Annotated in this window: 11 protein-coding genes (2 of these 11 cut by a window edge); 1 reads left to right on the top strand and 10 read right to left on the bottom strand. The window is 70.1% G+C overall.

Annotated features, from left to right (window positions below; all coding sequences use genetic code 11):
* Positions 1-373 carry the start of a Gfo/Idh/MocA family protein gene (locus tag ACWGIC_RS13220; RefSeq protein ID WP_452076142.1) on the bottom strand. The gene continues 641 nt to the left of window position 1, outside the view, so only the first 373 of its 1,014 coding nucleotides appear in the window; it begins with the start codon at positions 371-373; the stop codon falls past the left edge of the window.
* A gap of 27 nt (positions 374-400) precedes the next feature.
* Positions 401-2,032 (bottom strand): GMC oxidoreductase, encoded by a 1,632-nt coding sequence (locus tag ACWGIC_RS13215; protein ID WP_452076141.1) that lies wholly within the window; start codon positions 2,030-2,032, stop codon positions 401-403.
* 151 nt (positions 2,033-2,183) lie between these two features.
* On the opposite strand from ACWGIC_RS13215, the gene ACWGIC_RS13210 reads away from it, so the two are divergent.
* The gene (locus tag ACWGIC_RS13210; protein WP_452076140.1) at positions 2,184-2,729 is read left to right on the top strand and encodes an SRPBCC domain-containing protein; all 546 of its coding nucleotides are present in this window, start codon (positions 2,184-2,186) and stop codon (positions 2,727-2,729) included.
* Positions 2,730-3,171: 442 nt separating this feature from the next.
* Here ACWGIC_RS13210 and ACWGIC_RS13205 read toward each other — a convergent pair whose 3' ends face one another.
* The 8 genes from ACWGIC_RS13205 to ACWGIC_RS13170 form a co-directional block, all read right to left on the bottom strand.
* Positions 3,172-4,365: a cytochrome P450 gene (locus ACWGIC_RS13205; protein WP_452076139.1), complete on the bottom strand. Its 1,194-nt coding sequence runs from the start codon at positions 4,363-4,365 to the stop codon at positions 3,172-3,174.
* 30 nt (positions 4,366-4,395) lie between these two features.
* On the bottom strand, positions 4,396-10,635 hold the full coding sequence (locus tag ACWGIC_RS13200) for a type I polyketide synthase (RefSeq protein WP_452076138.1): 6,240 nt from the start codon (positions 10,633-10,635) through the stop codon (positions 4,396-4,398).
* An 18-nt stretch (positions 10,636-10,653) separates the two neighbouring features.
* Complete coding sequence (locus ACWGIC_RS13195; RefSeq protein WP_452076137.1) at positions 10,654-11,784, bottom strand: glycosyltransferase; 1,131 nt, start codon at positions 11,782-11,784, stop codon at positions 10,654-10,656.
* A 41-nt stretch (positions 11,785-11,825) separates the two neighbouring features.
* The gene (locus ACWGIC_RS13190) at positions 11,826-22,319 is read right to left on the bottom strand and encodes a type I polyketide synthase (RefSeq protein ID WP_452076152.1); all 10,494 of its coding nucleotides are present in this window, start codon (positions 22,317-22,319) and stop codon (positions 11,826-11,828) included.
* 19 nt (positions 22,320-22,338) lie between these two features.
* Entirely contained in the window at positions 22,339-32,184 is a 9,846-nt protein-coding gene (locus ACWGIC_RS13185) for a type I polyketide synthase (protein ID WP_452076151.1), read from the bottom strand.
* Between the two features lies 1 nt (position 32,185).
* Positions 32,186-47,983: an SDR family NAD(P)-dependent oxidoreductase gene (locus ACWGIC_RS13180; protein ID WP_452076150.1), complete on the bottom strand. Its 15,798-nt coding sequence runs from the start codon at positions 47,981-47,983 to the stop codon at positions 32,186-32,188.
* 86 nt (positions 47,984-48,069) lie between these two features.
* The gene (locus tag ACWGIC_RS13175; protein ID WP_452076136.1) at positions 48,070-52,875 is read right to left on the bottom strand and encodes a type I polyketide synthase; all 4,806 of its coding nucleotides are present in this window, start codon (positions 52,873-52,875) and stop codon (positions 48,070-48,072) included.
* Between the two features lie 61 nt (positions 52,876-52,936).
* On the bottom strand, positions 52,937-57,671 hold the 3' portion of the coding sequence (locus ACWGIC_RS13170; protein ID WP_452076135.1) for an SDR family NAD(P)-dependent oxidoreductase. 641 nt of this gene lie beyond the right edge of the window; only the last 4,735 of its 5,376 coding nucleotides appear in the window; the start codon falls outside the window, past its right edge; its stop codon occupies positions 52,937-52,939.

The raw sequence follows: 57,671 nt of genomic DNA, 5'->3' as shown, positions 1-57,671 counted from the left end.
TCGCCTCGCAGATCACGCGGCCGGTCTTGGCGGCTGCGTCGGCGATCCGCCGGGCCTCCTCCTCGTTGCTGGCGATCGGCTTCTCGCACAGCACGTGCTTCCCGGCTTCCATCGCGCGGATGCTCCACTCCGCGTGCAGCGAGTTGGGAAGCGGGACGTAGACGGCGTCGAGGTCCGGGTCCGCGAGGAGCGCGTCGTAGCTTTCGTGCACCTTGGGGATGCCCAGCCGCGCCGCGCGTTCGCGCGCCCGGCCCGGATCCCTGGCCGCGATCGCCGCGACCGTGATCTCCGGCGCGCTCTTGGCCGGATCGGTCAGTGCCTGCTTGACCACCTTGGCCGCGCCGAGCACCCCGATGCGCACCTGATCGGTCACGAGCGTTCCTTTCCTCTTCCGCCCCGGCTACAGCGAGCCGTGGACCACCTGGGCGACCCGGAGCGCGTTGGCGGCGATGGTGAGGCTGGGGTTGATCCCCGAACTGGACGGCAGCATCGAAGCGTCGACCACGTACAGGTTGTCCAGCCCCCACGCCCGGTTGTCCGGGTTGAGCACGCTGGTCTTGGGGTCGTCGCCGAAGCGGCAGGTCCCGCACTGGTGGCCGAGCGCACTGGTGTCCCGCGCTCCCGACAGGTGCACCGGGAAGATCCGCGAACCCGGGTACTTCCCGAGTGTCGTCTTGAGCGTCCGCATGAACCGCTGGTACCGCTTCACGTCCGCCTCGCCGGGCCGGTACTGGAGTTCGGCCAGCGGACCGGGGCCTTCCGGGCCGCCGGGGGCGGGGAGCACGCGGTTGCGGTGGTAGGGCAGGTCTTCGGCGATCGACGCCATGACGACGATGCGGTCCTGCAGCGAATTCTTCCAGCGCTCTTCGGCCAGCCCGCGCAGGGCTCCGAAGAATTTCCGGCCCGGGCGGGTGGTGTTCATGAGCGTTTCGTACGAAAACACCTTGCCCAGAGACTGCAGCGCGCCGAATTTCTCGCCCTCGTGCAGGTAGAAATCGTTGACCCCGATCTCCTTGACCTGGCCGGCGACCGGTTCCTCGGTGCGGACCCGGAAAAGATGCATGTCGAGGAAATGCCGCATCAGGTTGCGGCCGACCAGGTCGTTGTCGTTGGCGAGCCCGTTCGGCCATTCCTTGGAGCTGGAGTTCAGCAGGAGCACCGGCGTCGCGAGCGCGCTGGCCGCGACGATGACCGTCTTCGCCTGGAACCGGAGCGTTTCGCCGTAGCGGCGCGCGACGACGCTGTTCACCTTCGTCCGGCTCGCCTCCAGGCGTACCACCCTGGTCCGGTCGAGCAGCACAGCGTTGTGGTCGCGCACCGCGGGGACGACACAGACGTTCCCGGCGTGGTTCTTGCACTCCGAGGCGCAGAGAAACGCTTGGCAGGCCTGGCAATGCGTCCGGTATTCGCAGGCGACGTGCACGTTGTAGGGATGCAGGCCGCGCTCGCTGAGGAATCCGGACAGTTCCGCGTTGGCCGCGGTCATCGGACCGGGCGGAAGCAGCGAATCGGTTTCGTCGGAAGGCCGGAGCGGGTCGGCGGTGCCGCGCACCCGGTAGAGCTGCTCCGCTTTCGCGTACCAGGGGGCCATTTCGTCGTATTTCACCGGCCAGTACTCCGGCACGGTGGAGTCGCCGACCTCGGCGAAATTGCCGCGCGGCTGGAAGTCCTCGCGGAAGAACCGTTCGGTGACCATGCCGTAGAGGGCCGAAGACCCGCCGACGCCGGATCCGACGTACGGGCGGAACGTCTTCGGTTTGTCCGGGCGGGTGGCGTCGAGGTACCAGTCGGTGTTCCGGCCGCTGCGGGCGAGCCGGTCCGCGTACTCGGCGTCCGTCAGCTCGGCGAGGTCGAAGGTCTCTTCGGGATAGACGCCGGAAATCTGCCGCGCCGAATCGGCGATTCCCTTTTCGAGGAAAAGCACGCGCCTGCCGAGCCGGGCCAGTTCGTACCCGATCGTCCCGCCGCCCATGCCCGTTCCGACGACGATGACGTCCCACAGGATCGTCTCTTCTTCGGTGGGACTGGGCATGCGGACCCCCGTGACTGTGCTTCGCTCCGGCTCCCGGACGGTATCCCCGCCGGGATCCGCTGTCCACGAGGTTCGCCGCGGCGTCCCCGAACATGCTAATAAATCCGGGGCATCCGAGCCGAGCGCACGTCCGGAGAAGGGAATCGGAAAAATGGACGACATGGACGCCTGGCTGGGCGCCGCCGAACGCGAGACCGGCGAACGGGAAATCGGCGGGCAGGCCGGTTGCAGCGTCCGGATCCGGCGGAGTTTTTCCGCGCCGGTCAAGGAAGTCTGGGCCGCGTGCACCACGCGGTCGCGGATCGACACGTGGTTCCTCCCGGTCACCGGGGAACTGCGGGTCGGCGGAACGTACCAATTGGAAAGCTACGCCGAAGGCGAGATCACCCGGTGCGAGGCGCCCGGGCTGCTTTCGGTGACGATGGCGATCCACGGCGCGCCCGGCGAGGCGCAATTGCGGCTGCGGGAGAATTCAGCGGGCGGAACCGTTCTCGAATTCGAGCACACGATGGTCGCCGACGCGGCGATGTGGAGCGCCATCGCGCCGGAAATCGGCTCGGCGTGGGAAGTGGCACTGAAATACCTCGACCGGCACCTGCGGGGCGACCAGATCGACAAGTCCACCTTCCCCACCCCGGAGGACGACGAACTGGGCAGCCGGTGCAAGAAGGAGTGGACGGCCGTCGTTTCCGGCTAGTCCGCACTCCACCCCAATGTGGCATTGGGTGCGTCGGACGCACCGAACGCCACATTGGGTGCGTGGGACGCACCCAATGTGGCATTGGGGCGCTTGCGGCGCGGGGAAATGAGGCCTCCGGCGGGTTCCGGCGGCGGGCACGACAGCGGCGGCCGGGGAGACTTCCCTGGCCGCCGTTCGGGTATCCGGCACCGGGTGGTCAACTGCGGGAAGGACAGCAGTCGAACACGTCAGGACCGCGGAAAGCGCCCTGCTGCGGCCGGAAACGAACCTTCCGGCCAGTGCCCAGGCAGCGAGCGACGGCCGGAACGTCCCGGACGCCATTCTGGTCCAGTTTTCGCACGATCAACTGCGGTCCCGGCGTCAGTCGAACACGCCAGAACCACCGAGTCCGCTGAACCCGCCCCGTGGCGGCCGGAAGCGCGCCTCCGGCCGCCGCCGGTCAGGCCTCCGGGGTGAGCAGCAGCGGGAGCTTCTGCGCACCGGTCAGGTTCGGGATCGTCAGGTACGTCGGCGGTTCGTCCGGGTCGCAGCGCAGGTCCGGGAACCGGTCGAGCAGCAGGTTCATCGCGATGCGCCCCTCCAGCCGGGCGAGCGGCGCGCCGATGCAGAAGTGGATGCCGCGGCCGAAGGCGAGGTGCGGGTTCGGGTCGCGCCGGATGTCGTAGACGTGCGGGTCGGCGAACTGGCGCTCGTCGCGGTTGGCCGCGCCGAGGACGAGCGCGACCAGCTGGTCGGCCGGGATCTTCGTGCCCGCGACGTCGGCCTCGGTCTGGGTGACCCGGGAGATCGACGCGAACGGGCTGTACATCCGCAGCGCCTCCTCGATCGCCGACGGCACGAGCGAACGGTCGTCCCGCACCTCTTTCCGCTGCTGCGGGTACTGGTCGAGGCACAGGATCATGTTGCCGAGCAGTGCCGACGTGGTGACGTGGCCGGCGAGCAGGAACAGCGCGGCGAAGTTGGTGACCTCCTGGTCGGTCAGCCGCTCGCCGTCCACCTCCGCCTCGACGAGCCGGGTCAGCAGGTCGTCGCGCGGCGCGGTGCGGCGGGACTTCGCGTGCTCGGCGATGAAGGAGTTGAGATTCTGGATGTTCTCGATCGCCCGGGCGAACTCCTTGTCGTATTCCTCGCTGCGTTCGTTCAGCGACATGTCCATGGTGCCGCTGAGCATCGCGTCGACCCAGCCGCGGAAGGTTTCCCGTTCCTCGGCCGGAATGCCGAGCAGGTCGGCGATGACGATGACCGGAAGCGGATAGGCGAAATCGCCGACGAGGTCCATCCGGCCACCCTCGACCTGGTCCAGCAATTCCTCGGAGATCCGCTGAATGGCCGATTCCATGTCGCTGACCACGCGCGGCGTGAACGCCTTGCTGACGATCTTGCGCAGTTTGGTGTGCCGGGGCGGGTCGAGCGTGGTCAGACCGCCTTCGGTGAACTCCGCCAGCTCCGGCACGACCCGCGAGATGCCGGAGGAGAAGGTGTCGGTGTCCGCCATGATCTGAAGCGTCTCTTCGTAGCCGTAGACGCTCCAGATGCCGGTCCGCTCGTCGAAGGCGACCCGCTCCTTCGGTGCTTCGCCGCGCATCCAAAAGTGTCGCAGAGGCGTGGTTCCGTATTCGGCTTCAGTGCTCACGCAGGACTCCTCTCAAAGTTTTTCAAAACCTTACGCCGCGTCGGGCGAATGCTCGGCACTGTTCGACAGCACTTTCGGCAGCACTGCGGTGCACAGCCACTCCTCTACCGCCCGTGCGGTGGAACCGGCGAATTCGTCCATCATCGACCAATGGTCGCCGGGTGCGTCGACAGCGGTGTGTTCGAGTTCCCACGAGGTGCGCAATGCCTCGGTTTCCGCTTCGGTTTCCCCGGGCACCGGCGGGGTCAGCGCGCGGACGAACAAGGTAGGCGCGGAGATCTTTTCCGGTCGCCATTCCAGGAAAAGATCGGTGTAGGCGGCCATCGAGGTCAGCTGCACGTGATCGTACTGCCCAGCCTGCTGTTCGCGCTCGAGCTGGTTGTCCGCCCAGACCGACCGGATCGACCGGACCACCTCGTGCCGGGGCAGGATCGTGTCCACGAGCACGACCGCGGCGGGGGTTGCTCCGATGCTTTCCAGGCGGCTCGCGACGGCGTGTGCGAACCAGCCGCCCGAGGAGTGCCCGACGAGCACGACCGGCGCGCCCGCCGCGGCCCGCAGCACCGCGTCCGCTTGCACCTCGACCACGTCGTCGAGGGTGGCGGGCAACAGTTCCTCCGCGACGAAACCGGGCGAGAGCAGCACCGACACGTCGCGCAGCTGCCGGAGCGCACCGGCGAACCGGGTGTATTGGTACGGGCTTTGCTCGGCCATCGGGGAGGTGAAACAGACCACGCTCGCCGCGGAGTCCTCTTTGGACAATCGGACCAGGCGGGGTTCCTCCGCTTCCGGGGTTCCGGCACGGAACACCGGACGCAGCGCCGCGGCTGCCCGCAGCAGGGTGAATCCTTCGTCGTACCGGCCGAGTTCGTTGGCCCGCCGGTACAGCGAGGCGATGGCGTCCTCCGCGCCCTCCTCGACGCTGTCCCCCAGTCCGTCCACCGAACCCGCGGCGGACACTTGCGTCCGCAGATGCCGCGCCAGTGCGGTGGGCGTGGGGTGGTTGAAGATCAGGCTGGCCGGCAGCGAAACCCCGGTCGCCCAGTTGAGCCGGTTCCGCAATTCGACCGCGGTCAGCGAATCCAGTCCCAGTTCGGTGAAGGCTCGTTCCGGCTCGACCGCCGCGATTCCGTTGTGGCCCAGCACCGCCGCGGTGTGCGTGCGCACCACCTCCAGCAGCAAGCTGTGCTGTTCGTCCGGCGACAACCCGGCGAGCCGGGGCAGCAAGGATTCCGCGCCGTCGGCGGCGGCCGGTTCCGTCGTGCGTTTGGCCGGTGCGCGGACCAGACCGCGCAGCAGCGCGGGAACCCGGCTAGCGGCCCCGCGCAGGGCTGCGGTGTCGATCCGGGCCGGCACCACCAGCGCCCGGTCGCCCGCCAAACCGGCGTCGAACAACGCCAGCGCTTCCTGGGCGGTGAGCGGGTGGATTCCTTGCGCGGCCATCCGATCGGCGTCGACCTCGGCGGTGAGTTCGCTCGACTGTTCCCAGAGGCCCCACGCCAGTGAGACCGCCCGGTGTCCCTGCGCCCGGCGGCGCTGGGCCAGTGCGTCCAGGAAAGCGTTGGCGGCGGCGTAGTTTCCCTGTCCCGGACCGCCCAGCACCCCGGCCATGGAGGAGAACAGAGCGAAGACGCTCAGGTCTTCGTCGCGGGTCAGTTCGTGCAGATTGACGGCCGCGTCGACCTTCGGCCGGAACACCGCGTCGATCCGCTCCGGCGTCAGCGACTCGATCACGCCGTCGTCCAGCACGCCCGCCGCGTGCACCACGCCGGTCAGCGGATGCTCCGCCGGTATCCGGGAAAGCACGCCCGCCAGCGCTTCCCGGTCGGCCGCGTCGCATTCGGCGACCGTCACTTCCGCGCCCAGTTCGCCGAGCTCGGCGGTCAGCTCCGCCGCACCGGACGCCGCCGCGCCACGACGGCTGAGCAGCACCAGATGCCGCACCCCGTGCGCGGACACCAGATGCCGGGCCACCACGCCGCCCAACGTCCCGGTGCCGCCGGTGACCAGCACCGTGCCGTCCGGCGCGAAGCCCGGCACCCCGCCTTGCCCGAGCACCCGGCCCGCCTCGACCGGGACTCGCTGCAACCGCGGCACCCGCACCACGCCGTCCCGGACCGCGAGTTGCGGTTCGTCCAGTTCCAGCGCGGCGGGAAGCTGGTCGAACGATGCCGTTTCGCCGTCGACGTCCACCAGCACCAGCCGTCCCGGATGCTCCGACTGAGCTGAGCGCACCAGCCCCCACACCGCCGCACCGGCCAGATCGCTGACGCCCTCGCCCGCCTTCGCGGCGACCGCGTTCTTCGTGACCACCGCCAGCCGCATCCCGTCGAACCGCGGGTCCGACACCCAGGTCTGCACCAGGTTCAGCACCTCCGCGGCGGCGGCATGCGTCGCCTCGACCAGATCGCCGCTCAGCAGATCGGCCGGGACGATCCCGACCAGCGCCAGCTCGGGTACGTCCATGCCCTCGGCGAGCGCGGTCAGATCCCGGCATCGGGTCAGTTCCATGTCGTCCACTTCGGACAGTGGGCTGAGCAACCCGGCGCTGTCGCCCACCACGGCCCAGCGGAGGAACCCGGTCTCCGCCTCGGCGACCGACGACTCGACCCAGTCCACCCGGAACAACGCGTCGTCCTCGACCGGCCGCGCGGCCCGCAACTGGTCCGCCGACACCGCGCGCGTCACCAGTTCTCCGACCGCACCGACCGGGACACCGGCACCGTCGGCGAGTTCGATCGACACGCCACCGGAAGCAGTGGGAGACAGCCGCACACGCAGCACGGAAGCGCCGGTCGACGGCATCGTCACGTTGGTCCAGGCGAACGGCAGCCGGGCCTGCGGGGCGCTGCCCGGGTCGTCGACGAAGTCGCCCACGACGATCCCGTGCAAGGCGGCGTCCAGCAATGCCGGATGTGCCTGGAATCCTTCGGCGCTGGTCCCGGCAGGCAGCCGCACCTCGGCGAAGACGTCGCCGTCGCGCCGCCAGACTCCGGCAAGGCCGCGGAAAACCGGGCCGTAGTCGAGTCCGAGGCCGCCCAGCCGGTCGTACACCTCGGTCACCGGCACCTCTTCGGCCCCCGCAGGCGGCCAAGCGGCGAGATCGGCAGCGGAAGCGGGCGCGCCCTGGGCGAGAATTCCGGTGGCGTGCCGGGTCCACGCTTTCGCCAGTGCCTCGTCGGGGACGTCCGGCCGGGTGTAGATGCTCAGCGGCCGCGTTCCGGCTTCACCTGCGCTGCCGACCAGCACCTGCACGTGGACCCCGCCCTGCTCCGGCAGCACCAGCGGAGCCTCCAGGGTCAGCTCCTCCAGCAGGTCGCAGCCCACCTGCTGACCGGCCTGAAGCGCGAACTCGACAAAACCGGTGCCCGGGAACAGCACCGAGCCCAGCACCGCGTGGTCGGCCAGCCAGGGCTGGGTTTCCGTCGAAAGCTGACCGGTGAACAGCGTCCCGTCCAGTTCCGGCAGACCGGTGGCCGCGCCGAGCAACGGATGCCCGGCCGCACTCAAGCCCAGGCTCCGCACATCTCCGCGCGCCGCGACCGGCTCCAGCCAGTAGCGCTGCCGCTGGAACGGATAAGTCGGCAAATCCACCTTGCGGGCTCCGGTGCCGGTGAAGAAGACGTCCCAGTCGACCGCCCCGCCCCGGGCGAACACTTCGCCCAGCGAAACCAGGAATCGGTCCAGGCCGCCCTCGTCGCGACGCAGCGTGCCCACCGCCGCCGCGGCCGTGTCCGCGCCGTCGATCGTGTCCTGCAGCCCGGGTACCAGCACCGGATGCGGGCTGACCTCGACGAACACCCGGTGCCCGTCGGCCAGCAACCGGCGCGTCGCCTGCTCGAACTCCACCGTCTGCCGGAGGTTGCGGTACCAGTACTCCGCGTCGAGGGTCGCGGTGTCGATCAGTTCGCCGGTCACCGCCGAGCAGAACGGAATCTGCCCCGGCGTCGGCGACACCGGAGCCAGGACGTCGAGCAATTCGGCCTCGATCTGCTCGACGTGCGCCGAGTGCGATGCGTAATCCACCGGAACCTTCCGAGCCCGAACACCGTCCTGCTCGCACGCCGCGATCAGTTCGTCCAACGCGTCGGGATCACCAGAAACCACCACCGAACCCGGCCCGTTCACCGCTGCCACCGAGAGCCGGTGACCAAGCCGCTCCCGCAGCTTCTCCACCGGCTCAGCGACCGACACCATCCCGCCCTTGCCGGACAACACCTTCAACGCCTTACTGCGCAGTGCAACGACCCGAGCACCGTCCTGCAGGGACAATCCGCCCGCCGCCACAGCAGCAGCAATCTCACCCTGACTGTGCCCCACCACCGCAGCCGGGCGAACGCCGTGCGCCTGCCACACCTCAGCCAATGAGACCATCACGGCCCACAACACCGGCTGTACTACGTCAAGTCGCTCCAGCGAAGAAGCGTCCCGGAGCACATCCAGCAACGACCAGTCCACAAAGGACTCCAAGGCCGTCGCGCACTCGTTCATTCGCTCCGCGAACACCGGAGAAGACTCAAGCAACTCCAACGCCATCCCAGCCCACTGCGAACCCTGGCCAGGGAAAACGAACACCACGTCCCCGGACCCCACGGCGGAAGCAGGCAGCAACTCGCCGTCGGACACCGCGTCGACGCCGCGCAGCAACTCGTCCCGGTCGCGGCCCACCACCGCGACCCGGCGGGTCAGCGCGGCACGAGCGGTCGCCAGCGAATACGCCACGTCCAGCGGTGCCAAACCGGCGTCGTCCCGCACCCGCGCACCCAGCAGCCGAGCCTGGTCACGCAGTGCCTCCGGGCTCTCCGCCGAGAACACCCACGGCAACACGGCCAGCTCGCGGCTAGGTTCCTCCGCGGCGACCGGCTCCTCCGACGCTTGCTCCACGATCACGTGCGCGTTGGTCCCGCTGATCCCGAACGAAGAAACCCCGGCCCGGCGCGGACGATCATCCGGCCACTCCCTGGCCTCCGACAACAACTCCACCGCACCAGCCGACCAGTCCACATGCGACGACGGCTCGTCAACATGCAAGCTCTTCGGCAACAAACCGTGCCGCATCGCCAGCACCATCTTCATCACCCCGGCGACACCCGCCGCCGCCTGAGTGTGCCCGATGTTCGACTTCACCGACCCCAGCCACAACGGCTGCTCCCGGTCCTGTCCGTAGGTCGCCAGAAGAGCCTGCGCCTCAATCGGATCGCCCAAAGTGGTCCCGGTTCCGTGCGCCTCCACCGCGTCCACTTCGGACGGTTCCAGCCCGGCATTCGCCAACGCCGCACGAATCACCCGCTGCTGCGAAGGACCGTTCGGAGCCGTCAGCCCATTCGAAGCACCGTCCTGATTCACCGCCGAACCCCGCACCACCGCGAGCACCGGATGCCCGTTGCGCCGGGCGTCCGACAACCGCTCCAGCAGCAGCACTCCCAGCCCCTCGGAGAAGCCGGATCCGTCAGCCGCCTCGGCGAACGGCTTGCACCGGCCGTTCGGGGCGAGCCCGCCCTGCCGGGAAAAGTCGGAGAAGATCGCCGGGGTGGCCATCATCGTCACCCCGCCGGCCAGTGCCAGCGAACACTCCCCGGACCGCAGCGACTGCACCGCCAAATGCAGAGCCACCAGCGACGACGAACAAGCCGTGTCGACCGTCACCGCAGGACCCTCGAACCCGAACACGTACGACACCCGGCCGGAGACCACACTCCCGGCGCTGCCGTTGCCAAGATAGACCTCGACGCCTTCGGGAACGGCGCTCGACCGCGAGCCGTAGTCGTGGTACATCACGCCCGCGAACACCCCGGTGGCGCTGCCCCGCAACGACCGCGGGTCGATCCCGGCGCGTTCGATCGCCTCCCACGACGACTCCAGCAGCAGCCGCTGCTGCGGGTCCATCGCCAGCGCCTCGCGCGGGGAGATCCCGAAGAACCCGGCGTCGAATTCGAGCCCGTCGTACAGAAAACCGCCGACCTTCTCGTACTCCGGGCCCGATTCGGGCGCCTCGACGTTCCAGCCGCGGTCGTCCGGGTACTCGGAGATCGCGTCGACGCCGTTGCCGACGAGCTGCCAGAAGTCCTCCGGGGAGGCGACTCCGCCCGGGAACCGGCAGCCCATCGAGACAATCGCGACCGGCTCCGGCTCTTGGACCTCCTGAAGCCGCTTCCGCGTCTGCCGCAGCTCGGTCGTCACCAGCTTCAGGTATTCCCGGAGTTTGCCCTCGTCCGCCATGCCCATCTTCCCGTCGAAGTCGTGGTCGAGCGCCGGGCGCTCAAGTCTCAAGGAGTGCGGTGGCCCGGGTCAGCCGGCCAGCGCGACGATTTTCGGCACCACCTCGGTAGCCGACGGCAGGGCGCGCACCTCGGCGGCGACCTCCTCGGCGGCGGCGCGCATCGCGGTGTCGGCCAGCAGTTCCCGCACCTGCCCGGCGTCGAGTTCGCCGGGGCGCACCACCGTGCCGAGGCCGCGTTTGTTCACCGCGCCGGCGTTGAGGAACTGGTCGTCGCTCTGCGGCAGCACGATCTGCGGCAGTCCGGCGTCGATCACCGTCAGGGTGGTGCCCGCGCCGCCGTGGTGGATGACCGCGTCCGAGGTAGCCAGCAGCGCGTTCAGCGGCACCCATTTGACGAGGCGGATGTTCTTGGGCAGCCCGCGCAGTTCGCTCGGGTTCACGCTGCCGATGGTGAGGACGAACTCGGCGTCGATCTCCCCCGCGCCCTCGACGAACTGGCGGAGCGCGCCGCTGCCGAGCATCTGCGGGATGACCGAGCCGAGGGTGACCGTGACCCGCGGTTTCTTCGGCGGCGTGTACAGCCATTCCGGCATCAGCGCGCCGCCGTTATAGGGCAGGAACCGCATCGGCCAGCCGTGCGAGTAGCTCGAACGCATGCTCGGCGGCGCCACGTCGATCGACGCCGACGGCGAACCGGGCGCCACGCCGAAGCGTTCGAATTCCTGGCCCATCCGCTCGTACACCGACCGGCTCATGTCGATCGGCATGCCGAAGTTGATTCCGTGCAGCACCGACGGAATGCCGAGCTTCGCGGCGACGAGCGGGCCCGCGCCGTCCATCGGGGTGTGCACGACCAGGTCCGGCCGCCACCGCTGCGCGAGTTTCATCGTGCCGTGCACCAGTGCCTTGCTGCATTCGGCGAACAGCCGGATCGAGAACTCCGCGGCCACCGAGGGGTCCTGGAGGTTGGGCACCAGGTCGGCGGAGTCGCGCAGCACCTTGCCGAACACGCCGGTGAAGTCGAGGTCCGGCGCGGCGTCGACCACCCGCAGCCCGGCCTTGGCCGGGGTCTCGTCGTATCCCTGGTAGTGGCCGGTGGCCAGCAGGACCTCGTGCCCGGCCAGCTGGAACGCCCACGCGGTCGGCACGGTGGGGAACGTGTGTCCCACGCCGGGCGACGTCACGAACAGAACGCGCATGATGAAGTCCTCCCTTGCGGATACGCCGCTGATTCGTCCATTCAGGACAGTCCGAGTTCCTCGTTGATGAGGTCGAAGATCTCCTCGTCGCTCGCCTGGTCGATCTCCTGGTCGACGGCCTGCTCCGCTCGTTTGCCCGCCGCCAGCAGCGCTTCCAGCCGTTTCACGACGGCGGGGTCCGGGCTGGTCCCGGCCAGCGCCCGCTCCAGCCGGGCGAGTTCGGCCAGTCCGGCGGCCTCGCCCGCCGCCTCGTCCTCGAATTCGGCGCGCAGGTGCTTGGCCAGCGCGACCGGGGTCGGGTAGTCGAAGACGAGCGTCGCGGAAAAACGCAGTCCGGTGGCGGTGTTCAACCGATTACGCAGTTCGAGTGCGGTCAGCGAGTCGAAACCGAGTTCGGTGAACGCCCGGGCAGGCGCGACGGCGTCCGGCGCGGCGAACCCGAGCACCCCGGCGACGTGCTTGCGCACCAGTTCCAGAAGCACCCGCTCCCGATCGGCTTCCGCGGCCTCGGCCAAGCGTTTCCGCAGCGCGTCGGCCGAATCGCCCGGCTTCGCCGTGTCCCGGCCGCGCGAGCGCACGAGGCCGCGGAACAGGACCGGTACCTCCCCGGCGTTCAGCGAAGCCAGGTCGATCCGCATTGGTGCGAGCACCGCGTCGTCACCGGCAAGCGCCGCGTCGAACAACGCCAGACCGTCCGCCGCGGACAGGCCGACGACTCCGGCGCGCGTCATCCGGCTCCGGTCGGACTTGCCGATGCCCGCGGTCAGTTCGCTTTCGTCCGACCACAATCCCCACTCCAGCGACACCGCGGGAAGCCCTTGTGCGCGACGCTGGCGGGCTAGCGCGTCGACGAAAGCGTTCGCCGCCGCGTAGTTCGCTTGGCCGGGACCGCCGAGCAGACCGGCCGCCGACGAGAACAGGACGAACGCGTCGAGGTCGAGATGCCGGGTGAGGTCGTGCAGGTTCTGCGCCGCGTCGACCTTCGGGCGGAACACGGTGTCGATCCGTTCCGGGGAAAGGGATTCGACCACGCCGTCGTCGAGCACGCCCGCGGTGTGCACCACGGCGGTCAACGGGTGCTCCGCCGGGATCTGGTCGAGCACCCCGGCCAGCGCTTCCCGGTCGGCCGCGTCGCACGCGGCGACGGTGACTTCGGCTCCCAGTTCGCCCAGTTCGGCGACCAGCTCCGCCGCTCCCGGCGCGGCGAGCCCGCGACGGCTGAGCAGCACCAACCGGCGGACGGCGTGCGCGGTGACCAGATGCCGGGCGACGAACCCGCCCAGCATCCCCGTTCCGCCGGTGAGCAAAACCGTGCCGTCCAGGACCGGAGGTTCCGCGGCGACCGGTGCCCGCTTCTCCAGCCTCGGCACCCGGACCACGCCCTCGCTGATCGCAAGCTGCGGCTCGTCGAGCGCCAGCGCACCCGGCAGCCGCTCGTATGACGCCGGGCTGCCGTCGAGGTCTGCCAGCACGAACCGCCCCGGGTGTTCCGACTGCGCGGACCGCACCAGGCCCCAGACCGCGGCGGCGGCCAGGTCCTCGCCGTCGATTGCACCGCGGGTGATCAGGACCAGCCGGGAGTCCGCGAACCGTTCTTCGGCGAGCCAGGACTGCACGAGACGCAGCGCGGAGTTCGCCGCTGTCCGCGCTGTCGCACCGGACGCGCACTCCGCCAACACCAGCTCGGGCACGTCGTCCTTGGCCAGTTCGGTCAGCTCTCCATAACGGGCGACCTCGGTTCCGGCCAGCTCGGTTTGCTCGCCGAGCACCGCCCACCGGGCGGGTTTCGCGCTGGCGACCGGCTGCTGGATCCAGGCGAGGCGGAACAGCGAGTCCCCGGCGGGCCGCTCGGCCGCGAGCGCTCCGGCCGAAACCGGCCGGGTCACCAGCGACTCGACCACCGCGACCAGCGTCCCGTCGGAGTCGGTCAGAGACACCGCCACGCCGCCCGGCTCCGTCGGCGACAACCGGGCGCGCAGGGCGGACACACCGGTGGCGTGCAACGAAACCCCGGACCAGGAGAACGGGAGCCGGGGCTGTCCGGTCGTCTCGTCGTCGGGCACGAAGTCGCCGGCCACGACGCCGTGCAGCGCCGAGTCCAGCAGCGCCGGATGCACGCCGAACGAGCCCGCGTCCACTCCCTCGGGCAGCCGGGCTTCGGCCCAGATCTCGTCGCCGCGCCGCCAGACCGCGGAAAGCCCTTGGAACGCCGGGCCGTAGTGCAGGCCGAGCGCCGTCATCCGGTCGTAGACCTCGTCGACCGGCACTGCCTCGGCGTCCGCGGGCGGCCACGCCTCCAGTTCGACGGACGGCAGTTCGGCCGCGACGGCCAGCACGCCGGTCGCGCGCCGGACCCAGTCACCCGACAGGTCTTCCGACTCCGGCCGCGAATAGATGCTCACTGCCCGATGCCCGGAGCTGTCGGCGCCGCCGACCACGACCTGCACGTGGACACCGCCGCGTTCCGGCAGCAGCAGCGGAGTCTCCAGGACGAGTTCGGCCAGGACGCCGCAGCCGACCTGACGGCCGGCCTCCAGCGCGAATTCCACCAAGCCGACGCCGGGGAACAGGACCGAACCCAGCGCGGTGTGGTCGGCCAGCCAAGGCTGTGTTTCGACCGACAGCCTGCCGGTGAACAGGACCCCGTCCGACTCCGGCAGCGCGACCGCGGCGCCCAGCAGCGGATGTTCGGTCGCCGTCAGGCCGAGGCCGCGGGCGTCCCCGGCCGGAGCGATCGCGTCCAGCCAGTAGCGCTGCCGCTGGAAGGCGTAGGTCGGCAGCTCCGTCCGGCGGGCTCCGGTCCCGGCGAAGAAGGACGTCCAGTCCACGACGGCGCCGTGGGTGTGCGCTTCGGCCAGCGAAAGCAGGAACCGGTCGAACCCGCCCTCGTCACGCCGCAGGGTTCCGACGGCCGCTGCGGCTTCGCCGGTGTCCTCGATGGTTTCTTGCAGGCCGGTCAGCAACACCGGGTGTGCGCTGATTTCGAGGAACACTCGGTGGCCGTCAGTCAGCAGCCGACGGGTCGTGTCCTCGAAGCGCACTGTGTGCCGGAGGTTTCGGTACCAGTAATCGGCGTCGAGAGCGGTGGTGTCGATCGGCTCGCCGGTCAGCGTCGAGTAGAACGGGATTTTCGCGGGCCGTGGGCTGATCGGCTCCAAGACCTTCCGGAGTTCGTCTTCGATCTGCTCGACGTGCGGCGAATGGGAGGCGTAGTCCACCGGAACCCGGCGAGCCCGTACGCCTTCGGCCTCGCAGACCGTGATCAGCTCCGCCAGGGCGGCCGGTTCCCCGGAAACCACGACGGTGCCCGGACCGTTCACCGCGGCCACCGAGATCCGCTCGTCGAACGGCTCGATCCGTTCGCGCACCCAGTCCGCCGACGCGACGACGGACACCATTTCGCCGTGACCGGCCAGCGCCAGCAACGCTCGGCTACGCAACGCGGAAACCCGGGCACCGTCCTCAAGCGACAACGCCCCCGCCACGCACGCCGCAGCGATCTCGCCCTGCGAGTGACCGACGACGGCGGCGGGCTGAACGCCGTGTGCCTGCCAGACCTCGGCCAGCGACACCATCACCGCCCACAGCGCGGGCTGAACGACGTCGACCCGGTCCAGCGAGGGCGCTCCTGCGACGCCGCGAAGCACGTCCAGCAACGACCAGTCCACAAAGGACTCCAGAGCCGCCGCACACTCACTCAGCCGCTCCGCGAACACCGGACTCGACTCAAGCAACCCCAGCGCCATCCCTGCCCACTGCGAACCCTGGCCGGGAAAGACGAACACTGCGTTCCCGGACTCCGCGGCGGCGTTCGCCACGACACCCGCGGGCCGCTCGCCCTCGGCCACCGCGTCCAGTCCGCGCAAGAGTTCGTCGCGGCTCCCGGCCACCACTGCCGCCCGGTGTTCCAGCGAAGCTCGGGTGGTGGCAAGGGAATACGCCACGTCCGTCGCCGTCCGGGTTTCGTCGGCCCGCACCCATTCGCTCAGCGCGCGGGCTTGCTGCCGCAGTGCTTCCTCGTTCTTCGCGGACAGCACCCACGGCAGCAACGCGGGCGGCTCTGGTTCCGGCTCGACGTCCGCGTCGGGAGCCTGTTCGAGAATCACGTGGGCGTTCGTGCCGCTGGCACCGAACGAGGACACCCCCGCCCGGCGCGGATGTGCGGCTTCCGGCCACGGCCTCGCCTCGGACAACAGTTCGACCGCACCGGCCGACCAGTCGACGTGCGGCGACGGCTCGTCGATGTGCAGGCTCTTCGGAAGCTGGCCGTACCGCATCGCCTGCACCATCTTGATCACGCCCGCGACCCCGGCGGCGGCCTGCGTGTGCCCGATGTTGGACTTCACCGAGCCGATCCACAGTGGACGGTCGGCGGGCCGGTCCTGTCCGTAAGCCGCCACGAGCGCCTGCGCTTCGATCGGGTCGCCGAGGGACGTTCCGGTGCCGTGCGCCTCCACCGCGTCGACCTCGCCCGCCGCCAGCCCGGAGCTGGCCAGCGCTTGCCGGATGACGCGTTGCTGCGACGGGCCGTTCGGCGCGGTCAGTCCGTTGGACGCGCCGTCCTGGTTCACCGCGCTGCCGCGCACCACCGCGAGCACCTGATGCCCGTTCCGCCGGGCGTCCGACAGCCGCTCCACGAGGACCAGCCCGACGCCTTCGCCCCAGCCGGTGCCGTCGGCGGCCGCCGAGAACGGCTTGCACCGCCCGTCCCCGGCCAGCCCGCGCTGGCGGGAGAACTCGGTGAAGATGCCGGGATTGGACAGCACGGTCACGCCGCCGGCCAGCGCCAGTGAACACTCCCCCGACCGCAGCGATTGCGCGGCGAGGTGCAACGCGACGAGCGAGGACGAGCAGGCCGTATCCACAGTGACCGCCGGGCCCTCGAAGCCGAAGACGTACGACACCCGGCCGGACGCGACGCTCCCGGCGTTGCCGTTGCCCAGGTATGCCTCGACTCCGTCCGGCACCGAGCTGGAACGCATGCCGTAGTCGTGGTACATCACGCCCGCGAACACCCCGGTCGCGCTGCCGCGCAAGGTGTGCGGATCGATTCCCGCGCGCTCCAAGGCTTCCCACGCGGTTTCCAGGAGCAACCGCTGCTGCGGATCCATCGCCAGCGCCTCACGTGGGGAAATGGCGAAGAAGTCGGCGTCGAAATCCGCTGCGTCGTAAAGGAAACCGCCCTCGCGGGCCCGGCTGACGCCCTCGTTCCCGGGCGCGGCCGCGAAGTCGTACAGCCCGTCGAGGTCCCAGTTCCGGTCTTCCGGGAGCGCGGAGATCGCGTCGGTTCCGCCCGCGACCAGCCGCCAAAGGTCCTCGGGCGACGACACACCGCCGGGGAAACGGCACGCCATGCCCACGATCGCGATGGGTTCGTCGGCGGGCTTCGCCACTGGCGCGGACGTGACTGGGGCGTCAGTCCCGACGAGCTGGGCCTGCAACTGCCGGGCGAGGGCGGTGGGGGTGGGATGGTCGAAGACCAGCGTGGCCGGCAGCCGGAGCCCGGTCGCGCCGTTGAGCCGGTTGCGCAGTTCCAGCGCGGTCAGCGAGTCGAAACCCAGGTCGCTGAACGCCCGGGACGCCCCGATGGCACCCGGCGCGCTGAAGCCCAGTACTCCCGCCACGTGCGTGCGGACCACCTCGAGCAGCGCTCGTTCCCGCTCCGCCTCGCCCATCCCCGCCAGCCGCTGCCGCAACCCGTCCGCGGAACCGGGCTTGCTCGCGCGCCGGGCCGGTGTCCGGACCAACCCGCGGAACAGCGAAGGAACCGCTTCAGCCGACCGTAAGGCGGCCAAGTCCAGCTGGACCGGGGCCAGCACGCCCGCTTCCGCGCCGAGCGCCACGTCGAACAACGCCAGCCCGGCTTCGGCGGACAGCGCCGTCATCCCGGACCGGCTCATCCGGCCGACGTCGGACTTGTCCAGGCTGCCGGTGAGTTCACTGGACTCTTCCCAGAGCCCCCAGGCCAGCGACACGGCGGGGAGGCCGTCGGCCCGGCGGCGCTGGGCGAGTGCGTCCAGGAAGGCGTTGGCCGCGGCGTAGTTGCCCTGTCCCGCGCTGCCCAGCAGTCCGGCGGCCGAGGAGAACAGGACGAACAAGCTCAGGTCGTGTTCGCGGGTCAGCTCGTCCAGGTTCCGTGCCGCGTCCGCCTTCGGGCGCAACACGATGTCGAGTCGTTCCGGGGTCAGCGACGCGACCACTCCGTCGTCGAGCACGCCCGCGGTGTGCACGACACCGGCCAGCGAATGCTGCGCGAGGACAGCCGCCAGCGCCTCCCGGTCGGCCGCGTCGCACGCGACCACGGCGACTTCGGCCCCCAGCTCGCGCAGCTCGGCGACCAGCTCCGGCGCTCCGGGCGCGGCCAGGCCGCGTCGGCTGAGCAGCACCAGCTGGCGGACGCCGTGCGCGGTCACCAGATGCCGAGCGACGAATCCGCCCAGCGTTCCTGTGCCGCCGGTAATCAAGACTGTGCCGTCGATCGCCGGTTGCTCCACAGTGGACGGTGCTCGTTCCAGCCTGGGCACCCGCACCACACCGCCGCTGATCGCCAGCTGCGGCTCGTCCAGTGCGAGCGCATGAGGCAGCTGGGCGTACGAGGCCGGACCGTCGACGTCCACCAGCACGAGCCGTCCGGGATGCTCCGACTGCGCGGACCGCACGAGCCCCCACACGGCCGCCGCAGCCAGGTCGCTGCCGTCGACGGCACCACGGGTCACCACCGCGAGGCGGGTGTCGGAAAGTCGTTCTTCGGACAGCCACGACTGGATCGCAGCCAGCACGGTGCCGACCGTCGCCCGGACGTCGTCCCGCTCGGACGCGCATTCGACGAGCACGAAGTCCGGCAGTTCGTCCTGTTCGGCCAGCGCCGCGAAGTCCTGGTAGCGCGCGGTCGGACCGACCTCCGCGCACGTGCGTTCGGTCGCCGGGACCGGAACCTCGGTCCAGGCCACCTGCAACAGCGAACCGCCGGTGTCCGCGGTCCTCAGCTGATCCGCCGACACTGGACGCGTGACCAGCGCGCCGACCACGCCGACCGGGACACCGGCGGCATCGGCGAATTCCACCGAAACCCCGCCGGAGCCGGTCGGGAACAGCCGGACCCGCAGCGTCGAAGCGCCGGAGGCGAACAGCGAAACGCCCGTCCAGCTGAACGGCAGCCGGCTTTCGCCAGGACCCGCCGAGGCGTCCATCGCGATCGCGTGCAGGGCGGCGTCGAGCAACGCCGGATGGATGCCGAACTCGTCCGCCGCCGTGTCGTCGCTCAGCGCGACTTCGGCGAAGATCTCCGCTCCGCGCCGCCAAGCACCGGTCAGCCCTTGGAAGACCGGGCCGTAGTCGAGTCCGAACCCGGACAGCCGCTCGTAGGCGTCGCCGATCTCCAGCGGCACGGCTTCCAGCGGCGGCCATGCCGCGAGGTCGAACGACGGAGCCTGACGCCGGTGGCTGAGCACCCCGCTCGCGTGCCGGGTCCACGGCTGGCCGGTGTCGTCGTCGGGCCGGGTGTAGATGCCCAGCGGACGGACGCCGGAGTCGTCCGGGCTTCCGGCCACGACCTGGACCTGTACCCCGCCGGACGCCGGGAGCACCAGCGGCGCTTCCAGCGTCAATTCCTCCAGCAGGTCGCAGCCGGTCTGCTCGGCGGCGTGCAGCGCTAGTTCCACGAAACCGGTGCCCGGGAACAGGACCGAACCCAGCACCAGGTGATCGGCGAGCCACGGCTGAGTGTCCAGGGACAACCGGCCGGTGAAGAGGGCTCCGTCGGAATCGGCCAGTCCGACCGTCGCGGCCAGCAAGGGGTGGCCGGTGGCGACGAGGCCGAGGCTCCGCACGTCTCCGCGCGGCGCGACCGGGTCCAGCCAGTAGCGCTGGCGCTGGAAGGCGTAGGTGGGCAGATCGACCTTCCGCGCGCCCGTTCCGGCGAAGAAGACGTCCCAGTCGACCGCGCCGCCGTGCGCGAAGACCTCGCCGAGGGAAGCGGTGAACCGGTCCAGGCCGCCTTCGTCCCGGCGCAGGGTTCCGATCGCTGCCGCGGTCGTGTCGTCGAGTGTCTCCTGCAATCCCGGCACCAGCACCGGATGCGGACTGACCTCTACGAAGACCTGATAGCCGTCGGACAGGAGCTTGCGCGTGGCCTTTTCGAACTCGACGGTGTTGCGGAGGTTGCGGTACCAGTACTCCGCGTCCATGGCTGCGGTGTCGAGCGGTTCGCCGGTCACCGCGGAGTAGAACGGCACCTCTGCGGACACCGGCGAAACCGGGGCCAGGACGTCGAGCAACTCGGCCTCGATCTGCTCGACGTGTGCCGAGTGGGAGGCGTAGTCCACCGGCACCTTCCGGGCCCGGACGCCGTCCTGCTCGCATTCGGCGATCAGTTCGTCCAATGCGTCGGGGTCGCCGGAGACTACGACCGAGCCGGGGCCGTTCACCGCCGCCACCGAGAGCCGGTCGCCAAGCCGCTGCCGCAGCTTCTCCACCGGCTCAGCGACTGACACCATCCCGCCCTTGCCGGACAGAACCGTCAGTGCCTTGCTCCGCAACGCCACGACCCGCGCGCCATCGTTCAGCGCCAACCCGCCAGCCACCACCGCTGCCGCGATCTCACCCTGACTGTGGCCGACCACCGCCGCCGGACGGACGCCGTGGGCTTTCCACACTTCGGCCAGCGAGACCATCACGGCCCACAGCACCGGCTGTACTACGTCAAGCCGTTCTAACGACGAACCGTCCCTGAGGACGTCGAGCAACGACCAGTCCACAAAGGACTCCAGAGCCGCCGCGCACTCGTTTAGTCGCTCCGCGAACACCGGGCTCGACTCCAGCAACCCCAGAGCCATCCCCACCCACTGCGAACCCTGACCAGGGAAGACGAACACCACGCCGTCCGAGCCCCCGGCGGTCGCCACCGGCAGTCCGCCGTCAGCCACCGCGTCCAGTCCGCGCAGCAGCTCGGCCCGGTCCCGCCCGACCACCGCGGTCCGGCAGTTCAGCGCAGCACGAGCCGTAGCCAGCGAGAAGGCGACGTCAGTCAGGCTCGTCCCGTCCTGCAGTCGCGCCGCCAGCCGTCGGGCCTGGTCCCGTACTGCCTCCTCGTTCTTGCCCGACAACACCCACGGCACCACGCTCAGCTCGCGGCCAGGCTCGGCGGCGGGTTCGTCCGGAGCCTGTTCGACGATCACGTGCGCGTTGGTCCCGCTGATCCCGAACGACGAGATCCCCGCCCGGCGCGGCCGAGCCTGATCCGGCCACGACCGTGCTTCCGCCAGCAGTTCGACCGCACCGGCCGACCAGTCCACATGCGACGACGGCGCGTCGATGTGCAAGCTCTTCGGCAGAACCCCGTGCCGGATCGCCTGGACCATCTTGATCACCCCGGCGACACCCGCCGCGGCTTGGCTGTGCCCGATGTTCGATTTGATCGACCCCAGCCACAACGGCTGCTTCCGGTCCTGTCCGTAGGTCGCCAGCAACGCCTGGGCCTCGATCGGATCACCCAGCGTCGTCCCAGTGCCATGCGCCTCGACAGCGTCCACATCGGACGATCCGAGACCGGCACTGGCCAACGCCGCGCGAATCACCCGCTGCTGTGAAGGGCCGTTCGGTGCTGTCAAACCGTTGGAGGCACCGTCCTGGTTCACCGCACTGCCGCGCACCACCGCGAGCACCTGGTGCCCGTTGCGCCTGGCGTCCGACAACCGCTCCACGAGCAGAAGCCCGACGCCTTCGGAGAAACCGGCCCCGTCCGCCGTCTCGGAGAACGACTTGCACCGGCCGTCCGGCGAAATCGCGCGCTGCCGGGAAAACTCGACGAAAATGCCCGGCGTGGACATCACCATCACGCCACCGGCCAATGCCAGCGAACACTCCCCGGACCGCAGCGACTGCACGGCGAGATGCAACGCCACCAACGACGACGAACACGCGGTGTCCACCGTCACCGCGGGGCCTTCGAACCCGAACACATAGGACACCCGGCCGGACAGCACGCTCGACACGTTCCCGGTGCCAGCGTGCCCTTCCGCGCCTTCCGCCGTATTCGCGAGCAGGCCCAGGTAGTCCTGTCCGCTGCTGCCCGCGAAAACCCCGGTGGCACTGCCGCGCAACGACTCCGGGTCGATCCCGGCCTGTTCGAAAGCCTCCCAGGCCGTTTCCAGCAACAGCCGCTGCTGCGGGTCCATCGCCTGTGCTTCGCGCGGCGAAATACCGAAGAAAACCGGATCGAACTCGGTCGCCCCGGCGATGAAGCCGCCTGCCCGCACGTGGCTCGTGCCCGGGTTGTCCGGGTCGGGATCGTACAGCTCCGCCAGGTTCCAGCCGCGGTCGGCGGGGAAGACCGAAATCGCGTCCGTGCCCTCGGAAACCAGGTCCCACAGCTCGTCCGGCGAGGTCACGCCGCCGGGGAACCGGCAGGACATCCCGACGATGGCGATCGGTTCCTGCGCCTTCTCCTCGACCTCGCGCAGCCGTTCGCTCGTCTCCTGCAGTTCGGCGGTCACGAACTTGAGGTACTCCCGAAGCTTTTCCTCATTCGACATCAGAACACCCCCTGTTCGCTGGTCACGACTTTCCGAACTGCTTGTCGATGAAGCTGAAGATCTCGTCGTCGCTCGCGGAGTCGACCGGCGCGGTCAGCAGTTCGCCCTTTTCCTTGCCCGGGTTCCATTTCGCGAGCAGGGCCTTCAGCCGCGCGGCGACGTCCGCCCGCGCCCCGTCCTCGAAGTCGTTCGCGGCGAACATGCCGTCCAGCCGGTCGAGTTCGCGCAGCATCCGGTCGCCGGCGGCACCGTCCTCGCCGCCGAAAAGCTCCGCCAGGATGTGCTTGGCGAGCGCGGCCGGGGTCGGATAGTCGAACACCAAGGTGGTCGGCAGTTTCGCGCCGACCGCGGCCGTCAGCCGGTTCCGCAGCGCCACCGCGGTAAGCGAATCGAAACCGAGTTCCTGGAACGCCCGGCGCGGCTCGACGTCGGCGGCGGTCGCGTACCCGAGCACGGCGGCCACCGCGGACCGCACCAGGTCGAGCACGACCCGCTCCCGGTCCGCTTCCGCCACGTCCGCGAGACGATCCAGCGCGGTGTCCGGCTGCGCGGTCTCCGGCGACTGCCGAAGCTCCGGGAGGTCGCGAAGCATCGGGCTGAGCGGCGCCCCGGCCGCTGCCGCCACGACGCGGTCCCATTGGATATCCGCGACAGCAAGGAAAGTCTCGTCGTCGTCGAGGGCCTGTTGCAGGGCCTTGATCGCCAGGCCAGGTGCCATGGAGAGCACCCCGGTGCGGCGCAGTCCTTCCTCCACCGCTCCCTCGCCGATACCGCCGCCCGACCAATGCCCCCAGGCCACCGAGGTGGCGGGAAGCCCGTTGGCGCGCCGGTGCTGGGCGAGAGCGTCCAGGAAGGAGTTGCCGGGCGCGTAGTTGCCCTGGCCGGCGCTGCCCATCAGGCCGGCGGCCGAGGAGAACAGCACGAACGCGGACAGGTCGAGCCCCTTGGTGAGTTCGTGCAGGCTCAACGCGGTTTCCGCCTTGATCCGCTGGACCCGGTCCATCTGCTCGACGGTGAGCGAATCGAGCACGCTGTCGTCCAGCACCGCGGCCGCGTGCATGACCGCGGTGAGCGGATGTTCGGCTGGGATCCGCGCCAGCAGCTCCGCCAGCGCTTCCCGGTCCGCGAGGTCGCAGGCGACGACAGTCACCTTCGTCCCCGTCGCGGTCAGCTCCTCCACCAGTTCGGCCGCACCCGGCGCGGCCATGCCCCGGCGGCTGGTCAGCAGCAGATGCTCGGCCCGGTTGCTGGCAAGCCACCTGGCGACGTGCGCGCCGAGCGCGCCGGTCCCGCCGGTCACCAGCACGGTCCCGGCAGGCGTCCAGCCCTCTCCGGCAGTCGGCACGGCCCGCTCGGCGCGAACCAGCCGCCGGACGAAGGCCCCGCCGGACCGCACCGCCACCTCGGCCTCGTCCGTTCCGGCCAGCACCCCGCACAGCCGGATCAGGATCTCGTCGTCGACCTGCTCCGGCAGGTCCACCACGCCCGCCCAGCGGTCCGGATGTTCCTGCCGCGCCACCGGTCCCAGCCCCCAGACCTGCGCCTGCGCTGGACTGGCGAGGACGTCCGCCTCGGTCGCCACGGCACCGCTGGTCACCGACCACACCCGCGCACCGAGTCCGGCGTCGCCGAGCGCCTGGACGAGCGCCACCGTCGCGGCCAAACCACTCGGAACCGACGGCGCGTCCGGATGCGGCCGTTCGTCCAACGGCAGCAGCGAAAGCACCCCGGCTACCGGCTCGTCAGCCGCTTCACGCAGCCGTGCGGCGATCGCAGCCCGGTCTTGTTCGGCGTGAGGCACCACGATCTGCCGGACCTCTACCGCAAGTCCCCGCAGCACGCTCGCGGACCATTCGTCGTGATTGTCCGGGAGGACAGCCAGCCAAGTGCCGGTCAGCGCTTGCGCGGCATTGTCGGCGAGGGGCTTCCAGGTCACGCGGTAGCGCCAGTTGTCCACAATGGACTTCTGCGTGCGCTGCTCCCGCCAGGACGACAGCACCGGCAGCACCGCGCCCAGGGAGGATTGGGTCTCCGCGTCGGCTGCGAGAGCGGTGGCGAGGGCGTCGAGATCTTGGCGTTCGACGGCCTGCCAGAACTTCGCGTCTTCCGGATCCATCGCGTTCGCGGACGGTGCTGACTCCAGCCAGTAGCGCTGGTGCTGGAAAGCGTAAGTCGGCAGATCGACCTTTCGCGCACCGGTTCCGGCAAAGAAGACGTCCCAGTCGACCGTGCCGCCGTGGGCGAAGACTTCGCCGAGCGAGGCGGTGAATCGGTCCAGGCCGCCTTCGTTCCGGCGCAGGGTTCCCACGGCCGCGGCGGTCGTGTCGGTGTCGTCGATCGTTTCCTGCAGGCCCACGGTCACTACTGGATGCGGACTGACTTCCACGAACACTCGGTAGCCGTCGGACAGCAGTTTACGGGTGGCTTTCTCGAATTCCACGGTGTTGCGCAGGTTGCGGTACCAGTACTCCGCGTCCGTCGTGGCAGTGTCGAGTGGCTCGCCGGTGACTGTGGAATAGAACGGGATGTCCGCCGAGGTCGGTGAGACCGGTGCCAGCACGTTCAGCAGTTCGGCCTCGATCTGCTCGACGTGTGCCGAGTGGGAGGCGTAGTCCACTGGCACCTTCCGAGCCCGGACGCCGTCCTGCTCGCACGCCGCGATCAGTTCGTCCAACGCATCAGGGTCACCGGACACCACCACGGAGCCCGGACCGTTCACCGCTGCCACCGAGAGCCGGTCGCCAAGCCGCTGCCGCAGCTTCTCCACCGGCTCAGCGACCGAGACCATCCCGCCCTTACCGGACAGAACCGTCAAAGCCTTGCTGCGCAACGCAACAACCCGGGCACCGTCCTGCAAGGACAATCCGCCCGCCACCACCGCAGCCGCGATTTCACCCTGACTGTGCCCCACCACCGCAGCCGGACGCACCCCGTGCGCCCGCCACACCTCAGCCAACGACACCATCACGGCCCACAGGACCGGCTGCACCACATCCAGCCGCTCCAACGAAGCCCCATCACGCAGAACATCCAGCAACGACCAGTCTACAAAGGACACCAGAGCCGCCGCACACTCATTCAGCCGCTCCGCGAACACCGGGCTCGACTCCAGCAACCCCAGCGCCATCCCAGCCCACTGCGAACCCTGACCGGGGAAGACGAAGACCACATCCCCAGCCTCCGCAGCCACTTCCGACGGCACCTCGCCTGCGGCTACGGCCTCCAACCCTCGAAGCAGCTCGGCACGATCACGACCCACCACCGCGACCCGGCGATCCAACGCAGCACGAGCCGTCGCCAACGAAAACGCCACGTCAGTCAGACTCGCCCCATCCGGAAGCCCAGCCGCCAACCGACGAGCCTGCTCCCGCACCGCCGCGTCACTCTTGCCCGACAGCACCCACGGCACCACGTCCAGCCCCGGACCCGAAACAGCCGGTTCCTCGGCGGGCTGCTCCAGGATCACATGGGCGTTGGTACCGCTGATCCCGAATGACGAGACCCCCGCCCGGCGCGGCCGATCGCCCGGCCATTCCCTGGACTCCGTCAGCAACTCGACCGAGCCAGCCGACCAGTCCACATGCGACGAAGGCGTATCGATGTGCAAGCTCTTCGGCAGAACCCCATGCCGCATCGCCAAAACCATCTTCATCACACCAGCCACCCCAGCCGCCGCCTGAGTGTGCCCGATGTTCGACTTGATCGACCCCAGCCACAACGGCTGCTTCCGATCCTGGCCATAAGTCGCCAAGAGTGCTTGCGCCTCAATCGGATCGCCCAGCGTCGTCCCCGTGCCATGCGCCTCGACAGCGTCCACATCGGACGTTCCCAGCCCGGCATTGGCCAGCGCCGCCCGAATCACCCGCTGCTGCGAAGGACCATTCGGAGCCGTCAACCCATTGGAGGCACCGTCCTGATTGACCGCACTACCGCGCACCACCGCGAGCACCTGATGCCCATTCCGCCGTGCATCCGAAAGCCGCTCCACTACCAGGAGCCCAACGCCTTCACCCCAGCCAGTGCCGTCCGCAGCCTCGGCGAACGGCTTGCACCGGCCGTCCGGAGCCAGCCCGCGCTGCCGGGAAAACTCCACGAACGTCCCGGGAGTCGACATCACCGTCACGCCACCGGCCAACGCCAGCGAACATTCCCCGGACCGCAGCGCCTGCGCCGCCAGATGCAAGGCCACCAACGACGACGAACACGCCGTGTCCAAAGTGACCGCAGGGCCTTCAAAACCGAACGTGTACGACACCCGGCCCGACGCGACACTCCCCGCGTTCCCGTTGCCGAGGAACGATTCGGCTCCTTCGCCCACTTCGCCGGTCTGGACGCCGTAGTCGTGATACATCACCCCGGCGTACACACCCGTGGCGCTGCCCCGCAGCGAGCGCGGATCGATCCCGGCGCGCTCGATCGCCTCCCACGACGTCTCCAGCAGCAACCGCTGCTGCGGATCCATCGCCAGCGCTTCGTTCGGGGAGATGCCGAAGAACGCGGGATCGAATTCCCCCGCGTGGTAAAGGAATCCGCCCTCATCGGCGTAACTCGTGCCGCGGTGGTCCGGATCGGGGTGATACACCCGCTCGACGTCCCAGCCGCGGTCGGCCGGGAAGCCGGAAATCGCATCGGTGCCCGAGGAGACCAGCTCCCACAGCTCCTCCGGCGAACTGACCCCGCCGGGGAAACGGCACGCCATGCCCACGATCGCGATCGGCTCGTCCGCCGCCGGAGCTGTCACCGAGGCGGCGATCTGGTCCGCTACGCCGAGCACCTGGTCCCGCAGGTGCTGCGCGAGCGCGAGCGGTGTCGGGTAGTCGAAGATCAACGTCGCGGTCAGCCGCAGGCCGGTCGCCTCGTTCAGCCGGTTGCGCAGTTCCAGCGCCGTCAGCGAGTCGAAGCCCATGTCCTGGAACGCCCTGGCCAGCTCCACCTGCTCCGCCGAGGCGTAGCCGAGAACGCGCGCGACCTGTTCCCGGACGACCGCCCGCATCGCGCGGTCCTGCTCGTCGGCGGACAGCCCCGCCAGCCGTGCGGCGAGAGACGTCCCGGAACCGGTTGAACGCGCCGCTCGACGGGCTGGCGTCCGCACCAGGCCACGGAAAACGGCAGGCACGGTTCCGTCGGACTGCCGGAGCACCGCGCCGAGATCCAGCGCCATCGGCGCCAGCACGGCCCGGCCGCTGCCGAGCGCGGCGTCGAACAGGGCGAGCCCGTTCTCCTCGGTCAGGGGGCGCATTCCCCCGCGTTCCAGCCGAGCGCGGCCGGTGGTGTCGAGTTCGGCCGCCATCCCGGCCTGCGCCCACGCGCCCCAGGCCAGTGACACCGCGGGCAAGCCCTGCGCGCGGCGGTACTGGGCGAGAGCGTCGAGGAAGGCGTTGGCGGCCGCGTAGTTGCCCTGTCCCGGGCTGCCGAGCATCCCCGCCGCCGAGGAGAAGAGAACGAAGGCGTCCAGGTCGAGGTCTCGGGTGAGAGTGTGGAGGTTCCACGCGGCATCGGCCTTGGGCCGGGACACCGCGGCCATCCGTTCGGGATCGAGCGCTTCGAGCACGCCGTCGTCCAGCGCACCGGCAGCGTGCACGACCGCACCCAGCGGGTACTCCTCCGGGACGGCCGCCAGCAGCCGGGCGACCTCGTCCGGGCTGGCCACGTCGCAAGCCTCCACCGTGACCTGCGCGCCCAGTCGCCCAAGTTCAGCGGCCAGTTCCTCGGCTCCGGGAGCCGCGAGTCCCCGGCGGCTCGCCAGCACCAGATGCCGGACCCCGTGCTCAGTCACCAGGTGCCGGGCGATCAGCCTGCCGAGGCCGCCGGTGGCACCGGTGAGCAGCACCGTGCGGTCCGCGGCGAAAACCGGTGCGGACACCGGACTCGGCACCCGCGCCAACCGCGGCACTCGCACCTCGCCGTCCCGTACCGCGAGCTGCGGTTCGCCCGATTCCAGCGCAGCGGCCACCGCCCGGTACGAAGCGTCGCTGCGGTCTAGATCCAGCAGCACGAACCGGCCGGGGTGTTCCGCCTGCGCCGACCGGAGAAGGCCCCATACCCCGGCCGCGGCGAGGTCCAGCACGTCCTCGGCGGGGCCGGCGGCGACCGCACCGTAGGTGACGAGGACCAGGCGCGAGTCCGCGAAATGGGCGGACGCCAGCCAGTTTTGAAGCAACGGCAGCACTTCGGCGGCCAGTTCGTTGTTCGCCGCGCCCGAGACGCACTCCACCAGGACCACATCCGGTGCGGCGGTCGCCTCGGCAAGTGAAGCCAGATCGGCGTAATGATCGGCGATCTCAAGCCCGGCAAGGCTTTCCCGGGTGCCGGCCGCAGCCCAGCGCAAGGACGCCGGAGAGGCTGGTCGGATCGCCGTCCAGGACAGGTCGTAGAGGACCCCGCCCGGCCCGGCGGCGGTGCCCAGTTGTTCCGCCGAGACCGGTCGCAGGACCAGCGAGTCGATCGAGGCGACCGGGGCACCGGTGCGGTCGGCGAGCTGGACAGCGGTTCCGGACGCCGAGGGGGCGAGCTTCACGCGGAGTGCGTTCGCACCCGCAGCGAACAGAGTCAACCCTGTCCAGGAGAACGGCAGATGGGTTCCGTCGGATCCGGAACCGGCGAAACTCAGTGCGTGCAAGGCGGAATCGAGCAACGCCGGATGCAGGCCGAACGCCTCAGCCTCCCCGCCCTCGGGCAGGTCGACCTCGGCGAACACCTCGTCGCCACGCCGCCACGCGGCGGTCAGGCCCTGGAACACCGGACCGTACTCCAGCCCCGCCGCGGACAACTCGGCGTAAAGGTTCTCGACCGGCAGCGTGGTCGCGTCCCTCGGCGGCCACTCGGCCAGTTCGAACCCCGGCGTCCCGGCGCCGGCCGAGACGAAACCGGCGGCGTGCCGCGTCCACGGCTGTTCCGCGTCGTCCTCCGGACGGGCGTAGATCGCGATCGAACGGGCCCCGGCTTCGTCCGGCTCGCCGACCTTGACCTGGAGCTGGATTCCGCCGTGCTCGGGCAGCACGAGCGGAGCTTCCAGCGTCAGCTCGTCCAGCCGGTCGCACCCGACGTGATCCGCGGCCTGGACAGCCAGTTCCGCGAAACCGGTGCCGGGGAACAGCACCGACCCCAGCACTGCGTGCTCGGCGAACCACGGTTGCGCCGCCAGGGACAGCCTGCCGGTGAGCACCGCTTCGTCGGAGTCCGGTGCGGTCAGCACCGCGCCCAGCAGCGGGTGTTCCGTCCCTGCCATGCCCAGGTGCCGGGCGTCTGCGGTCACGCCGGGTTCGAGCCAGTAGCGTTGCCGCTGGAAGGGATAAGTCGGGAGGTCGACCCGGCGCGCGCCGGTGCCCTCGAAGAACTGCTTCCACTCCACCGAGACGCCGTGCGCGTGGAGCGTGGCAAGCGCCTCGACCACGGCTCGCGGTTCAGCACGGTCCTTCCGCACCGCCGCGACCACCGTCGCCTCGGCGACGAGGGATTCGTCGATCATCGCGGTCAAGGTGCTGGACGGGCCGATCTCGACGAACCTGGTGACTCCCTTGGCTTCCAGCGCGCGGACCCCGTCACAGAACTGCACCGTGTCCCGCACATGCCGCACCCAGTAGTCCGCCGAAAACTCCTCGACCAGCCCACCGGTCAGATTCGACACGACCGGAATCCGCGGCTTGCCGAACTCGATTCCCTCAGCTATCGCCCGAAACTCGTCCAGCATTCCGTCCATGAGGTGCGAGTGGAACGCATGGCTTACCCGCAGCCTCTTGGTCCGCAGCCCCTTGGACTCCCACTGCGACACGGCTTCCTCGTCGCCGGAAAGCACCACCGAACGCGGACCGTTCACCGCCGCGAGACACACGCCCGGCCCCAGCTCAACCTCTTCCTCCGGGGCCTGCACCGCCACCATCACGCCGCCCGGGGGAAGCGCTTGCATCAACCGTCCTCGCGCCGCCACCAGCCGCGCCGCGTCCTCTAACGACAGCACACCAGCAACGTGCGCGGCAGCGAGTTCGCCAATCGAATGCCCGCCCACGAAATCCGGGGTCACACCCCACGACTCGTAAAGCCGGAACAACGCCACCTCAAAGGCGAACAACCCGGGCTGCGCCACGCCAGTCTCGTCGACCCGAGCCGGATCGTCGCCCCACAACGCCTCCCGCACGGGCGCGTCGAGGTGCCGATCCAACTCGTCGCACACCTCGGTGAAAGCCTGCGCGAACACCGGGAACGACTCCGAAAGCTCCCGACCCATCCCAGCCCGCTGAGAACCCTGACCGGAGAACAGGAACGCCGTCCGCCCCTTAGCCGCGACTGCGGTGGTCCCTCCGGCCAAAGCCTCCAGCAACTCGGCGCGGTCCCGGCCCACCACGACCGCCCGGTGCTCCAGCGCCGATCGCCCGGTCGCCAGCGAAAACGCCACGTCCACCGGTCGCACGTCCGGCCGCGCACGGACAAACTCCGCGAGCCGATCCGCCTGCTCCCGCAACGCGTCCCGGTTCCGCGCCGACAACACCCACGGCACCGCCTCGGGCACCACACCTGCGGTCTCCTCGACCACCAGGTCCGGCGCCTGCTCCACGATCACGTGCGCGTTGGTCCCGCTGATCCCGAACGACGACACCCCGGCCCGTCGCGGCCGGTCCGCCTCCGGCCAGGTCCTGGCCTCAGTCAGCAATTCGACCGAACCAGCGGTCCAGTCCACATGGGACGACGGCTCGTCGATGTGCAGGCTCTTCGGCAGCACTCCGTGCCGCATCGCCAGAATCATCTTCATCACCCCGGCCGCGCCAGCCGCCGCCTGGGTGTGCCCGATGTTCGACTTCACCGACCCCAGCCACAACGGCTGGTCCCGATCCTGGCCATAGGTCGCCAAAAGAGCTTGCGCCTCAATCGGATCGCCCAAAGTCGTCCCGGTGCCGTGCGCTTCCACCGCGTCGACCTGATCCGCGGCCACTCGCGCGTTCGCCAGCGCCGCCCGGATCACCCGCTGCTGCGACGGACCATTCGGAGCCGTCAACCCGTTCGAAGCGCCGTCCTGGTTCACCGCGCTGCCGCGCACCACGGCCAGCACCGGATGCCCGTTGCGCCGAGCGTCCGACAACCGCTCGACCAGCAACATCCCGACGCCCTCGGAGAATCCGGCACCGTCGGCCGCCTCGGAGAACGACTTGCACCGGCCGTCCGAGGCCAACCCGCCCTGCCGGGCGAATTCCCCGAACACGGAGGGCGTCGACAGCACCGTCACGCCACCGGCCAACGCCAGCGAACACTCGCCCTGGCGCAGCGCCTGCACCGCGAGATGCAACGCCACCAACGAAGACGAACAAGCCGTATCCACCGTCACGGCAGGGCCTTCGAAACCGAAGAAGTACGACACCCGGCCAGTAGCGACACTTCCCGCGCCGCCATTGCCGAGGTAAGCCGCCACGTCGTCCGGCACCGACCCCAGCCGGCTCGCGTAGTCGTGGTACATCAGGCCCGCGAAAACGCCGGTCGCACTGCCGCGCAACGAATCCGGCGCGATCCCCGCCCGCTCGAACAGCTCCCACGACGTCTCCAGCAACAACCTCTGCTGCGGATCCATCGCCAGCGCCTCACGCGGGCTGATCCCGAAGAACTCCGGGTCGAACGACACCGCGTCGTCCACGAAACCGCCAACGCGACCGTCCGTGATATCCCAGCCGCGATCTCCGGGGAAGCCGGACATCCCGTCGCCGCCCTGGTTCACCAGTTCCCACAACGCTTCCGGGGAATTCACTCCCCCGGGGTAGCGGCAGGCCATGGACACGACGGCGATCGGTTCGCGCAGGGCAGCGGCGAGTTTGCGGTTCTGCTCGCGGAGGCGTTCGGTTTCCCGGACCGAGCGGCGAAGCGCCTCGACCGCCTTGTCCTGCAAGTCATTCATCGCCAGCCCGTCCTTCTCCCGGAAAGTCCTCCTTGCCAGGGTCGTGCAACACCAGGTCGATGAGACTGCTCGCGTCCATCGATTCGATCGAGTCGCCTTTCTCTTCTCCGGCAACCGGATCCGGCCGGGCTCCGGCGAGTTCCAGCAGGGTGTCCAGCACTCCCGCGTCGCGCAGGCGCGTCAGGGGAACGGTCAGCAGCAGGTGCCGGATCCGGTCCTCGCTCCGGTCTCCGGGCAGGTCCGGAACCAGTTCCGTCCGGAGGTGCTTCGCGAGGGCCGCCGGCGTCGGATAGTCGAATACTAGAGTGGCGGGGAGCTTCAGCGCGGTGACAGCGTTCAACCGGTTGCGCAGTTCCAGTGCCGTCAGCGAGTCGAAGCCGATTTCGCTGAACGCCCGATCGGCGTCCACCTCGTCCGCGCCGCCGAAGCCGAGCACGCCGGCGACCTGCGTCTGCACGATCTCGACGAGCACGGCTTCCTGTTCGACGGCCTCGGAAAGCCCGGCGAGCCGGTCGCGCAGGGCGTCCACCGAATCGAGGTCGGCCTTCGCGGCCCGAGCCGCGGGCACGCGGACCAGGTTCCGCAGGATCGCCGGAACCCCGCCCGGTCGCGTCCGGAACGGCGCGACGTCGAGGTGTGCCGCGGCGACGATCGCCTCGTCCGCGCCGAGTGCCGCGTCGAACAACGCGATGCCGTCCTCAGCCGACAGCGGTGCCAACCCGGCTCGGCGCATCCGGTCGACCTCGGCTGTACCGAGGCCGCCGGTCATCTCGCTGGTCTGCTCCCACAGACCCCAGGCCACCGACACCGCCGGCTGGCCGAGCCCGCGACGGTGCTGGGCAAGCGCGTCCAGGAAGGCGTTCGCGGCCGCGTAACTGCCCTGCCCCGGTGCGCCGAGCACGCCCGCGAGGGACGAGAAGAGCACGAACGCACCGAGTTCGGCGTTCTTGGTCAGTTCGTGCAGGTTCAGCGCCGCGTCGGCCTTAGGCCGCAGTACCGCCGCCAGCCGCTCTGGGGTCAGCGACTCGACGACGCCGTCGTCCAGCACACCCGCGGTGTGCACGACACCAGTCAGCGGATGCTCTGCCGGAATGTTCGCTAGGAGATCAGCCAGTGCGTCCCGGTCGGCCGCGTCACAGCCCGCGACGGTGACCTCGGCACCGAGCGCACCGAGTTCCGCCACCAGCTCCACCGCCCCCGGAGCCGCGATGCCGCGACGGCTGGCGAGCACCAGGTGCCGGACGTCGTGCGCGGCAACGAGATGCCGCGCCACCAATCCGCCCAGAGTGCCGGTGCCGCCGGTGATCAGCACCGTGCCCACCGGGTCGAATACCGGTGCCTGGGCCGCGGGCTTCGGGAGACGGCCGAGCCTCGGCGCTTGGATGCTGCCGCCGCGCAGTGCCAGCTGCGGTTCGTCGTGCGCGAGCGCGGCCGGGAGCTTCCGCAGCGAGGCGTCGTCGTCATCGAGGTCCAGCAGCACGAACCGGCCGGGGTGCTCCGATTGCGCGGAACGGACCAGCCCCTGCACCGCCGCGCCCGCCAGGTCGTCGGCCGCTCCGTGAGTGACGAACACGAGCCGGGCCGCCGACAGCCGCTCGTCCGCCAGCCACGTCTGGACCAGCGCGAGGGCGTCGCGCACGGCGTTGTGCGCGGCTGTCGTCCCGCCTTCGACCAGCACGAAGTCTGGTATCTCTGCGAGCGCGGTCAGGTCGGCGCAATGGTCGACCTCGACCCCGCTGAGCCCGAAGAGGCCCTTGAGCCGGCCGATCTGCTCGCCGAGCACGGTCAGCCGCAGCTTGCCGTCCGCAGCGGCTCCGGACAGATCCGTCCAGTTCAGCCGGAACAGCGAATCGGCGCCGTCCGGACGCGCGGCCCGGACCTGACCGGCCGACACCGGCCGCAGCACCAGCGAGTCCGCCGACAGCACCGGAGCACCGGTCCCGTCCGCGATCTCCAGCGCGACCCCGTCCGCACCGGCCGGGGAGAGCTTGACCCGGAGTTCGGCGGCGCCCGAGGCGAACAGCTTGATCCCCGTCCACGCGAACGGCAGCCGGGTCTCGCCCGGTCGCGGTTCGCCGGAGAGACCCAGCGCGTGGAGTGCCGCGTCGAGCAGTGCCGGGTGGATTCCGAACGCGCCGGCGTCGGTGCCCAGCCGGACCTCGCCGAAGATCTCGTCGCCGCGCCGCCACGCCGCGGTCAGGCCCTGGAAGACCGGGCCGTAGTCGAGCCCGAAGCCCGCCAACCGGTCGTAAAGCCCGGTGACGTCGACCGGCGCGGAGCCCGGCGGCGGCCACTCCGCCAGCTCGAACGACGGGGTCCCGGCGTCGGTGCGCACGACCCCGGTCGCGTGCCGGACCCACGCCTCGCCGAGGTCCGCGTGGCCCTCGGTCCGGGAGTAAACGCTCAGCGAGCGGGCCCCGGAGTCGTCGGCGCCGCCGAGGACGACCTGGACCTGGACGCCCCCGGTTTCCGGGAGCACCAGCGGAGTCTCCAGCGTCAGCTCCTCCAGCACGTCGCAACCGACCTGGTCTCCGGCTTGCAGAGCCAGTTCGACAAATCCCGTGCCCGGGAACAGCACCGCGCCCAAGACGGCGTGGTCGGCGAGCCACGGCTGGGTTTCCAGCGAAATCCGGCCGGTGAACAGCGTCCCGTCGGATTCCGGCAGACCGGTTGCCGCGCCCAGCAACGGATGCCCGGACTCGGTCAAGCCCAGACTGCGCACGTCCCCGCGCGCCGCGACCGGCTCCAGCCAGTAACGCTGGCGCTGGAAGGCATAAGTGGGCAAGTCGACTTTCCGCGCACCGGTCTCGGCGAAGAAAACCTCCCAGTCGACCGCGCCGCCGTGGGCGAAGACTTCGCCGAGGGAAGCGGTGAACCGGTCCAGGCCGCCTTCGTCCCGGCGCAGCGTTCCTACGGCCGCGGCGGTCGTGTCCGTGTCGTCGATCGTCTCCTGCAATCCCTGCACCAGCACCGGATGCGGGCTGATCTCCACGAACACTCGGTAGCCATCGGACAGCAGTTTGCGCGTGGCCTTCTCGAACTCCACGGTGTTGCGCAGGTTCCGGTACCAGTACTCCGCGTCCATCACGGCGGTGTCCAGCGGCTCGCCGGTCACTGTGGAACAGAACGGGATCTCCGCCGAAGTCGGCGAAACCGGTGCCAGCAGGTCCAGCAGCTCGGCCTCGATCTGCTCGACGTGCACCGAGTGCGAGGCGTAATCCACCGGAACCTTCCGAGCCCGGACACCGTCCCGCTCGCACGCCGCGATCAACTCGTCCAACGCGTCGGGATCACCGGACACCACTACCGAACCCGGCCCATTCACCGCTGCCACCGAGAGCCGGTCGCCAAGCCGCGCCCGCACCTTCTCCACCGGCTCGACGACCGAGACCATCCCGCCCTTGCCGGACAAGACCGTCAATGCCTTGCTGCGCAGCGCAACAACTCGAGCACCGTCCTGCAAAGACAAACCACCAGCCACCACAGCAGCAGCAATCTCACCCTGACTGTGCCCCACCACCGCAGCCGGACGCACCCCGTGCGCCTTCCACACCTCGGCCAACGACACCATCACGGCCCACAGAACGGGCTGTACTACGTAAAGCCGCTCCAACGAAGCCCCATCACGCAGAACATCCAGCAACGACCAGTCCACAAAGGACTCCAACGCCGCCGCACACTCGTTCAGCCGCTCCGCGAACACCGGACTCGACTCCAACAGCCCCAAAGCCATCCCAGCCCACTGCGAACCCTGGCCAGGGAACACGAACACCACATCGCCCGAGCCCCCGGAGGTCGCCACCGGCAACGCACCGTCCGCCACCGCGTCGATTCCGCGCAGCAACTCGTCCCGGTCACGTCCCGCCACCGCGACCCGGCGCGCCAGCGCCGACCGGGCCGTGGCCAGCGAGAAGGCCACGTCCACCGTCGAGACGTCCTCGTCCGCCCGGACGCGCGCGGCCAGCTTCCGGGCTTGGTCCCGCACCGCTTCCGGCGTCGCCGCCGAGAGCACCCAGGGCACGACACTCAGTTCCCGGCCCGGCTCGACCGCCGCGGAATCGTCCGGAACATGTTCCAGGACAACGTGTGCGTTGGTCCCGCTGATCCCGAACGACGACACGCCCGCCCGGCGCGGCCGATCCGCTTCCGGCCAGTCCCTGGCTTCCGCCAGCAGCTCGACCGCCCCCGCCGACCAGTCCACCTGCGACGACGGCTCGTCGAGATGCAAGCTCCGCGGCAGAATCCCGTGCCGCATCGCCAGAACCATCTTCATCACCCCGGCGACCCCTGCCGCGGACTGGGTGTGCCCGATGTTCGACTTGATCGAACCCAGCCACAACGGCTGTTCCCGGTCCTGCCCGTAGGTCGCCAGCAACGCCTGCGCCTCGATCGGATCACCGAGCCGGGTGCCAGTCCCGTGCGCCTCGACAGCGTCCACATCAGACGGTTTCAACCCAGCGCTGGCCAACGCAGAACGAATCACCCGCTGCTGCGACGGACCATTCGGAGCCGTCAAACCATTCGACGCACCATCCTGATTCACCGCCGACCCACGCACCACCGCGAGCACCTGATGCCCGTTGCGCTGTGCGTCCGACAACCGCTCCACCAGCAGGAGCCCGACACCCTCACCCCAGCCGGTGCCGTCCGCGGCCTCCGCGAACGGCTTGCACCGGCCGTCCGGAGCCAGACCACGCTGCCGGGAAAACTCCTTGAACAGCTCCGGCGAAGACATCACCGTCGCCCCGCCAGCCAGGGCAAGCGAGCATTCGCCCGACCGCAGAGACTGCACCGCGAGATGCAACGCCACCAGCGAAGACGAACAAGCCGTGTCCACGGTGACCGCCGGACCTTCAAAGCCGAACACGTACGACAGCCGACCCGACAGCACACTGGCCGCGTTCCCGGTCAGCAGGTAGCCGTCGACTTCGTCCGGACTCTGGTCGAAGTCGCCGTACCCGGAGTAGCCCGCGCCGACGAACACGCCGGTTTTGCTGCTGCGCAACGATTCCGGCGTGATTCCGGCGCGCTCGAACACCTCCCACGAGGTCTCCAGCAACAACCGCTGCTGCGGATCCATCGCCAACGCTTCCCGCGGCGAGACGCCGAAGAACAGCGGGTCGAAGTCCGCAGCGGCCTGGATGAACCCGCCTTCGCGCGTGTAGGTGGTGCCGCGATGGTCCGGGTCCGGGTCGTACAGCGCTTCGACGTCCCAGCCGCGGCCGTCCGGGAATCCGGAGATCGCGTCCGAGCCCGAGGCGACCAGCTCCCACAGGTCCTCCGGCGAGCTGACCCCGCCGGGGTACCGGCAGCCCATGGCAACGATCGCGATCGGCTCGTCCACCGACGCCGCCGTCGAGGCAGTGGCGACGATCTCGTCCTCGGCGCCGAAGAGTTCGGTCCGCAGATGCCCGGCGACGGCGAGCGGCGTCGGGTAGTCGAACACCGTGGTCGCGGGGAGCCGGATGCCGGTCGTGTTCTTGAGCCGGTTGCGGAATTCCACCGCCGTCAGCGAATCGAAGCCCATCTCGCGGAAGGCGCGGGTCACCTCGATCGACTCGGGCGACGGGTGACCGAGGACGCGAGCCGTTTCCTCGCGCACGATCGACACCAGTGCCCGCTCCCGCTCGTCCGGGGACAAGCCGAGCAGCCGTTCGCGCAGCGCGGACTCGCCGATCCGGCCGTTTCCGGCGGCGGCCTTCCGGCGGGCCGGTGCCCGCACGAGCCCACGGAACGCGGCAGGCGCCTTCCCGGCCGACTGGTCCGTGATCGTCGCGAGGTCGACGGTCATCGGAGCGAGCAGTGCGCGATCGCTGCGCAGGGCTCGGTCGAACAACGCCAGCCCGTCCGCGTCGGAGAGCGGGAACATTCCGCCGCGAGCCATCCGGGCGATGTCCGCCTCGGACAGTTCGCCGACCATGCCGCGAGACCACGGGCCCCACGTCACCGACACTGCTGGGAGCCCCTGTGCGCGACGCTGCTGCGCGAGAGCGTCCAGGAACGCGTTCGCGGCGGCGTAGTTGCCCTGTCCGGTGCCGCCGAGCAGGCCGGCGACGGAGGAGAACAGGACGAACGCGCCCAGGTCGTGTTCGCGGGTGAGTTCGTGCAGGATCAACGCCGCATCGGCCTTCGGGCGTGTGACGGTGTCGAGGCGTTGGGGCGTAAGCGATTCGATGACCCCGTCGTCGAGCACACCAGCGGTGTGGACGACACCGGTCAAGGGGTGCTCGGCGGGAATCGCGTCCAGCAACTGTGCCAGCGCATCCCGGTCCGCCGCGTCGCAAGCCGCCACCGTCACCTCGGCACCGAGGGCAGCCAGCTCGTCCGTCAGCTCCGCCGCCCCAGGGGCGTCCTGGCCGCGACGGCTGGTCAGCACCAGATGCCGGATCCCGTGTCCGGCCACCAGATGCCGGGCCACCAGACCGCCCAGCGCACCCGTGCCGCCGGTGATCAGCACCGTTCCTTCGGGAGCCAGCGCGGCCGGGACGGTCAGCACCACCTTGCCCACGTGCCGCGCCTGGCTGACGAACCGGAAGGCGTCCTCCGCCCGCCGCACGTCCCACGTCGTGACCGGCAGCGGCCGGATCGCCCCGGACTCGAACAATCCGACCAGTTCGGCCAGCATCTGCTGGATCCGTTCCGGTCCCGCCTCCACCAGGTCGAACGCCCGGTAGGCCACACCCGCGTACTGCTCGGCGACCTGGCCGGGCTCCCGGACGTCGGTCTTGCCCATCTCCACGAACCGGCCGCCGCGCGGCAGCAACCGCAGGCCCGCGTCCACGAACTCGCCCGCCAGCGAATCCAGGACCACGTCCATCCCGGCGCCGCCGGTCGCCGTCCGGAATTTCTCCTCGAACTCCACCGACCGCGAGGAAGCCAGGCGTTCGTCGGCGAAACCATTGGCGCGCAACACGTCCCACTTGCCGGGGCTCGCGGTGCCGAACACCTCCGCGCCCCAGTGCCGCGCCAGCTGCGCCGCGGCCATGCCGACCCCGCCCGCGGCGGCCTGCACCAGCACCGCTTCGCCCGGCCGGAGACCGGCCAGATCGCGCAGCGCGTAGTAGGCGGTCAGGAACACCAGCGGCGTCGCGGCCGCTTCCGCGAACGACCAGCCCGCCGGAACGCGGGTCACCAGCCGTTCGTCGGCCACCGCGACCGGGCCGAACGATCCGGTGAGCAAGCCCATCACCCGGTCGCCGACCGCGAACGCGGAATCCGGACCGGCCTCGGTCACGACGCCCGCGCCCTCGATGCCCGGCAGACCGGCGTCCCCCGGATACATGCCCAGCGCGTTGAGCACGTCGCGGAAGTTCACGCCCGCCGCTCGCACCGCGATGCGCACCTGCCCGGTTTCCAGCGGTGCCAGCACTTCCGGGCATTCCACCAGCCTCAGGCTCTCGAGCGTCCGGTCCTCCGACACGGCCAGCCGCCACGGCTGCCCGGACGGCGGAACCAGGCCGTCTTCGGCGGGCACCCGAGTCAGCCGAGGTGCCCGCACGACGCCGTCGCGCAGGGAGAGCTGAGGTTCGTCAAGGGCCAACGCGGCAGGCAACCGGTCGAGCGAGCCCGGGCTGTCGTCCAGGTCGAGCAACACGAATCGGCCGGGGTGTTCCGCCTGCGCCGAGCGCACCAGACCCCACACCGCGGCCGCGGTCCGATCCCGTACTTCCGCGTGCGGTTCGACGGCGACCGCGCCTTGCGTCACCACCACCAGCCGCGAACCAGCCAGCCTCTCCTCGCTCAGCCAGGACTGGATCAGCGTGAGCACCTGAGCGGGCGAAGCACCGCTGGCGAACACGATTTCCGGAGCGACGTCGGCCAGCGCCGCCACCTCCGGATACCGGTCCGCGTCGACCGCGAGAGCCAGTTCGCCCAGCACAGCCCAGGAGGTCTCCCCGGCCTCGCCGACGGGCGTCTCCGCCCACTCCAGGCCGAAAAGCGAGTCCACGAACCCGGTCGACCTGTTCAGCTGGTCCGCCGAAACCGGCCGCAGCACCAAGGACTCGATCGACGCGACCGGAGCGCCGGTGCCGTCGGCGAGGCGCAGTGCGACCGCGTCCGAACCCGTCGGCGTCAGCGACACCCGCAGCGCCGAGGCGCCCGAAGCCAGGAAGGTCACGCCGGTCCAGCTGAACGGAAGCCCGGCCGGACCCGCCTCCGGACCGGCCGGCGCGGCTCCCAGTGCGTGCAGGGCCGCGTCCAGCAGGGCCGGATGCAGGCCGAAGGAACCCGCGTCGACGTCCTCGGGCAAGGCGACCTCGGCGAAGATCTCGTCGCCGCGCTTCCACGCCGCGGTCAGGCCCTGGAACACCGGGCCGTACTCCAGTCCCACGCCGGCCAGCCGGGGGTAAAGATCCTCGACCGGCACCGCCTCGGCCTCCGCGGGCGGCCACTCGGTCAGCGCGAACGACGGCTCCGGGCCGCCCGGCGAAACCGAACCGGTGGCGTGCCGGGTCCACGGCCCGCCCAGTGCGTCGGCCGCGGCCGGGTCGTCCGGACGGGAGTGGACGGCCAGCGCCCGGCTGCCGGATTCGTCGGCCTCGGCCAGCACGAGCCGGAGCTGGACCCCGCCCCGTTCCGGCAGGACGAGCGGCGCCTCCAGGATCAGCTCGTCCAGCACCCCGCACCCGACCTGGTCGGCCGCCTGCACTGCCAGCTCCACGAAGCCAGTGCCGGGGAACAGCACCGACCCCAGCACCGCGTGCCCGGCCAGCCACGGCTGTGTTTCCAGCGACAACCGGCCGGTGAACACGACCCCGTCCGAGTCCGGCAACGCCAGCGCCGCGCCCAGCAGCGGATGCTCCGCCGACGCCAGCCCCAGCTGACGCGCCTCTCCAGTGCCCGGCGATCCGCCGAGCCAGTAACGCCGCCGTTGGAAGGCGTACGTCGGCAACGGCACCCGGCGGGCGCCCGTTCCCGCGAAGAAGGCCGTCCAGTCCACCGGGCAGCCCGCCGCGAACAGGCCCGCGACCGCTTCGGTGAGCGCTCGCCCTTCCGTCCGGTCCTTGCGCGACAACGGGATCAGGACCGCGTCGTCCCCGGCCAGGGAGTCCTGGACCATCGCGGACAGCACACTGCTCGGGCCGATCTCGACAAACCGCGAGACCCCAGCGGATTCGAGAGCCCGCACTCCGTCGCTGAACCGCACGGCGGCGCGCACGTGCTGAACCCAGTACTCCGCCGAGAACTCGGAAACCAGCTGACCGGACACATTGGACACCACCGGGATGCGCGGCGCGCGGTACTCGACGGTTTCCGCGACGCGGCGGAACTCCGCCAGCATCCCGTCCATCAGCGGCGAGTGGAACGCGTGGCTCACCCGCAGCCGTTTCGCCTGGCGGCCCCGGGCCTGCCAGTACTCCACGACCTCCTGGACCGCGCTCTCTTCCCCGGACACCACGACCGAGCCGGGAGCGTTCACCGCGGCGATCGCCGCTTCCCGACCGGCCAGCAGCGGAAGCACCTCGGCTTCGGCAGCCTCGACGGCGGCCATCGCGCCCCCGGGAAGTTCCTGCATCAACCGGCCCCGCGCCGCCACCAGCCGTGCCGCGTCGTCCAGCGACAGCACTCCGGCCACGTGCGCCGCAGCCAGCTCGCCGATCGAGTGGCCGCCGACGAAATCCGGGGTCACGCCCCAGGATTCGAGCAACCGGGCCAACGCGACCTCGACCGCGAACAACGCGGGCTGGGTGTACTCGGTCTGGTCCAGCAACCCGGCCTCCGCCGAGCCGTCCTCAGCGAACATGATCTCGCGCAGCGGCCGTCCAAGGTGCCGGTCGAGCCGGGCGCAGACGTCGTCGAAGGCTTCGGCGTAGCCCGGATAGGTCCGGTACAGCTCACGTCCCATCCCGAGCCGTTGCGCGCCTTGACCCGCGAACAGGAAAGCCGTCTTGCCCGCGACAGCGATCCCCTCCACCGCAACGGTCCCACCCTCGGCGAGCGTGTCCACTTCGGACAAATACTCGTCGCCGAAGACGACCGCCCGGTGTTCCAACCCCGCCCGGCCGGTCGCCAACGAGTACGCGACGTCCGCCGGGTGCAGAGCCGGGTTGGCCCGGATGTGCGCGGCGAGCCGTTCGGCCTGTGCACGCAACGCGGAGCGGTCCTTGCCGGACAGCACCCACGGCAGGTCGCGCGGCGTACGGTCCGGCTCGCCGCCGCCGGTTTCCTCGCCTTGTTCCAGGATCACGTGCGCGTTGGTGCCGCTGATCCCGAAGGACGACACCGCTGCCCGCCGCGGGCGGTTTCCGTCCGGCCATTCCCTGGACTCGGCCAGCAGTTCCACCGCGCCGGCGGACCAGTCCACGTGCGGTGACGGTTCGTCGATGTGCAGGCTCTTCGGCAAAACCCCGTGCCGCATCGCCAGAATCATCTTCATCACCCCGGCGACGCCCGCCGCCGCCTGAGTGTGCCCGATGTTCGACTTGATCGATCCCAGCCACAACGGCTGTTCCCGATCTTTTCCGTAAGTCGCCAGCAACGCCTGCGCCTCAATGGGATCACCGAGCTTCGTGCCCGTCCCGTGCGCTTCGACGGCGTCCACATCGGACGGTTTCAGCCCGGCATTGGCCAGCGCAGCCCGGATCACCCGCTGCTGCGACGGACCGTTCGGAGCCGTCAGCCCATTCGAAGCACCATCCTGGTTCACCGCACTGCCGCGCAGCACAGCCAGCACTTCATGCCCGTTACGCCGGGCGTCCGACAAACGCTCCACCAAGAGCAGCCCGACGCCCTCGCTCCAGCCGGTGCCGTCGGCGGCCGCCGCGAACGGCTTGCACCGGCCGTCCGCAGCCAAGCCGCGCTGCCGGGAGAACTCGACAAACGTCCCTGGGGTCGACATCACCGTGACCCCGCCCGCCAGCGCGAGCGTGCATTCCCCGGACCGCAGCGATTGCGCGGCCATATGCAGGGCGTATAGCGACGACGAGCAGGCGGTGTCCACTGTGACCGCCGGGCCCTCGAGTCCGAAGACGTACGAGAGCCGTCCGGACAGCACGCTGGTCGCGATCCCGGTCAGCAGGTGGCCGGCCACCTCGTCGGCTGTGGTGCCGGCGGCGTGTCCGTAACCCGAGTACCCGGAGCCCACGAAGACCCCGGCCCGGCTGCCCCGCAGGGACCGCGGGTCGATTCCGGCCTGTTCGAACGTTTCCCACGCCGTTTCGAGGAGCAGCCGCTGCTGCGGGTCCATCGCGAGGGCTTCCCGCGGCGAGATGGCGAACAGGCCCGGATCGAATTCGGCGGCGTCAGAGAGGAAGCCGCCGGCGCGCGTGTAGCTGGTGCCCTGGTGTTCCGGGGCCGGGTGGTAGAGCGCGTCGAGATCCCAGCCGCGGTCGACGGGGAACTCGCTGATGGCGTCGACACCGTCGGCGACCAGCCGCCACAGGTCGTCCGGCGTGGCCACCCCGCCCGGCAGACGGCAGGCCATGCCGACGATCGCGATCGGTTCGTCCTGCGCGGCAACCGTCACCACCGGTGCCACGACCTGCTCTTCCCCGCCCAGGACTTCTTCGCGGAGGCAAGCGGCGACCGCGGTGGGGGTCGGGTGGTCGAAGACGACAGTGGAGGGCAGCCGGACGCCGGTCTCCGCGGCGAGCCCGTTGCGGAACTCGACCGCCATCAGGGAGTCGAAGCCGAGTTCGCGGAACGGCCGCGCGGGATCGACGCTGCCCGGACCGGGATGCCCGAGCACCTTCGCGGTTTCGGTGCGCACCAGCTCCAGCAGCACGCTGTCCTGTTCGCCCGCGGTCAACCCGGCGAGTCGTCCGGCGAGCGGCGAGGAACCGGAACCGGCGGCCGGTTCCGTCAGCACCTGCCGCACTTCCGGCAGGTCGGACAGCAGCGGGCTGGGACGGCCGGACGTGAACGACGGGGCGAACAACTCCCAGTCCACGTCGGCGATCGCCACGGACGCGTCCGCCGACTCCAGCGCCTGCTGCAGCGCCGCGATCGTGCGGCCGGGCGCCATCGGCGCCAGCCCGCGACGGCGCAGCTGGACGGCCCCTTCCGCGTTGACCATTCCGCCGCCCGCCCACGGCCCCCAGGCCACTGCGGTGCCAGCGAGGCCACGGTCCCGGCGCTGCTCGACAAGGGCGTCCAGGAACGCGTTGGCCGCCGCGTAGGCCGCCTGGTTGCCGCTGCCCCACACCGCGGCGATCGACGAGAACACGACGAAGGCGTCCAGCTGCCGGTCGCCGAGGAGTTCGTCGAGGTTCGCCGCGCCGCGCACCTTGGCGGCCAGTACCTCTTGGAGGTTCGCCGGGGTGCTCTCGGTGAACGGCGTCGAGTCCGGCGCGCCCGCCGCGTGCACGACGGCCGTCACCGGGAATTGGGCCAGCAGGTCTTCCACCGCGGCGCGGGAAGCCACGTCGCACGCTGCGATCGTCACCCGGGCGCCCAACGCGGTCAGCTCGGCTTCCAGCTCAGCCGCGCCGGGAGCCTCGCGCCCCCGACGGCTGGTCAGCACCAGATGCTCGACGCCCTGAGCCGCCAGCCATCGCGCCACGCGCGCGCCGAGCGCACCCGTGCCGCCGGTCACCAGCGCGGTGCCTCGCGGGACCCAGCGATCGCTGTCGGCCGGGGCTTCGGCGCGCTCCAGCCGCCGCCCGAACACCCCGTCCGCGCGGATCGCCACCTGGTCCTCTTCACCGGACAGCACCGCGTTCAGGTGCGCGAGCACCGGCTCGTCCACCCGGTCGGGCAGATCGACCAGACCGCCCCACAGCTGCGGATGTTCCAGCGCCGCCACGCGGCCGAGGCCCCACACCGCCGCTTGCGCGGTGCTGGACACGGTGTCTCCGCGGCCGACCGACACCGCACCCCGGGTCACTGCCCACAGCCGCGCGTCGCTGCCGATGGTGGTCAGGGCCTGGGCAAGAGCGACCGTCGCCGCCAGACCCGCAGGGACCTCCGGGTAGCCCGGCAGCGGTTGTTCGTCGAGCGCCAGCAGTGACAGGACGCCCGTCACCGGTCCCTCGGCGATGGCCTGCCGCAGCTGATCGGCAAGCACGTCGGGAGCGTCCGTCGCGGAAACCACCAGACGGCGCGCGGGGAGTCCTGCCGTCCAGTCTTCCGGCTGGCCCTCGGGAACGAGGACCAGCCAGGTGTCCGAGATGGTTTCCGCTGGGGCGGGAGTGAGCGGTTTCCAGGTGATCCGGTACCGCCACTGGTCCACAGTGGACACACTGTCCTGGTTCCGCTTCACCGGCTCCAGCCAGTAGCTCTGCCGCTGGAAGGCGTAGGTGGGCAGGTCGATTCGCCGCGCGCCGGTGCCCTCGAAGAACTGGTGCCAGTCCACCGGAGTGCCGTGGACGTGCAGTGCAGCGACAGCCTCGACCGCCGACTGCGGTTCGGGCCGGTTCTTCCGCATCGCGGGGACCAGCACCGCGTCGGCGGCCAGGCAGTCCTGGATCATCGCGGTCAGCGTGCTGGACGGACCGATCTCGACAAACCTGGTGACCCCACTGGCTTCCAGCGCGCGGACGCCGTCGTAGAACCGCACGGTGTCCCGGACGTGACGCACCCAGTAGTCGGCGGAAAACTCCGACACCAGCTCACCGGTCAAGTTCGAGACCACCGGAATCCGCGGCTGGCCGAACTCGATTCCCTCCGCCACCGCGCGGAATTCCTCCAGCATCCCGTCCATGAGATGCGAATGGAACGCGTGGCTCACCCGCAGCCGCTTAGTCCGCGGCCCCTTCGACTCCCACCGCGACACCGCCTCTTCGTCGCCGGAGAGCACCACCGAATCCGGCCCGTTCACTGCCGCGATCGACACTCCCGGGCCCGGTTGCACCTCGTCCTCAGACGCCTGCACCGCGAGCATCACGCCGCCAGCGGGCAACGCCTGCATCAGCCGTCCTCGCGCCGCGACCAACTTCGCCGCATCCGCCAACGACAAAACACCAGCCACATGCGCGGCAGCCAGCTCGCCGATGGAGTGTCCGCCGACAAAGTCAGGGGTCGCGCCCCAGGACTCGAACAACCGGAACAACGCCACTTCAAACGCGAACAGCCCCGGCTGCGCCACCCCGGTCTCATCCACCAGACCCGGGTCGTCGCCCCACACCACATCCCGCACGGGAGCGTCGAGGTGCCGATCCAACTCGTCGCACACCTCGGTGAAAGCTTGCGCGAACACTGGGAAAGCCTCGACCAGCTCCCGACCCATCCCGGCCCGCTGAGAACCCTGGCCGGAAAAGACAAAAGCCGTCCGGCCCTTAGCCGCCATCCCAGTGACACCGCGGCCCTCAGCCAGCGCGGCGACGCCCGTGAGCAATTCGTCCCGGTCGGCGCCCACCACTGCTGCCCGGTACTCCAGCGCGGCCCGGGTGGTCGCCAGCGACCAGCCCACATCCACCGGCGAAGCATCGTCCACACTGGACACCAGCCGACGCGCCTGCTCCCGCAACGCCTCCGGATTCCTCGCCGACAACACCCAAGGCACCACACCCAGCTCACGGCCAGGCTCCGCAACAGTCTCCTCGGGAGCCTGCTCCACGATCACGTGCGCGTTGGTCCCGCTGATCCCGAACGCCGACACCCCAGCGCGACGAGGCTGGTCCGCCTCCGGCCACGGCCGCGACTCGGCCAGCAGCTCGACCGCACCGTCCGACCAGTCCACATGCGACGACGGCTCATCAACATGCAAACTCTTCGGCAACACCCCATGCCGCATCGCCAAAACCATCTTCATCACCCCGGCGACACCCGCAGCCGCCTGAGTGTGTCCGATGTTCGACTTCACCGAACCCAGCCACAACGGCCGCTCGCGCCCCTGGCCGTAAGTCGCCAGCAACGCCTGGGCTTCAATCGGGTCGCCCAAAGTCGTCCCAGTACCGTGCGCCTCGACAGCGTCCACATCAGACATACCGAGACCCGCGTTGGCCAGCGCCGCCCGAATCACCCGCTGTTGCGAAGGACCATTCGGCGCGGTCAATCCATTCGACGCGCCGTCCTGATTCACCGCACTGCCGCGCACCACCGCGAGCACCTGATGCCCGTTGCGCTGCGCGTCCGACAACCGCTCCACCAAAAGGATTCCGACGCCCTCGGAGAACCCCGCGCCGTCCGCCGCCTCGGAGAACGACTTGCAGCGACCGTCCGAAGCCAACCCGCCCTGCCGCGCGAACTCCTCGAAAATCGCGGGCGTCGACAAAACCGTCACGCCACCGGCTAACGCCAGCGAACACTCCCCGGCGCGCAACGACTGCACGGCAAGATGCAGCGCCACCAACGACGACGAACACGCCGTGTCCACCGTGACCGCGGGGCCTTCAAAGCCGAAGAAATACGAAACCCGTCCGGACAGCACGCTCGCCGCGTTGCCGGTTCCCAGATGGGCTTGGCTTTCCGGCGGGGCTTCGCCGCCCACCCGGTACAGGTAGTCCTGGCCGTTCGTGCCCGCGAACACCCCGGTCGCGCTGCCCCGCAACGAATCCGGCGCGATCCCGGCCCGCTCGATTGCCTCCCACGACGTTTCCAGCACCAGCCGCTGCTGCGGATCCATCGCCATCGCCTCGCGCGGGCTGATCCCGAAGAACGCGGGATCGAACTCACCCGCACCGGACAGGAACCCGCCCTCGGGGTGATAGAAATCCGCCGGGTCCCAGCCGCGGTCCTCCGGAAACCCGGAAATCCCGTCCGCTCCGTCGGCGAGCATCCGCCACAGGTCGTCCGGCGAGGCGACCCCGCCAGGGAAACGACAGGCCATCCCGACGATCGCGATCGGCTCCCGCGCCTTGTCCTCGACCTCGCGCAGCCGCTCCCGAGACTGCCTGAGCTCGCCCATCACCCACTTGAGGTGATCGAGCAACTCCTGGTCATTCCCCATCGGTAAAACTCCTCGTCGAAGTCAGGGAGGGTTCGCGGGCGCCGTGCTCAGGCGCGGCCGAATTCCTTCTGCAGAATCTCGTACAGCTCGTCCTTGGTGGCCGAGGCGATGTCCTCCCCGGCGGCGGCCTGGTCGTGGCTTTCCTTCCAGCGAGCAAGCAGGTTCTGCAGCCGGGCGGTGATCTCGGTGCTCTCCGGTCCGCTGACGGCGGAGGCGAACAAGGCGGATTCGAGCCGGTCCAGCTCGGCGCCGAGCCGGTTTCCCGCGGAGTCGTCCCCGACCAGTTCGCCCAGCAGGTACCCGGAAACCGCGCTCGGCGTCGGGTAGTCGAACACCACCGTGGCCGGGACCCGGATCCCGGTCGCCGTGCCCAGCGCGTTCCGGAATTCCACCGCGGTCAGCGAGTCGAAGCCGAGATCGCCGAACGCGCGCTCCGGTTCGACGCGGTCCGCCGACGGATAGCCGAGCACCTTCGCGGTCTTTTCCCGCACCAGAGCGAGCAGGACGTCGAGCCGGTCGCCGGCGGGCATTCCGGCGAGCCGGTCCCGCAACGAAGATTCGTCGGCGACCTCGGTCCGGGTCTCCTCCGCCGCCCGGCGGAACTCGGCCAGATCGCTGAACTGCGGATTGGGCCCGGCCGCGATCAACGCGGGAGTCAGGAGCTCCCAGTCGATGTCCGCGACCGTCACCGAGGCCGTTCCCCGTGCCACCGCGCGTTCCAACGCCGTGATGGCCAGCTCCGGCGACATCGGCGGTACCCCGCCGCGCCGCAGCCGGTCGGTCACGGCGTCGCTGCCCGCGGCCATGCCGCCGTCCGCCCAGGGGCCCCAGGCGACCGCGGTCGCGGCCAACCCCAGCGCCCGCCGCTGCTCGGCGAGCGCGTCCAGGTAAGCGTTCGCCGCCGCGTAGTTGGCCTGCCCGGCGCTGCCCACCACGCCGACGATCGAGGAGAACATCACGAACATCCCCAGCTCGCGGTCCCGGGTGAGTTCGTGCAGGTTCAGCGCGGCGTCCGCCTTCGGGCGCAAGACCGTGCCGAGCCGTTCCGGGGCAAGGGATTCCAGCACCCCGTCGTCGAGGACGCCCGCCGCGTGCACGACGCCGGTCAGCGGGAACTCGCCGGGAATCCCGGCCAGCAACGCTGCCAGCGCCTCGCGGTCGGCGGCGTCGCACGCGGCGACCGTCACCCGGGCGCCCAGCTCGTTCAGTTCGGCTTCCAGCTCGGCGATCCCGGCGGCCTCGCGGCCCCGGCGGCTGGTCAGCACCAGGTGTTCGGCACCCCGGCGGGCCAGCCACCGCGCGATGCGAGCCCCGAGCGCCCCAGTGCCGCCGGTGATCAGCACGGTGCCCGGGCCGGGAGTCCACTCGACAGCGGCGTCGTCCGGTCGTGCGCGCCGCAGCCTGCGAACGAACACCCCGGAGTCACGGACCGCCAGCTGATTCTCGTCACCGGCCCCAGCCACAACGTCAACGAGACGGGCGACCGCGCGGGCGTCGACTGTCTCCGGCAGGTCCACGAGACCGCCCCAGCGTTCCGCGTGTTCCAGCGCCACCACCCGGCCGAGGCCCCAGACCTGCGCCTGGACCGGGTTGCTCAGCCGGTCCGGCCCGCCGACGACCACGGCGTCCCGGGTGACACTCCAGATCCGTGGCTCGCCCGCGATCTTCCCGGCGGCCTGCGCCAGCCCCAAGGTCGCGGCGAGACCGTCCGGCACCGACGGCAACCCCGGCTGCGGGGTTTCATCGAGGGCCAGCAGGGAAACGATGCCGCTCACCGGAGTGTCGGCGGCCGATTCGGTCAGCCTGGCCGCGATTGTCTCGCGGTCGTCGCCACCGGATAACGTCAGCGTGCGCACCTGCGCGCCGCGGCCGGTCAGTTCCTTGCCCAAGGTGTCCGGCCAGTCGTCGGCGGGCAGCCTCGATGGCAGTACCACGAGCCAGGTCCCGGTCAGCGGCTTCACCGGCAGCTCGCTCGCGGGCTTCCAGGTCACCTCGTACCGCCACTGGTCGAGGGTCGACTGCGTGCGATGCCGCTGGTGCCAGGACGACAACGCGGGCAGCAAGGCGGTCAGCGACTCCTGCTCGGGAGCGCCGTCGATCGCCAGTACCGACGAGACCGCAGCGGCGTCCTGGCGTTCGACTGCCGTCCAGAAGCTGCTTTCCACCGTGTCCACGGCGTCGGGAGCCTGCTCGGGAGGTTCCAGCCAGTAGCGTTGCCGCTGGAAGGCATAGGTGGGCAGGTCGATTCGGCGCGCGCCCGTGCCCTCGAAGTACTGTTTCCAGTCCACGGTGGCACCGTTCGCGTGCAGCGTGGCGACAGCCTCGACCACGGACTGGGCTTCAGGGCGGTCTTTCCGCACCGCCGCGACCACCGTGGCGTCGGCGTCGAGAGATTCGTCGATCATCGGGACCAACGCGCTCGACGGTCCTACCTCCAGGAACCTGTTCGCTCCCTTGGCTTCCAGCGCGCGTACGCCGTCGCAGAACCGCACCGTGTCCCGCACATGCCGCACCCAGTAATCCGCCGAAAACTCCTCGACCAGCTCGCCAGTCAGATTCGACACGACCGGGATTCGCGGCTTGCCGAACTCGATCCCTTCAGCCACCGCGCGAAACTCGTTCAGCATCCCGTCCATCAGGTGCGAATGGAACGCGTGGCTCACCCGCAACCGCTTAGTCCGCAGCCCCTTCGACTCCCACCGCGACACCGCCTCCTCGTCGCCAGAGAGCACGACCGAACGCGGACCATTCACCGCCGCGACAGACACACCGGACTCAAGCTCGATCTCATCCTCGGACGCCTGCACCGCCACCATCACGCCACCAGCGGGCAACGCCTGCATCAACCGACCCCGCGCCGCCACCAACCGCGCCGCATCTCCCAGCGACAGCACACCAGCAACGTGCGCCGCAGCGAGTTCGCCAATCGAATGCCCGCCCACGAAATCCGGCGTAACACCCCAAGACTCCAGCAGGCGGAACAACGCCACCTCAAACGCGAACAGCCCCGGCTGAGCGAACTCCGTCCGATCCACCAACCCCGGATCGTCGCCCCACACCACATCCCGCACCGGTGAAGCGAGATGCTGGTCCAGCTCCGCGCACACCTCGTCGAAAGCCTGCGCGAACACCGGGAAAGCGTCGACCAGCTCCCGACCCATCCCGGCCCGCTGAGAACCCTGACCAGAGAACAAAAACGCCGTCCGACCCTTGGCCGCGACTCCCACGGAACCGCGGCCCTCGCCTAATTCGGCAACACCCGCCAGCAACTCGTCCCGGCTGGTGCCCACCACCGCCGCCCGGCACTCCAACGCCGCCCGGGTGGTCGCCAGCGACCAGCCCACATCCACCGCCGAAGCATCGTCCACACTGGACACCAACCGACGCGCCTGCTCCCGCAGTGCCTCCGGGTTCTTGGCCGACAGCACCCACGGCACCACACTCAACTCGCGGCCGCGCTCCGCAGGAGGCTCCTCCGGAACCTGCTCCACGATCACGTGCGCATTAGTCCCGCTGATCCCGAACGAGGACACCCCCGCCCGACGAGGACGCTCCGAAGACGGCCACGGCATCGCCTCGGACAACAGCTCGACCGCACCAGCCGACCAGTCCACATTGGACGACGGAGCATCGATGTGCAGGCTCTTCGGCAACATCCCGTGCCGCATCGCCAGCACCATCTTCATCACACCAGCCACGCCAGCCGCCGCCTGGGTGTGCCCGATGTTCGATTTGATCGACCCCAGCCGCAGCGGCTGCTCCCGGTCCTGCCCGTACGTCGCCAGAATCGCCTGCGCCTCAATAGGATCACCGAGCCGGGTCCCAGTCCCGTGCGCCTCGACCACGTCCACATCGGACGATCCGAGACCGGCGCTCGCCAGCGCCGCCCGAATCACCCGCTGCTGCGACGGACCGTTCGGAGCCGTCAAACCATTCGACGCACCGTCCTGGTTCACCGCGGAACCACGCACTATCGCGAGCACCGGATGCCCGTTCCGCCGAGCGTCGGAAAGCCGCTCCACCAAAAGCAGCCCGACCCCCTCGCCCCAGCCGGTGCCGTCAGCGCCTTCAGCGAAGGACTTGCACCGGCCGTCCGAAGCCAGCCCGCCCTGCCGCGCGAACTCGACAAAGGTGTAAGGCGTCGACATCACCGTGACGCCACCGGCCAACGCCAGCGAACACTCTCCGCGTCGCAACGACTGTGCCGCCAAATGCAACGCCACCAACGAAGACGAACAAGCCGTGTCCACGGTCACCGCGGGACCCTCGAACCCGAAGGCATACGCGACGCGCCCGGAGATGACGCTCGGGGAGTTGCCGGTCAGCAGATGTCCCGCGACATCGTCTTGGTGCAGTTCGCCCGTCGTTTCGTAGCCCTGGTAGGTCGCCCCGACGAACACCCCGGTGTCGCTGCCCGCGAGGGAGGTCGGATCGAACCCGCCGCGTTCGAGCGCCTCCCAGCCGGTCTCCAGCAACAGCCGTTGTTGCGGATCGGTCGCCAGTGCCTCGCGCGGCGAGATGCCGAAGAACGCCGGGTCGAACTGACCGGCTTCGTGCAGGAAGCCGCCCTGGTCGGTGTAGCTGGTCCCGGGACGGACCCCCTCGGGGTCGTAAAGACCGGCGACGTTCCAGCCGCGGTCGAGCGGGAAGCCGGACACCGCGTCGCCGCCCGAGGCGACGAGGTCCCACAGTTCCTCCGGGGAGCGGACGCCGCCGGCGTAGCGGCAGCTCATGCCCACGATCGCGATGGGCTCGCGGTCCTTCTCCTCGGCCTCGCGCAGCTGATCGCGAGCCTCGTGCAGTTCGGCGATGGACCGCTTCAGATACTCGCGGAGCTTGTCTTCGGCCGACATGAGGCCGTCACCTCCCTTTGCCAGGAATCGACAGGAATCGAAAGGTCCCCTCGCGGACAACTCATCTGCCGGAGCCGCCGTCGACCAGTGCGAAGAGTTCGTCGTCCGTCGCTTCCTCCAGCCTTTCCGCCAGCGAGCCGGCGTCCGGATCCGCTTGCGCGCCGGACAGTTTCGCCAGCAGCGCGGTCAATCGCGTCGTCACCTGGGACCGGCCGGCGCCGTCGTCCCCGGCGACCGTCAGGAGGGTGTTTTCCAGCCGGTCCAGTTCTTGCAGGGCGGCGCCGAGCGCGTTCCGCTCCTGCGCCTCAGTCAACTCGGTGCGCAGGTATCGGGCCAGAACGGACGGCTTCGGATAGTCGAACACCAACGTCACCGGCAGCCGCAGCCCGCTGGCCGCGCTCAACCGGTTGCGGAGTTCGACGGCGGTCAGCGAATCCAGGCCCAGCTCCTGGAACGCCCTGGTGTCGTCGATCGGGTCCGCCGGGTCGTAGCCGAGCACCGCCGCGGTGTGCGTTGCCACCAAAGCGATCAGCAGCGCCTCTTGTTCTTCCGCGGACCGGCCGGCCAGGCGCTGCCGCAGATCCGCTTCGGCGGCACCGGCCCCCGGCGCGGTTCGCACCGGGCCGCGGACCAGCCCGCGCAGCATCGCCGGAAGCGTGCCCGAGCCCGCCTGTGCCCGCAGTCGCGCGGGTTCCAGCGCGGCCGGGACCAGCACCGCCGAACCGGCCGTGAGCCCGGTGTCGAACAGCGCCAATCCCTCGGCCAGGGACAGTGGATCGACCTGGGCACGGGACACGTCGGCTTCGCCGTCCGTCTGGTTCCACGGTCCCCAGGCCAGCGACACCGCCGGGAGGCCCGCCGCCCGGCGGGACTGGGCGAGCGCGTCCAGGAACGCGTTCGCGGCCGCGTGGTTGGCCTGCCCCGGTCCGCCGAGCACACCGGCGGCCGAGGAGAAAAGCACGAAGCAGCCCAGTTTCCGGTCGCGGGTGAGTTCATGCAGGTTCAGCGCGGTGTCGATCTTCGGGCCCAGCACCGCGTCGAGACGGTCCGGGGTCAGCGAGCCGAGCACCCCGTCGTCGAGCACGCCCGCGGTGTGCACGATGCCGGTCAGCGGATGCTCGTCCGGGATCTTCTCCAGCACGTTCGCGAGTGCGTGCCGGTCGGTGGTGTCGCAGGCGGCGATCGTCACCGTGGCACCGGATTCGGCTAGTTCGTCGGCCAGTTCCTTGGCACCTGGCGCATCGGTGCCCTGCCTGCTGAGCAGCAGCAGATGCCGGATCTCGTGCTGGGCCGCCAAATGCCGCGCCACCGCGCTGCCCGAAGCTCCCGTGCCGCCAGTGACGAGCACGGTGCCCTCCGGCGCGAAACCGGTGTTTCCCGAGGCCGCGGATGCCCGTTCCAGCCTCGGCACTCGCACGACGCCGTCCCGCAACGCGAGCTGCGGCTCGTCAAGAGCCAGCGCGGCAGGCAGCAGGTCGAGGGAGCTGACCTGGTCGTCGAGGTCCAGCAGGGTGAATCGGTCCGGATGCTCGGCCTGTGCGGAGCGCACCAAGCCCCAGACCGCCGCTCCGGCGAGATCGTCCACTCCCGCGTCCGTCTCGACAGCGACCGCACCCCGCGTCACCACGACAAGACGCGAGGCCGCGAGCCGTTCTTCGGCCAGCCAGGACTGGAGAACCGCGAGGACAGCCGCGGTGGCCGCACTCGCCGTGGCACCCGGCGAGGATTCGACGAACACCACTTCCGGCGGCTCGGCCTCCGCGATCGAGGCCAGGTCGCGGTACCGCTCGGCGTCGAGCCCGTCGAGCAGACCGCAATCAGGACCGGACACCGCCCACCGCGGCCTTCCCGGATCCGGCGCGGCTGACACCTCTGTCCACTTGAGACTGAACAGCGAACTGTCGCCGTCCGGACGCGCGGCCCGCAGTGCCTCCGCGGAGATCGGACGCGAGGTCAGCGACCGCACCGTGGCCACCGGTGCGCCGCTGTCGTCGGCGAGCTCGACCGACACCTCGTCCTGCCCGGTCTTGGCGATCCGCACCCGAAGTGCGGACGCACCCGTCGCGTACCGGATAATCCCGCTCCAGGCAAAGGGAATCAACGTCTGCTCGGACTCGCCGACGAGGGCAGTCACGTGCAGGGCGGCGTCGAGCAGCGCGGGATGCAGGCCGAAGGATTTCGCTTCCACCCCTTCAGGTGCGCGGACCTCCGCGAACAGTTCGTCCTCGCGCCGCCAGGCCGCCGTCAGCCCCTGGAAGGCGGGACCGTAGTCGAGCCCCGCGTCAGACAGCCGCTGGTAGGCGTCCCCGACGTCGAGCGGAGTGGCGTTCGCCGGTGGCCAGGCACCAACGCCCGCCGCCGGTTCCGGAGCGCTCGCGGTCAGCACCCCGGTGGCGTGCCGTGTCCAGTTCGCGCCGAGTTCGCCGTCTGCCTGCGCTGAATGCACGCCGACCGGCCGACGACCCGCTTCCTCCGCACCGACCACCACCTGGATCCGCACCCCGCCGCGCTCCGGCAGTACCAGCGGCGCCTCTAGGACGAGTTCCTCCAGCACTCCGCCGCCGACCCGGTCACCGGCGCAGGCCGCCAGCTCGACCAGCACCGTCCCCGGCACCGCCGTGCTGCCGAGCACCACGTGGTCGGCCAGCCACGGCTGGGTTTCCGCGGACAGCCGTCCGGTGAAGACGGTTTCCTCCGACTCCGGGAGCCGCACGGCCGCGCCCAGCAACGGGTGCTCCGCCGGAACCAGGCCGAACGGACGCACATCGCCGGCCGCACCGGTCGCCCGCGGCCAGTACCGACGGCGCTGGAAGGCGTAGGTCGGCAAGTCGACCCGCCGCGCACCGGTTCCGGCGAAGAACTGGTGCCAGTCCACCGGGGTGCCGTTCTGGTGGAGCGCAGCGACCGCCTCGACCGCTGCCTGGGTTTCGGACCGGTCCTTCCGCATCGCCGTGACCAGGGCAGCGTCCGCGGTCAGGCACTCCTGGACCATCGGGGTCAGTGCGCTGGTGGGGCCGATCTCCAAGAATTTGGCGGCTCCCTTGGCTTCCAGCGCCCGGACTCCGTCGCAGAACCGCACCGTGGCCCGCACATGCCGCACCCAGTAATCCGCCGAAAACTCCGACACCAGCTCACCAGTCAGATTCGACACGACCGGAATCCGCGGCTTACCGAACTCGATTCCCTCAGCCACCGCGCGAAACTCGTCCAGCATCCCGTCCATCAGATGCGAATGAAACGCGTGACTCACCCGCAACCGCTTGACCCGGCGGCCCTCCCACTGCGCGACGACCGCCGAGACCGCCTCCTCGTCACCGGAGAGCACCACCGAACTCGGCCCGTTCACCGCCGCGATCGACACGCCCGGGCCCGGCTGCACCTCGTCCTCAGACGCCTGCACCGCCACCATCACGCCACCAGCGGGCAACGCCTGCATCAACCGACCCCGCGCCGCCACCAACCGCGCCGCATCTCCCAGCGACAACACACCAGCCACATGCGCCGCAGCCAGCTCACCAATCGAATGCCCACCCACGAAATCCGGCGTGACACCCCAAGACTCGAACAATCGGAACAACGCCACCTCGAACGCAAAAAGCCCAGGCTGCGCCACTCCAGTCTCGTCGACCAGAGCCGGATCGTCGCCCCACAGCGCCTCTCGCACCGGCGAAGCAAGATGCCGATCCAGTTCGTCGCAGACCTCAGCGAAAACCCGCGCGAACACCGGGAAAGACCGCGAAAGCTCCCGCCCCATCCCAGCCCGCTGAGAACCCTGACCAGAGAACAGAACCGCCGTCCGCCCCCGCGTCGCCACTGTTCCCCCGGACACCGCGGACAGCGCAGTCAGCAGCCCGGCCCGGTCGCCAGCCACCACCGCGGCCCGGCGCTCCAACGCCGATCGACCAATCGCCAGCGAAAACGCCACGTCCACCGGCCGCAGCTCCGGCCGCGCACGAACGTGCTCCGCGAGCCGTTCCGCCTGTTCCCGCAACGCGGCGTCGTTCTTCGCGGACAACACCCACGGCACCACGTCCATCGCCCGGCCCGGCTCCCCGGCCTCCGGCGCCGGAGGCTGCTCCACGATCACGTGCGCGTTGGTCCCGCCGACTCCGAACGCCGACACCGCCGCCCGGCGCGGACGCTCCGCCTCCGGCCAGGAAACCGCCTCGGTCAGCAGCCGGACCGTGCCCGCCGACCAATCCACTTTGGACGATGGAGCATCGATGTTCAGGCTCTTCGGCAACATCCCGTGCCGCAGCGCGAGAACCATCTTGATCACGCCCGCCGCCCCGGCCGCGGACTGGGTGTGCCCGATGTTGGACTTCACCGAGCCCAGCCACAACGGCTGCTCCCGGTCTTTCCCGTAGGTCGCGAGCAAGGCCTGCGCCTCGATCGGATCACCCAGCTTCGTGCCGGTGCCGTGTGCCTCGACAGCGTCCACATCGGACAATTCGAGGCCAGCGTTCTCCAGCGCCGCCCGGATCACTCGCTGCTGCGAAGGACCGTTCGGAGCCGTCAGCCCATTCGAAGCGCCATCCTGGTTCACTGCGGAACCCCGCACCACGGCGAGCACTTCGTGCCCGTTGCGCTGTGCGTCCGACAACCGCTCGACCAGCAACAGGCCCGCTCCGTCGGAGAACCCGGTGCCGTCCGCAGCCTCGGCGAACGGTTTGCACCGGCCGTCCTGAGCCAGACCGCGCTGCCGGGAGAACTCCACGAACGCAGCGGGAGTCGAGATCACCGTCGCCCCGCCAGCCAGCGCCAGCGAGCATTCGCCGGACCGCAGCGACCGCACC

The organism is Amycolatopsis sp. NPDC054798, assembly GCF_053611505.1.
This window is presented reverse-complemented; position numbering and strand designations above follow the sequence as displayed.

What these genes read in the sequence shown, in the direction of transcription:
- ACWGIC_RS13215 (WP_452076141.1), bottom strand. Translation starts at nt 2,032, where the DNA reads ATGCCCAGTCCCACCGAAGAAGAGACGATCCTGTGGGACGTCATCGTC.
- ACWGIC_RS13210 (WP_452076140.1), top strand. Translation starts at nt 2,184, where the DNA reads ATGGACGACATGGACGCCTGGCTGGGCGCCGCCGAACGCGAGACCGGC.
- ACWGIC_RS13195 (WP_452076137.1), bottom strand. Translation starts at nt 11,784, where the DNA reads ATGCGCGTTCTGTTCGTGACGTCGCCCGGCGTGGGACACACGTTCCCC.
- ACWGIC_RS13175 (WP_452076136.1), bottom strand. Translation starts at nt 52,875, where the DNA reads ATGTCGGCCGAAGACAAGCTCCGCGAGTATCTGAAGCGGTCCATCGCC.